We start from the raw sequence: 57671 nt of genomic DNA, 5'->3' as shown, positions 1-57671 counted from the left end.
CCGCTACCGTTGATTTGATTTTTGCGTCATTTTTTGTTAAGAGTTGATATCTAGACGGCAGATTTCCGGGCATTATCCCTAAGTTTCAGTATTACTGATAGTCGTCGTGAGATTTCTCAAGGATGCGGGAAATTTTCTGAAGAAGCGTTCAGATTCGTAGACCGGTTTCGTTATTATATTTGTAGGCCTACAAATGATTCAGATGTAAAGCATTGATTGCCTGGCTTTTGGGGGAGACAGGACGACATTGCTTTTGATGAGTCAAAATCTGTTGTCACTGGTTTTTGCTGGGAGGGATTTTGATGAGGACATTTGAGTTGAGACTGAATACTCACTTTGGTAAGTTCAGACAGAAGCTTTGGTTGAAGTATTCATACGTTAAGTTGAAAAAGGAATGAAACGGCAGCTGCGAAGGCGGCAGGCGCATGGCGTCTGTCGCCTTTTATGTATATACATAACTGTACGTTAGCTTAAAAGTAAGCGGTCGTTAAATAAGCGTTCTTCATAAACCTCTGATGTCTTGGTATGCTTTAAACATCAAGTATATCGGAGGTTTAAATATGAAATTGGATGACGTAGTGGAAGTCAACCTTGTTGACCGAAGCCCTTGTCAAGGGCGGATTTAAATTGTCGTTTTATGGCGGTTTAAAATTGTATGATTTGGGCGATTTAAGAACTGACCGATGCTAAACGGTATGACTTTCCCTTAATCTTAATCACGTGTGAGTGATAATAGACAAGGCGGTCTAAAATGGCCTCTGCGGTCGCCGTGCTATTAAGGACGGTTCCCCAACTTGATAATGGCACATTGGTCGTTATGATCGTTGATTTGCGTTCATAACGGCCATTTATTAGTTGAAACACATTCGCCGATATCGGCAGATACCCAAGTTCGTCAATGATTAATATCTCATCCTTTCGTAAACGTCTTTTCGCATACTCACCACTTCCTCAAAAGATTAATAAAGTGAGTATACAAAAAATGCAGGAAAACCGACAATTTTAAACCGCCGATTTCCTGCATTTTACAACCGCCCTTTACAACAGCTTAACTACGGAAAAATTTCGCAACTAAGCTGCCTAAGCACAAAATAATATTTTTCGATGCAAAGTGAGTTCAGCATCATATTCAAAGTTCCATTGATAATTCCTCTTGTCATCCAAGAAAAAGTTGATATACATTAAACAAAGAATAATTAATACCAAATCTATTATCAATCATTTTGTTGCTATTTACACTTGTTTTTTAATATCCCAAGTGCTATACCACATCTACCCCCTATGGGGCAATAAATATTCCTGTTTATAGGACCGGAAATGTGCATGTGTTTTCGGTTCTATTTTTTTGTGTGCAAAAAAATCCCAAAACTTCTTTCCACTTTAAAAGATGTTCAGAATATGCTTTTCTTGGCCCAAGGCGTAGTTTTTGGCTCTTCCCAATGCTGATTTGGCAGATGCGGTAACTGAAGCTACGAAGCTCCGTTGTAAATTCGGATTTCAACATCTTCTATAATAATTTTCGCAGCCATTTCCTGACCGGTCGATATGTTTCTTTAGGGTGTCAAGGGCGATTTAAGAACTGACCGATGCTAAACGGTATGACTTTCCCTTAATCTTAATCACGTGTGAGTGATAGANAGACAAGGCGGTCTAAAATGGCTTCTGCGGTTGCCGTGCTATTAAGGACGATTCCCCAACTTGATAATGGCGCATTGTTCGTTATGATCGTTGATTTGCGTTCATAACGGCCATTTATTAGTTGAAACAGCAGCTTGGATTCATTCGCCGATATCGGTAAATACCCAAGCTCATCAATGATTAATAGATCATACCTTTCGTATCGACGCATTACTCGTTCTAGATGTTGCTTTTCTTGAACTGCTTTCAATCTAAGAATTAATTCGTGACAGTTTATGAATAATGTTCGCACGCCTAAACATTTGAATAAAGTATCCTGTTTCTGATCCAGGGTTAGTTTTAAAAACTTGAATTTGGAATAAGGCAAGACATATAAGAAAATACTGAATGTATGTGAAACACCGTTCCGATCGGTCATCGTGACCTGTTCTTTCCAATCAACTTGAGCACTTAATCCAATTGTATGCTCAACTCTAATCGTTGCTTTTTTTGTTTGTGCTTTATGAAAATGACGACAATAATCTTTAACGATTGTGTACTTGCCGGTAAAGCCTTTTTCAACGATAAAGTCATAAATCGATCTGGCAGAACAACCTGCAGCGTATTTGTCTTCAATGATGTCTTGATATCCGTCCAGCTTACTGCGACGGCTACGACGCTTCCTGACAACTGATGTTTTATCGCTCTGAGCTCTTAAATATGCCGCTTTGACGGTTCTTGGATCAACATCATATTGTCGTGCAACAGCGGAGTAATTTGGTTTTATCTTCTCTAACACAAAATATCTCATCCTTTCGTAAACGTCTTTTCGCATACTCACCACTTCCTCAAAAGATTAATAAAGTGAGTATACAAAAAATGTAGGAAAACCGACAATTCTAAACCGCCGATTTCCTACATTTTACAACCGCCCTTTACATTTTCATAATATTGAACTCTCCATTTCCAGTTGTTGTGATTTAAAGTCTGAAAATTGCAAAGTTTAATTCCACCATCCATTTATACGGTGGAATTCTCTTCTGCACAAGTGGAATTTAACCTTGCACATCATAAGTGGTATGCTCAGGTTGGCTTTCTGACAGCAGTAGAAGGAGAACTAGCATGAGCAAATATATTCCCGGTAATCAAAAGCATCTTACTCTCGAAGATCGCAAATATATTGAAAAATCCCTAAATACTGGCTGTTCTTTTAAGGACATTGCAAGATATCTTTGTAAAGATCCAACAACAATCTCAAAAGAAATCAGACTGCACAGGCTCAGCGACTGGTATCACAAAGGCTGTTTTAACAATGCACATAACTTCTGCATCCATAGATATCATTGCAAAAAAGTCAATGCCTGTGGCAAGATCATTCTCTGTGGTGTCAAATGTACCACCTGTCCAACCTGCAACCAGACATGTCCGGACTTTATCAAAGAACGATGTAACCGACTTGATAAAGCACCTTATGTGTGTAACGGGTGTCCAAAAGCAATCAGTCACTGCACGATTGCCCACAAATACCGCTATGATGCTATTTTTGCTGATCGCAAATACAAAGAATGTCTCTCACAGTCCAGAGCCGGTATAAACATGACCAGACATGAACTGCATCAGAAAGATATGGTCATCACGCCTCTGATTTTTCAGGGACAGTCTCCGTATCAGATTATAACGAATCACCCAGAACTCGATCTGTCTGTGCGGACCCTGTATTCTTACCTTGATAAAGGAATTCTGTCTGCAAGGAACATCGACCTGAAACGCCAGGTAAAATTCAACCCCCGCAAAGTACACAAGACCCAGATCAAAGACAGGTCTGTTTTTATCAGACGTATGTTTTCTGATTTTCAAGCCCTTGGGCTTGACCACTTTGCTGAAATGGATACCGTTCACTCATCGCAGGACTCAAAGCGTGTCATCCTGACATTCTTCTTAACCCGTGAAAAACTGTTTCTTGCATTCATTATGAACAGATGCACCAAAGGCGCCGTAAAACTTGTTTTTAACAAGTTGGAGCACCAGCTTGGCACATATGATTTTTTAACCTTGTTCAACACGATTCTTACGGATCGCGGATCTGAATTCGGAGATCCGGAGTCTCTCGAAAATGGCATTCATGGCATTATGCGGTCAAGCATCTATTACTGTGATCCGATGAGAAGCGGTCAAAAAGGCGGCATCGAGCAGGCTCATACCATGCTTCGAATGATTCTTCCTAAAAAGACCAGCTTTGAATATCTCACCCAGTGGGATTTAAGAACTATCGTAGATCACATAAATTCAACCCCGAGAGAAAGTCTTGGTGGTCGAACACCGTATGACGTAGCACTTGAAAACTATGGCATAGACATCTTAAAAGCACTTCAGCTTAGGTCGATTCCATCCGATAAAGTCAATCTGACGCCTAAGCTGATACGCTTTAACCACTAACTTAGCATAAAAACCTGCTGTCAGACTGGAACTTAACAATTCACATTTTTTGAATGTGGCCTGTGGAATTTAGTTTTGCACATAAACTATCCAGAGGCTTGTTTGCCATGCCTGAAATTAAGATGTTTTATGGAAAGTTAATCTAATTATAACAGTTTTACAAGGATTTAGCCTCCCACAATCCCCAAAAATCAAAGAATTTTAAAGCGTAGTGGAATTTACCCCTGCACTGGAATTTACTTTTTCAAGTCAGCGTGATTTAAAGTCTTTTTTTAGCCCATTGGAAAATAGAATTCCAAGCGCTGCAGTTGCGCATGCAACGAGAATGGTAATAAAACCAATGTGATTTATGAAATACTGTAGGAGTAAGCCGTAAAAGCTATTTCCCAAAGGCTGGGCACATTGCGAAATCATCATTGCGAGAGAAATCGTTTTTGCTACTTTATCCGATGGAATGTAAATCTGTATATAGGACATACATATAATCAGGAAAATATTGGAAAACATCATCATAAAAAAGCAGCAGATTGTAATGGTGAAATAGCATACATAGGAAGGTGCGTGAAGTAAGAGTACACCTCCGATTGGCAATAAAAATACAGCAAAAGCAAACAAAAACTGATAGATGTTTGTGATTTTAAAGTTTTTACAAAATTTTCCGCCAAGAAGTCCACCAACCAGTCCTCCGAATGCCATAGCGGCTTCTGTATAACCAAGGAGTCTGGAAGCTTCATTCGTAGGAAAAGCAAGCGTCTGCGTAATCAAAGTAGGAAGCGCGACGGTTAAAAAGGAAGAGAATAAAAAGTTTGCGAGCGCACACATGATAAGTGCCCGAAAAATAATTGGTTGTTTATTTTTGATATAAATGACCGTGTCTTTCATGTCATGAAAGATGACAGAAAGTACATTTCCGTCAAACGGACGTTTTACACAATCCATTTTGATAAACAATTCCATAATGGCAGAAGTAAAAAAACACAGAATGCTTAAAATAAGGATTGGAGTCAATCCCGCAAAGCTGTAGCAAATGCCGCCAATGACCGGACCGATTAAACTGGATAACGAAGAAATAATATTAATAATAGCGTTTGCGGAAATAATACCGTCTTCTTTTACCAGAAATGGAATACTGGCTTGTACGGATGGCTGATATGCACCTGCAATACCATAAAGCAACATCAATACGACGGTTAACAAAATAACAACATTGACTTTGCCGTACAAAAGAGAAAATACAAGCATGATGCCTGCAACGGAAAAATCCAGACAAACCATAATATTTCGCTTGTTTACACGATCAGCAATAACGCCTCCGATTGGAGCGCATAAAATAATCGGAATAAAAGCAAGTGCAGTTACAATTCCATAAAGAGCCGGAGAACCGGTTACGGTTAAAAGATGAAGTGGAAGAGCAAAGCGTAAAATGCTGTTTCCGAAAAGTGAAATGATTTGTCCGATGACAACTAAAATAAAACTGTTTGAAAATACTTTTTCTTTCTGATTCATAATCATTACCTCCATAGCTGCCATTATAAACGGAAGAAAATGGAAGTAAATACATTTGAAGCAAGAGGTAAGGAAAAGAGAATAAGAGGGGAAAAATAAAAACTGACAGGTTTGGAAGATGGGTTAGATGATATGTCGGATGTGTAGGTCAATTTTTAAGAAAAAAGGGGCTGTCGCTTTAACGAATGAAAATTCGTGAAGCGGCAGCTTCATTTTTGTTGTTTTTGTGATTGATTTCAAGAAAATGTAAAGGGCGGTTGTAAAATGTAGGAAATCGGCGGTTTAAAATTGTCGGTTTTCCTGCATTTTTTGTATACTCACTTTATTAATCTTTTGAGGAAGTGGTGAGTATGCGAAAAGACGTTTACGAAAGGATGAGATATTTTGTGTTAGAGAAGATAAAACCAAATTACTCCGCTGTTGCACGACAATATGATGTTGATCCAAGAACCGTCAAAGCGGCATATTTAAGAGCTCAGAGCGATAAAACATCAGTTGTCAGGAAGCGTCGTAGCCGTCGCAGTAAGCTGGACGGATATCAAGACATCATTGAAGACAAATACGCTGCAGGTTGTTCTGCCAGATCGATTTATGACTTTATCGTTGAAAAAGGCTTTACCGGCAAGTACACAATCGTTAAAGATTATGGTCGTCGTTTTCGTAAAGCACAAACAAAAAAGGCAACGATTAGAGTTGAGCATACAATTGGATTAAGTGCTCAAGTTGATTGGAAAGAACAGGTCACAATGACCGATCGGAACGGTGTTTCACATACATTCAGTATTTTCTTATATGTCTTGCCTTATTCCAAATTCAAGTTTTTAAAACTAACCCTGGATCAGAAACAGGATACTTTATTCAAATGTTTATTTGAAGCCTTTAAGGCTACCGGTGGAATTCCCAAAGAGATTTGGTTTGATAATATGTCGACTGTCGTTGACCATAAATTAATTGACTTTCACCATCATCGATTTAACGAACGATTTTTATCATTTAGTCATGATGCGGGATTTCATCCAATCGCTTGTCGGCCATTTAGGCCGCAAACCAAAGGCTGCGTTGAAGCATTGGCAAGAACGATGGGACGACTGAAGCCTTACGATGGAGAGTTCTGTACCATTAATGACTTGAATGATATCGTTAATCGATTAGCCAAACGCCTAAATCACGAGAAGTCACAAAGCAATAACCGGAAGCCGGTTGAATTATGGGCAAAAGAAAAAGAGCATTTCCGGCCTCTCAATTACGATCTCACAAGATACTTCGACAGCGTCCAAACCAGAAAAGTATCGCAAGACTCAATGATTAGATTTCAAAACCATCAATACTCTGTCTCCCCTAATTATATCGGAAAAGAGGTTGAAATCAAACCGGATACTGATGGTAAATCTATCCGTATCTTCTATCAAGGATCTGAAATCAAGAAACACGATTTAACCAATAAACAGTTTAATTACGATTCTCGTGATAAACATGCCATTTTTAAAAGTGATTTGATGGAAGGCAAAACGGATGAAGAAATCGATCAGTATATGCTTAATAATCTCAGCATTTATGATCAGATAGGGGAATAAAATGAATCAATATCAAAGACTAATCGACAATTTAACGAAGCTGAATTTAAATAATATGGCCGCATCAATTGCGGATTATCGGCAGCAAATCGACGAGTTTGCGACCATGTCATTTCTGGATAATCAAGAGAACATTATCTTTATTGGCAGTCCTGGCGTGGGCAAAACACACCTATCCATCGGAATTGGCATCGAAGCATGCCGGCAAGGCGTGCGAACATTATTCATAAACTGTCACGAATTAATTCTCAGATTGAAGTCAGCTCAAGAAAAGCAACATTTGGAACGAGTAATGCGTCGATACGAAAGGTATGATCTGTTAATCATTGATGAGCTCGGGTATTTACCGATATCGGCGAATGAATCCAAGCTGCTGTTTCAATTAATAAATGGCCGTTATGAACGCAAATCAACGATTATAACGACCAATGTGCCATTATCAAGTTGGGGAACCGTCCTTAATAGCACGGCAACCGCAGAAGCCATTTTAGACCGCCTTGTCTATTATCACTCACACGTGATTAAGCTCAAGGGAAAGTTATATAGCATCGGTCAGTTCTTAAACCGCCCAAATCATACATTTTTAAACCGCCATAAAACGACAATTTAAATCCACCCTTGACATCAGAAAAGGACAATTTAAAATTGTATGATTTCTGCGTTTTTTGAGTGATGACGCAACCATGTACGATATTCAATTCATTTTTATGATCTTTGAGTGATGAATTAAACGATACAAAATTGTTTCTGCCGCAATTTGATTAGGCAGAATTTCTCCCAACTTGGCAACAGAACTTTGATCGTGATATCTCTCGTATCTGTTGTTAATTAGCCAACGCAACAGATTTGCGGCGTTTATTATAATCTCAATATCAGCTTGCGGCAGTTTATTAAGAATGTTCTTGATTCTCTATTGGAATGAATCAACACTGATACTTATCTCAATATGCGTTTTTACGACACCGGTACTTACCAGTAATCTCTATTATTTCTGATTTGTTGATTGTCTCTTGAAACGTAAAATGAAGGACGTGTATTTCTTTGACGATTGAGAAACGTGCTATGGTAATGATTTCTGTTCGTTACGATATTTAGTCTCTTTGTTTGTTAACGTTGTCAATTCTTTTGTGAAGCTCATATCATACGAGTTGATTTTATTGAAATATTCCGACGGTTCCTCAAATAAATCAGAAATCAACACTTTGCGGTGGTCGTCATAATTATAGACGAAAGGATTGTTGGTCAGATAGTGTTTTCTTATTTCGTGTCCTTTATTATCGTCAGATGATTTAATTTCAGCCTCTTTTCCGATATAATTAGGGGAGACAGAGTATTGACGATTCTTCAATCTGATTATGGAATCTCTGGATGCTTTTCGTATTTTGATATGTGTAAATTGTTAGGAAAGAGATGGATTCAAGGTTTGGGATGATCTTTTTTTATAACCTGATTGGTTGACTGTTACTTATCGTGATTGAGACAATCACAAATATCACCAACGATTTGAGATAGCTCAATGACGGTTGAAAATCCACCGTCATAAGGAGTTGTTCTACTCATTATCCTTGACAGATTTAGTCTGCGGTCTGAGTTTGAAATCGGCATCATGCGTAAAAGAAGATAAAAGTTCTTTGTGCTTTGGATCACATTCGACTCTTCTATGGTTGACAAAGTTCAACATGTTATCGAACCATATTTTTTGAGAAACCCACTCATATATTCGAACTTTTTGTACAAACATTCAAAAAGAGCGTCTTTTTTTCGGTCTATCGTCATCCTCAGATACTTTCTCTTTGAATAGAGAGGAACATACATAAAAATGCTGAACTGATTCGGAATGACGTTTTTATAGCACGAAGTTACTTTTTCTTCCCGGTTGACCTGAGCAATCAATTCTATCGTATGTTCGACTCTGTTTTTTTCTTTCTTGGTTTCTTCTTTTTTGAAATCGAGACAGAAGTCCTTTGCGATTATTTATTTTTCGGTGAATCCTTTTCCACAGATAAAATCATAAATATCCTTGTTAATATTTCGTTTTAATGATTTCAAGCGGTTTTTGGTAGGCAGTTTTGATGGTTGGGATTCATCCCGTAACGTCTGGCAACAGGTTGTGAACCCCTGCATTGCTTTAATAATATCTTTTATCAATGTACTCATTCCTCAAATTATCTAGAAAATGAGTATATAAAAATGCATAAAAATAGATAATTTCAAACCACCGATTTCCTACATTTTACAACCGTCTTTTACATAAACTACAAATCCATGAAATTTCACAGGTGAGTTTCGTAGAAATTCAATATTTTTTAGGAGGATATTTTTAGGAGGATAGTAACATGAGTTATTTCAACATTGTGAATTTAATTGAGGCTGGAAGAAAGGCTTTAGAGGACGAAAATTATTGGAGTGCAATATCTGTGGCATTATCTTTACCGAGTATTTGTTCTCGGATTGAATTTGCAGATGAGGGAGATAGATACAAGAATTATAAATGGATTGATAAGACAGGCCATGGTAAAGTAAAAAAATATACAAGTTGGAAAGATAAAAAATGTTATACTGATTTTTGTGGAAAGTTTATACACGATGGATGGATAAAAGCAGTTCTTGGCAATAGTTTTCCAGAAGTGTTGTATAGTTTTCGTTGTGACTTTGTCCATGACGGAATTGTAAATATGATTGATAATGATCCTGTCGGTGATGACGATAATCCGGATGATTCTGATAAAGTTAGTAAAGAAATATATCTTTTGCTTGGAGGAGAATCCTTAGAGTATACGGAATACAGGATTATAGATATTGGAGTTTTATGTCAAAAGATATTCGACAATATTTACTGTTGGTGTTTTAGAAAGAATCCGAGTGAATTTAAGTATACTCGTGTATTTGATATTAAAAACGACGATGAGGATAGAAAATTGTATAAAAAACTATTGGAAGGTAAAATAAGCGATTGCTCTTCTGATTTAAATGAATTTTATTCAGAAATTGAGAATAAAAAAAAGGAACGTGAAAATAATAATTGATCTTAAAGATATTACATGGTTGGCTTGAATGTAACATCGTGTTAAAAGTAATTTTGATATTTCTTAAAAGTTTTAACAATTTCGGGAAATTATGTCCCTTTTTTGAAAATCTAAGTGATAAATATCCACATTCCCGTTCAATTTTCCTTCCCCCATTCGTTATTATATTTGTAGGCCTACAAATGATTCAGATGTAAAGCATTGATTGCCTGGCTTTTGGGGGAGACAGGACGACATTGCTTTTGATGAGTCAAAATCTGTTGTCACTGGTTTTTGCTGGGAGGGATTTTGATGAGGACATTTGAGTTGAGACTGAATACGCGCTTTGGCAAGTTCAGACAGAAGCTTTGGTTGAAGTATTCATACGGTAAGTTGAAAAAGGAATGAAACGGCAGCTGCGAAGGCGGCAGGCGCATGGCGTCTGTCGCCTTTTATGTATATATAACTGTACGTTAGCTAAAAAAGAGTGATATTTGTAATTGAAATGACGGTGTTCATTTTATGTTCGATGTTTTTTCATGTTATTTGCATAAAATAGCATAATTATTTGTCCGATAAACCCTATGAGGATTAGTTCAACAAAATATTATCGAAAGGACGTATCAACATGAAAAAGAACACATCACAGAAAGGGCAACGCTCAATCGGCAAGTGGATTACCGGAATTTTGGTTGTAGTGGGCATTTTTCCGTTGCTCGTTATGTTAATCGGTTCGATCAGCACGACAACTGATGTCCTGATTGAACGCAACGATTTGTCCAAGGAAAGTGCCGTTGATCTTATTCAGGAAGAGCGCAATCATCTTCAGTCGACTTCTGAAAAGATGCTGAAGAAAATGGCGACCTACCCTGAATTTAAAGAGAGCAAATTCGACAAGAAGAACCTGGAGCTTGAAATGAAGAAGCTCTGCAATGCAAATGACTCACTCCTTACGGCAACGGTTGCCGATCAGGATGACAACTACGCAAGCTCCGACAAGCTTCCTGCAGGTTACAAGCCGACGACACGTGAATGGTATCAGAAAGCTGTTTCCGACATGGGCAGCGTAATCTGGACTCTTCCTTATAAAGATGTCCAAACCGGCATGTATGTCATCACGGCAGCATATGCCTACGAGACAGACAACAACAAGATTCGCGTTGTCAGCACCGACGTTTCGTTCAATGCGATTGAACGTCCAATCGGCAATGTCAGGATCGGTCGGACGGGTCGCGTGACGCTTGTTTCAAACGGCGGAATTGTGCTTGCCTCAAAGGGCGCAATTGATGACAGTCATTACAGTCGCGGCAACAGTCTGAAAAACGACAAGATGTATCAGGCAATCAAGGCTTCTTCAAAGCGCAAAGGATTTGTTCATTTGAAGGGCGAATCAAAGATTACCGATATTTACTTTAACAAGGGCGAAAACGGCAGCAAGTACTGGGCGTATTCGTACGTGATGAAAAACGACCTTCAAAACGAACGTCGGACAATGATCAAGACGGCCAGCGTGATTGCGATTATCGTTGCAATTGTCATCATCATTGCTGCAATGACGATCCAGGGCATCTTCAGAAGAATTTCCGAAACATTGCTTTATTACTTTAAGGAAGCAGAAAGCGGCAATCTGAACGAAATCAAGGTTGATCGCAGCAAGGCCAAGAACTTTGCTGAAAAGGTCACGGCAAAACTCGTAAATCCTGAACAAGATGGCAGCGAATTCAACAGAATCGCTTTCGGTTACAATAAAATGATCAATGCCGTCGGTGAATTGATTGGAAACGTCAAGAAACAGTCGGCAAACGTTGCGGAAAAATCAGCTTCATTGCTTGAACTCTCCAAGCAGACGGGCAAGGCAACGGAAGAAGTTGCCCAAACGATTACTGGCATTGCTGAAGTTACGAGTTCACAGGCTCAGGAAACTCAGGAAAGCGTAACTAAACTGGAAGAACTTTCCAAGGTTATCGATGAGTTGAACGAAAGTGTTCAGGCCATGCATGCTGAATCCGACGAATCTGCCAAAATCAATCAGGACAATATGAACACGATGGACAGTGTCAACAGTAACTGGGTGGCTGAACTCGATGATATGAAAGCTCTGTCTCAGAGTGTTCAGAACATGAATGCGGATATTCAAGACATTACTAAGATCATCAACGTCATCAACGAGATTTCGCGTCAGACGAACCTGCTGGCATTGAATGCCTCGATTGAAGCCGCCAGCGCAGGCGAAGCCGGCAAAGGCTTCTCAGTCGTTGCGGCAGAAATTCGCAAGCTTGCCGAACAAAGCGCGGCCTCGACGAAGGAAATCGAAGACATCATCGACAACATCAAGAATCAGTCAACTGAAATGGTCGACAAGACGAACAGTTCCGTTGAAGGCGGTCAAAAGCAGTCCAAGCTGATTCAAGAAGCCATCAAATCGACGATGGAAGTCTTCAAGCGCAATCAGGAAATGGCACAAAAAGTTGCAGGCGTTGCCGAATCTTCAGACAAGATCGAAGAAGTTCAAGGCAAAGTGCTCGAAGGACTTGAAAGCATCTCTGCTTCAACGCAGGAAAACGCAGCTGGAACGGAAGAGGTTTCCGCAAATTCCGAAGAAGTTTTGGCAACGATGGACGAATTCACGCAGCACGTTGCCGACTTGCGCGATATTGCAGACAACTTGAAGAACGAAACGGACAAATTGAGCGTTAATAAATAATTTGTCAAGAAGTTTTGACAAACCAGTCACAAATTAAAGAACCGGATGATTTGCGATTTATTGCGAATCATCCGGTTTTTTTATGCAGCGCTTGGTGATGTGCAGAAAAGAGAAGCGAAAGGGGCGGGCTTGTCGTTGGTCTGGTTTTTGGGGGGTACGGGCAGATCACAGGAATCGACGTTTTGCCCGTAATCGACAGGCATTTACGGGCAGATTTGCAAAAACGAAGATTTGCCCGTAAGGCCCGCCTTGACACAATGCTTTGCAAGGATGGCTTGGAAGCTGCTAAAAAATAAAAAGCACGCTCACTATCGGACATGCTTTTGACGTCAAAAAGAAATAGTCGCCTTAACCTGCCAAAGTTCAGGGGCGACTAAATGCAATAATTCAAGGTCGTCACTGTGAAACGACTTGCATAGGTCTTGGCGAATAACCGGTAAGGCTTTTCTGAACTTTCGTTGTAACATCAAAACTCTTTTTTGACAACAAGCGGCTGATGAATGATTTTGAAGTTTTTGCTGCTTATGTTTGAGATATTGTTGCGAATGTCACAAAAATAGAGCCGATTTGAAATTGATGTCAAGGGTGGATTTTTAATTTGAAGCATAGTTTTTCCGGGCTTCAGTTGATAAAGTTTCATGGACATAAAAAGCCTGCCAAATGCCAGTTTAAAAAGATTCTAAGCCAGGTTAATAATTGATACAACATCTTGTGCGTGAAACAAAATGCATTCGATATGTTGTGCTAATGGATTCAAGCGGTTATAATCATTATAAATTGAAACGAAGGGATTGATATTATGAACATAACCGTATTCAGTCGCAAAGGCTGCATGAAGTGCATGATGACCAAAAGATTTTTAAATGAACATAACCTTGATTTTAAAGAAGTCGACGTTGATGAAGATGAAGCCGCAATGGCAAGGCTGCGCAAGCTTGGAGTCAAAATTCTGCCGGTGGTTGAGGACTCGAACAAAGTCGTCTGCACTGGATTTGACCAGGAAAAAATGAAAAAGGCCTTTAACCTATGAAGGTCGTGTACTTTAGCGTGACTGGTCAGACTAAACGGTTTGCGGCCAAACTCAACGCTTACGAGACGATTGAAATCGATCCGACCGCTGAGCTGGAGATGAAAGATCCGTACGTACTGGTGGTTCCGACCTATGAAGCAGAGTTTATCGCGCCCGTTTTTGATTTTCTTGAAACCGGTGAGAATCAGAAATTTTTGGCCGGCGTTTCAGGATCGGGCAATCGAAACTTTGCCGAGCTGTTTGTTTTTTCCGCAAAGGAGATTGCCAAAAAGTACGGCGTTCCGCTGATATATGCGTTCGAGTTTTCCGGAACGAAGGAAGACGTTGACAATTTTGAAGAAGAGGTGAGAGAACTTGAACGAAAAACAACCATGGTTCGAGCTCAACAATGAACTGAATCTGCCGGAAGACGGGCGGATCAGACTGGACAAGGATCAGGCGGCGTTGAAGCTGTTTTTGAAAGACGAAGTCAAGCCAAAGATCAAGCGGTTTGAAAAAAAGCACGAGCACGTGAAATGGATGGTCGAAAATGGCTATTACGATGAGGAAGTCTTCGGAAGATACACTTCTGAGTTCATCGACGGACTGGATGAAAGGCTGCGAAAAGCAGGATTCAGATTCAAGACGTTCATGTCTGCCTACAAGTTTTATGCGCAGTATGCCATGAAAACGAATGATCAAAAAATCTGGCTCGAAGATTTTTGCGACAGGGTTTTGGCATGTGCGCTGACGTTTGCCGACGGTGATGAAGAACTTGCGGAGATGATCGGAGAAGAAATCATTCATCAGCGGTTTCAGCCGGCAACGCCGAGTTTTCTGAACGCCGGACGAAAACGACGCGGTGAGTTCGTGTCATGCTTTTTGCTTCAGACGACCGACGACATGAACTCGATCGGACGGCTGATCAATTCGGCTCTGCAGCTGTCAAGAATCGGTGGCGGCGTCGGCGTCAACCTTTCCAATCTGCGCGGGCGGGGAGCCAGCATCAAGCAGATCAAAGGGGCGGCTTCGGGCGTCGTTCCCGTGATGAAGCTTCTTGAAGACAGTTTCTCCTATTCAAATCAGTTGGGGCAAAGACAAGGTGCGGGCGCCGTTTATCTGAACGTTTTTCATCCGGACGTTTTGGAATTTCTCGGGACCAAAAAAGAAAATGCCGATGAAAAAATCAGGGTCAAGACGCTTTCTTTGGGACTCGTCGTTCCGGACAAGTTTTATGAGCTTGCGCGCAAAAACGAGGAGATGTGCCTTTTTGAACCTTACACGGTCGAAAAAGAATACCATTGTCCGTTTTCCTACGTCGATCTGACCAAAGAATACGAGAAGATGGTCGAAAATCCTCGGATCGAGAAGAAAAAAATCTCTGCGAGAATGCTTGAAGAAGAGATTTCAAAGCTTCAGCAAGAATCGGGCTATCCTTATATCGTCAATATCGATACGGTCAACGACAGCAGTCCGGTCAAGGGCAAAATCGTCATGAGCAACCTTTGTTCAGAGATTTTGCAGGTGCAGGAGCCGTCCGTCATCAATGACGAGCAGGAATACGTCAAGCTTGGACGTGATATCAGCTGCAACCTTGGGTCAACGAATATTGCAAATTTGATGAAAGCACCTGACTTTGGACGTTCCGTCAAAACGATGGTGAAAGCCTTAACGGAAGTTTCCGACGAATCAAACATCAAAAGCGTTCCTTCCGTAGCTCACGGAAACGAAACGGCGCATGCCATCGGACTGGGGGCAATGGGTCTTCATTCCTTCCTTGCGCAAAACAAAATTCGCTACGGGTCAAAAGAAGCCCTGGAATTCGTTTCGACGTATTTCATGCTGCTGAACTATTGGACGCTGGTTGCTTCAAACGAAATTGCGATTGAGAAGAAGCAGATGTTTGATGGTTTTTTAGAAAGCAGGTATGCGGACGGAAGCTATTTCGAAGAATATGAAAATGCTGATTCGACACTGCATTTTTCAAAAACAAAAGAACTCTTCAAAGGAATTTTCATTCCGAGCGCAAAAGACTGGGGCAGACTGCGCCAAAACGTAATGAGACACGGGTTGTACAATCAAAACAGACTCGCCGTTGCGCCAACCGGATCGATTTCTTACATCAACGACACGACCGCATCCCTGCAGCCGATCGTCAGGGTCGTGGAAGAGCGGCAGGAAAAGAAGATCGGCAAGATCTACTACCCGGCGCCCGGTCTTTCCGAAGAAACGCTGCCTTACTACACGAGCGCCTATGACCTTGACATGAGGTGCGTCATCGACACTTATGCGGCGGCGCAAAAGCACGTCGATCAAGGGCTGAGCCTGACTTTGTTCATGCGATCGAAGCCGTCTGCTGATCTTTACGAGTGGAAAAAAGGTCACAAAGAGGAATTGACGACGCGCGATTTGACGATTCTCAGGCACTATGCCTTCCGAAAGAAAATCAAATCGATTTATTACGTCAGAACGTTTACCGATCAGGATGAAGAAGACAAATTTGCCGAATGCGAAAGTTGTGTGATTTAAATGGAAAAAACATATCGTGCCATAAACTGGAACGTGTTGGATGATGCCTTGGACAAGGCGGTTTGGGAAAAGCTGACGGAGCAATTCTGGCTTGATACCAGAATTCCCTTGTCAAACGATCTCAACGATTGGAAGAAAATGAAAGAAGAAGAGCATGCGCTAGTCGAAAAAGTTTTCGGAGGGCTGACCTTGCTTGACACGTTGCAGTCGGTTGACGGGATGAGCGCGCTTAAAAAGGATGCCTTGACCTCGCATGAAACGGCCGTGCTGAACAATATCGAATTTATGGAATCCGTGCATGCCAAAAGCTATTCGTCGATTTTTTCGACGCTCAATACGCCGACAGAAATTGAAGAGATTTTTGAATGGACGGAAAAAAACGAGTATCTTCAGTACAAGGCAGAAAAGATCTGTGCGATTTATCGCGGAGACGATGCTTTGATGAAGAAGGCGGCCTCCGTTTTCCTGGAGTCGTTTCTGTTTTATTCAGGCTTTTATGCGCCGCTTTATTTTCTCGGACACAATCGACTTAACAACGTGGCCGAAATAATCAAGCTGATTTTGAGGGACGAGTCGGTTCACGGAACTTACATCGGATATAAGTTTCAGATAAGATACAGGGCTTTGGCAGAAGAAGAACAGGAGAAATTGAAATTTGAAATCGTCAATCTGCTCTACGATCTGTATCAAAACGAAGAGAAGTATACGCATGAACTTTACGATGAACTCGGATGGACCGAAGACGTCGGCATCTTTTTACGATACAATGCCAACAAAGCCTTGATGAATCTTGGTTTTGAGCCATTGTTTGAAGAAACGGCCACAGACGTCAACCCCGTCGTCATGAACGGCATTTCGACGTCAACGTCAAATCACGATTTCTTCTCTCAGGTCGGAAACGGTTATTTGCTTGGCAGCGTTGAGGCGATGGGTGACGATGATTACTGGATTTGAAAGCAGTGAGCATAATTTTTTACTTTGCTTCGATTGTACGCTATACTTACGTAAAGTAAGCAATAAGAAAGGCTGATCAGACATGAATAACGCAATTGAATTTTTAAAGAAACGGCGCTCGATTTACGCAATCGGAAAGAACATCGAACTGAATAATGAGCAGATTACCGAACTGATCGAAGGAGCAGTCAAAAATTCTCCGACCGCATTCAACAGTCAGACGGTCCGTGCAGTGATTACGTTCGGCGAATCTTCGGATCGTGTTTGGGACATTGTTTTGGATGAACTCAGAAAAGTCGTCAAAGATGACGATGCTTTTTTGAAGACGAAAGAAAAAATCGCAACTTTCAAGGCAGGTTTCGGAACGGTACTGTATTTTACGGAAACAGCAACCGTCAAGAAATTGGAAGAAGATTTTCCGCTTTACGCCGACAATTTTGCCGATTGGGCGGAACAAGGCATCGGCGGTGCACAGCAGGCCGTTTGGGAAGTTTTGGCAGCAAATAGCCTCGGTGCTTCGCTTCAGCACTATAACCCGTTGATCGATGATGCGATCAAGCAGCAATTCGATCTTCCGGAAAGCTGGAGACTGCGTGCCGAAATGCCGTTTGGCTCGATTGAAGCTCCTGCGGACGACAAGGAATTTTTGGAAGACGACGTGAGATTTAAGGTTTTTGACTAAGATTTGGTTTTGTGATCGAGAGACGAAATAGTGAGGATTTTCTGGGTGGAAATTCTCGCTATTTTTTTGTGCGTGGTGAGGGATGTTATAGGTGCGTGTAGAGGAAGCGAAAGCGTTATCTTAGACTGAGGCGGAGGCGTGAATTGAGGCAGAGGGGTGAATTGAGGCAGAGGGGTGGTGAAAGCATTGTCTTCAGGCGGTGAATGAGGATTTTGAGTCGGCGGTAGAACATTTTTTCAATTTTGGGAGATTTTGTTCTACTTTGGAAGCCGCGCGGACTGGATTTGGGAGCAGCGGTAGAACATTTTTTCAATTTTGGGAATTTTTGTTCTACTTTGGGAGCCGCGCGAGGCGGATTTCGAGTCGGCGGTAGAATATTTTTTAAATTTTGGGAATTTTTGTTCTACTTTCGGGTCCGCGCGAGCAGGATTTTGAGTCGGCGGTAGAATATTTTTTAAATTTTGGGAATTTTTGTTCTACTTTGGGAGCCGCGCGAGGCGGATTTCGAGTCGGCGGTAGAATATTTTTTAAATTTTGGGAATTTTTGTTCTACTTTGGAAGCCGCGCGAGGCGGATTTCGAGTCGGCGGTAGAATATTTTTTCAATTTTGGGGATTTTTGTTCTACTTTGGGAGCCGCGCGAGCAGGATTTTGAGTCAGCAGTAGAATATTTTTTCAATTTTGGGAGATTTTGTTCTACTTTCGGGTCCGCGTGAGCCGGATTTTGAGTCAGCGGTAGACAAAAATGAGTAGAAATTCCTGTTTTTTGTCTACTTTGGCGGCTTCGGTCACTGGATTTGACCGAAGAGGGCGCTTTTCGGTTTCAAATCAGCGTCTGCAGCGAGAGAGGGACTGCGATTAACAAAAAAGCCAGACAAACGTCTGACTCATTGAAGATTATATTTTGAATCGAGGTTCGTAATCGTGATGCGGCCGATCGTGATCGAAACCCAGACCGTCATCTGCAGGAGAAACATCATGAAAACGAAGGCCAGCATGCGCGGACTCCACATGGTGATAAGTTCTTTGATGACGAAACCGGGATCAAAGAAGAGGTAGGCCGTGTGCAGGCGCAGGAATCTGCCAACGTAGACACCGACTGATGAGAAAATCGTCAGGACAGTCACGATGATCGTGCGCCAACCGAGACCTGGCTTGCGGAACCTGATCTGAATCGTCTGCGTGACGTATTCGAGGCTCCAGACGCCCATCAGGCAACAGGACAAAGCGCTTATGACAAGGTTTGTGAAATAAAGCCAGAGATGAAGGTCAAACTTCATCAGGCCGGTTGCGGCATCGTAGGGATTCACGCGCGCAAGGTGAAAAAGGTCCGTCAAAACGTACGGGGCGTTCGGATAGAAGAGGAGCCAGCATACGAAGAGGAGCCAGTAGATGATTTTTGACTGACTTTCGTTCATGTGAAACGAAATCTCGACTGGGAGGTATGCCAGGAACGTGTTGAGCGCAAGGAAACTGAAAAAGTTCCCTTGGCGGTAGAGTGTCAGATACGCATAGATGATGTAGATGAAAAATGCAGTTCTGACCACCCATTTGAATCTTTTAGACACTTTTTCCACCACCTTTTTATTGATAATTCTATTGTATCAAAAACCGGTGTGTTTTTTTGGGTTTTGCATCAATCGTTGTAAAATTTTTAGATTTTAACGTCGTCTTTTGTCAAGTAACATTTTTACGGTGGACGTGATATAATGTATAGTTGTAAAAATAAACATTGAGGGGGGTATTTTGTTGCAGGTTTTAGGAAGTATCTTCACTTTGCAGCATGTAGTCAACGTGTTGGACGTTTTGGTCGTTTGGTACGTGATCTACGTGTTGATGATGCTGCTTCGCGGGACCAAGGCCGTTCAGTTGTTCAAGGGTGTCGTCGTCATCATCGTCGTCAAATTGATCAGTTGGTACGTTGGTCTTGAGACGCTCTCTTGGATAATGGACCAGGTGATCAACTGGGGGATTATTGCAATTATCGTGATTTTCCAACCTGAAATCAGACGCGGTCTTGAACACTTGGGGCGCGGTTCCTTATTTACGTCATATAATAAGAAAGAAAATAACGAAGAGAAGATGGTCGAGGCCTTGGATCAGGCGATTCAGTACATGTCAAAGCGTAGAATCGGTGCTTTGATCACTATTCAGATGAATACCGGCCTTGAAGACTATATCGAAACCGGTATCAAGCTGGATGCCAATATTACGGGCGCTTTGCTGATCAATATTTTCATTCCGAATACGCCGCTTCACGATGGCGCGGTTATCATCAAGGATAACAAGATTGCAGTTGCCGCCGCATATCTGCCGCTTTCCGAAAGCAACCTGATTCCAAAAGAGCTCGGAACAAGACACCGTGCGGCCGTTGGCATCAGTGAAGTTACGGATGCGTTGACGATTGTCGTTTCAGAAGAAACCGGCGGCGTGACGATTACGAAGAACAACGAACTGATTCGCGATCTTGCTCGTCAGGATTATCTCAAGCTGTTGAGAAACGAGCTTGTTCCAAAGGAAGAGGACAAGAAGCAGTCCTTTTTTGAAAGAGTTGCCCAAGCCTTCTGGAAAGGAGGGCACAAGCATTGAAATTCCCTAAGATTGATAATACGAAGTTTTTGTATCAGCTTGTTTCGCTGTTGTTTGCCTTGCTCTTGTTTTTCTACGTAAATTATCAGCGCCTGGGTTCAACGAGAACGACTGACAACAAGCCTCAGGCGCCGGCAGTTTTGATGACGAACAAAACGTTCAAGATGACGATGCCGCTTGCAGTCAACGTTGACAACGACAAGTATTTCGTGACCGGATATCCGGAAAAGGTTCGGGTCAAACTTTCAGGTCCGAGCGCGATGGTCAAGGCGATGGACAATACGCGCAATTTTGAAGTCTATGCGGATTTGTCGAAGCTGAAATCAGGCACTCATACCGTCAAATTCAAGACTTCCGGACTCAGCAAAGAAGTAACGGCTTCGATTGATCCCGATTCGGCCGTCATCAAGATCGAACGTCGCAAGACGATCACGATGTCGATTCAGACACGCTACGACACTGGACAGATTTCAAGCGGATACGCTGCCGGAACACCGATATTGAGCAGCCGGACGGTAAGCATTACGGGCGGACAGAAGTCTATCAAAAAAATCGTCAGCGTGGTTGCGAATGTGAATTTGCCAGACGGAACAAACTCCGCATATTCAAAAAACGTCATTTTGCAAGCAATCGACAAAAACGGCAAACCGGTTCCAGACGTCGTCATCAGTCCGGAAAAGGTTCATGTGACCGTTCCGATTAATTCGGCAACGTCAACGAAGACCGTGCCATTGCTGCTTGAAGCTGGCGCTGGCGGAGTTTCCGGTAAAAGCTATAATTTCACTTCGTCAACGAAGTCGATCACTCTCCACGGAACGAAGACGGCTCTCAAGTCGATTTCTTCATACATCTTAAAGGTTCCGATTGTCGGGATTAACAGCACGACGACGAAGACGATTAAAATTTCTCCGACCGAAGCGGGCGTTACGTCCGTTTCGCCGAATTCGGTTCAAGTAACGATTGAAGTTCAGTCGTCAGGAAGCCAGATTCAGTCGAGCGGATCGACCGGTTCAAACGATTCTTCCGGTTCGGATAAGCAGACGACGACTGACAATGACGAGGATAACAAAAAAGATGATGACAGCAGCAAAATTAATAGTTCGAGCTCGTCGTCAGTTTCATCTTCTTCTGAAGATTAGATAAACACAGAAATGAGGATTTTTTAAAATGAAATATTTTGGTACAGATGGTGTCAGAGGCATTGCAAACGAGACACTGACTCCTGAACTTGCATTTAAACTAGGTCGCTGCGGTGGTTACGTGCTGACACAGCATGCTGAAGGCAAGCAGCCACGCGTCCTGGTTGCTCGCGATACACGCATTTCAGGGCAAATGCTTGAACAGGCTTTGATTGCCGGCTTGCTTTCAGTCGGAATCGAAGTGTTCACTTTGGGTGTCATGACGACTCCTGGCGTTGCCTATCTCGTTCGTTTGCAGGATGCTGATGCAGGAATCATGATCTCTGCTTCACACAATCCGGTTCAAGACAACGGCATCAAGTTCTTCGGTGGTGACGGGTACAAGCTTTCGGACGATCAAGAAGAAGAAATCGAAGCTTTGCTTGAAAAAAATACTGATGATCTTCCGCGTCCTTCTGCAGAAGGCCTGGGAACGGTCAGCAGCTACCGCGAAGGCGCGCTCAAGTATTTGCAATTCCTTGAACAAACGATTCCGGATGATCTTGAAGGAATGCACATCGCAGTTGATGGTGCCAACGGTTCGACGAGCAATTTGGTTTCACGACTCTTTGCGGATCTCAGCGCTGAATTTGACACGATGGCAACGAATCCGGACGGACTCAACATCAACAAGGGCGTTGGTTCGACTCATCCCGAAGCTTTGGCCAAGTTCGTCGTTGAACAGGGTGCTCAAGTCGGTGTTGCTTTCGACGGTGACGGCGATCGCTGCATCGCGGTTGACGAGCTTGGCAATATCGTCGACGGCGACAAGATTATGTTCATCTGTGGCAAGTATATGTGCGAACGCGGCCGATTGAAGAAGGATACGATCGTGACGACCGTTATGAGCAACATCGGTTTGTACAAAGCGATGGCCAAAAATGGCCTTAATTCCGTCAAGACTCAAGTCGGCGACCGCTACGTCGTCGAAGAGATGCGCAAAGACGGCTACAATGTCGGCGGCGAACAATCCGGCCACGTTGTTTTTCTTGATTTCAACACGACCGGTGACGGGATGTTGACGGCGCTGCAGCTTTTGAACGTCATCAAGCAGACCGGGAAGAAATTGTCCGAACTTGCTGCGGAAGTGACGACTTATCCTCAAGAACTCGTCAACGTTCGCGTGACCGACAAGAAGGCGGCGTTGGACAACGAGGTCATCAAAGCCGCAATTGCCAAAGTTGAAGACAAGATGGGAGACGAAGGTCGCGTGCTCGTGCGACCTAGCGGCACCGAAGATTTGCTGCGCGTCATGGCGGAAGCTCCGACGCAAGAGCTCGTTCATGACTACGTAATGGAAATCGTGGATGTCGTTAAGAAGGAAATGGGCGTTTAATTGAATATGAAATGAGGCCGGGCATTGTGTCCGTAAGCGGTCGTTAAAATAGCGTTCTTCATAAACCTCCGATATCTTGGTATGCTTTAGACATCAAGTATATCGGAGGTTTAATTATGAAATTGGATGACGTCGTGGAAGTCAACCTTGTTGACCTAAGCCCTAAAGAAACATATCGACCGGTCAGGGAAATGGCTGCGAAAATTATTACGGAAGATGTTGAAATCCGAATCTACAACGGAGCTTCGAGAGAGATTCTCAAAAATTTGAACAACTATCTTTGGTATCGTGATCAAAATGTTTCCAAATATAAATAATATGAAAATCTATCTCATTTGCGGTAAGACCGATCTTCGCAAAGGGATAGACGGATTGGCTGCTCTTGTTACCGAGGCGTTCAGTTTGGACGCCTATGATAATGCGATTTTTCTGTTTTGCGGTACACGTTCCGATCGTTTCAAGGCTCTTTACTGGGACAAAACAGGATTCGTGCTGTATTACAAGCGCATCGAAAACGGACGCTTTCAGTGGCCGAGAAATCAGAGCGAGGTCAAAAAGATAAACGCGCATCAATTGCGCAGACTCTTGGCCGGATTTTCCGTAGAGGAAAAGAAAACCATTCTTCCTTGTGAAAAAGGGCTGCTTTGTTAAATATTGATACTCCTGCCTTACATTTTTATATGGATTTGGCAGGAGTTTTCATGTATAATTCAATTCATGCATACGGAACGGAGGTGAACGAGATGGACGAAAAAGATAAGCGTATCAAAGAGCTGGAACAACAAGTCGCTGAACTGAATGAACGAATTGCTTTTCTGACAAGCAAACTTTTTGGAAAAAAAACTGAAAAAACGCGCCGTCTTCAAGAAGATGACAGACAATTAGACCTGTTTGATCTGGAAGAAGAACAAAGCGAAAAGACTGAAGATTCCAAAGAGGCTTCGGTAAAATCGTATACCAAAAAGATTCGCAAAAAAAACCGGAAGATTGATACTTCAAAAATTCCGGTCGAAATTGTGAATCATGTGATGCCTGATGAAAAATGTTCCTGCCCTAAGTGTTGTGCCCGTCTCGTTCAGGTCGCGAATCCTAAGATTCGTGAAGAGGTGAAGTTCGTACCGGCAAAACTCAGGCTTATCGAACATCATCAGGCAGTATACAAGTGCCCTGAATGTTCTTCGGATGATCATTCGAAGATTTCAAAAGCTCCGATGCCCCGTTCGCTCATCAGTCACAGTAAGACAGGATCTCCTTCGATCATTGCGCATATTGCCGCGATGAAGTACGTATACAAAGTTCCTTGCTATCGCCAGGAGGCAATGTGGAAGCTTAGGGGATTGCCGTTGACTCGTCAACAAATGTCAAAATGGATGATCGACGTCTTCAACAATCAGCTTTCGCCGCTGTATGATCTTTTATTGAAAGAGCTGAAAAGGCAGCGATTTCTTCATGTGGATGAAACACCTTATAATACTTTGGCTTCAGAAAAAGCAAACACTTATTATTGGGTTGTCACAAGTGGAAAATTTGAAGAAAAAAATATTGCCGCATTTACTCACAGTGACGGAAGATCATCCGATACTGCCAAGAAATTGTTGAGCGATTTTAATGGTTATGTCCAAACTGACGGCTATGCCGGATATAATTTTCTCGACAGGACCAGACACCTGGGGTGCCTGGCTCATGTTCGTCGCTATTTTGTCGATTCTTTGAAAAACAGCAGCTACAAAGCCTCAAAATCTTTTAGCGGAGAAATAGTCAAAGACATCGATGAAGTCTTTGAATTGGAAAGAAAACTCTCAACCAAATTCAATGATGACGAACGCTTGAACTATCGAAGAAGAAAACTCCTTCCTGTAGTCAAGCGGGTATTTTCCAAGATAGCTTCAGTTACCGCATCTGCCAAGTCAGCATTGGGAAGAGCCAAAAACTACGCCCTGGGTCAAGAAAAGCATATTCTGAACATCTTTGAAAAAGGATATTTTGAATTGTCCAACAACAGCGCAGAGCGCGCTGTCAAAGAGAGCGTGATGGGGAGAAAAAACTGGCTGTTTTCGTCAACTTTTGAAGGCGCAAGGGCTAATGCCGTTGCGCTGTCGCTGATATATACGGCCAAACTTAATCAGTTGGATCCTGAAAAATACTTGAGAAAAGTATTAACGGAGATTACCAACATTGAGGTATTTGATCCTGAAAGGTTCCGCCAACTTCTCCCATGGAACATCGATCTTACCTCATAAATAAGAAAATAAAAACGATGCATACGCAATAACCTGAGATAATAATACTATCTCGGGCTATTTGTGTACACACCGCTGTTTTAACGACCGCTTACTGTTGTCCGGTCTTTTTTGTGCGGATTTTTGGGATGGGGGGTGAGGGGGGTGTCTGATGTGGTCGGCTGATTTGGATGCGGCGTGAGACGGAATTGGTCGCAGCGGCAGACAAAATTCGGTAGGAAATCTCATTTTTTGTCTGCTTCGGAGCCGCGTGAGCCTGATTTGGAGTTGGCGGTAGAACATTTTTTCAATTTTTGGAGATTTTGTTCTACTTTCGGAGGCACGCAGGCCGAATTTGGAGTCGGCGGTAGAACATTTTTTCAATTTTTGGAGATTTTGTTCTACTTTGGAGCCCGCGCGGGGCGGATTTGGAGTCGGCGGTAGAACATTTTTTCAAATTTTGGAGATTTTGTTCTACTTTCGGAGCCCGCGTGAGCCTGATTTGGAGTCGGCGGTAGAACATTTTTTCAAATTTTGGAGATTTTGTTCTACTTTCGGAGCCGCGCAGGGCGAATTTGGAGTCGGCAGTAGAACATTTTTTCAAATTTTGGAGATTTTGTTCTACTTTGGAGCCCGCGTGAGCCTGATTTGGAGTCGGCGGTAGAACATTTTTTCAATTTTTGGAGAATTTGTTCTACTTTCGGAGCCGCGCAGGGCGGATTTGGAGTTGGCGGTAGAACATTTTTTCAAATTTTGGAAAATTTGTTCTACTTTCGGAGGCGCGCGGGGCGGATTTGGAGTCGGCGGTAGAACATTTTTTCAAATTTTGGAGATTTTGTTCTACTTTCGGAGCCGCGCAGGGCGGATTTGGAGTCGGCGGTAGAACATTTTTTCAAATTTTGGAAAATTTGTTCTACTTTCGGAGCCGCGCGGGGCGGATTTGGAGTCGGCGGTAGAACATTTTTTCAATTTTTTGAAAATTTGTTCTACTTTCGGAGCCCGCGGTCGGAAGAATTGGACGCAAGAGTAGACAAAATTTGGCAGAAAGGCGTTGTTTTTGTCTGCCCTAGTGTCCGTGCGGCCATCGCCATTGTTTTGCCTGTAACCGAAGACCGGCATCTACGGGCAAATCTCCAAAATCACCGTTTTTCCCTTAAGCCAGTCTTGGACATTGAGTGAGCAGGCGATTCTCAACGCTGCATTTGACAAAAAAGTTATCAAAATTAAAAAAGCCGGACGAAGTCAGTCACAAATCGACCGTCTTTGTTCAGCATTTAATTTATTTCAAGAGGAAAACGGGACTTTTGTCTCAGCCTCTGATCACTTATGAAAAACGTTATTCAACGTGTACGTGATTACGCGCAAAACCAAATAGCAGATTGAGGAATAAACGAAATAGTAGAGAAGAACAAACAATAAGGGCACGTACCACATCCCCATGGAAAACAGCGAGAAAACGGTCTGGAGCTGCGTATCGTTCGGTGAAGCAAGTGCCAATGTGACGAGTTTGATTAAAATGAGTCCCGCCCCAATGAAAAGACTCAGTGCAAGTTGTTTTTTGTTAATCATGAAAATGCCTCGCAATTCGTTGAGTTCACTTGCCTATTATAGTATGGATCGCAAAAATATGCCAATTTTTAGCTAAAATCAGGAGTGATTACTGAAACATGCAGTTTCTGATTGCTTCACGGAAATTTTTATGGCAAAATCCAGTTTCGGGTCAACGGAAAAATTGTGCAATCACTTAGGAAAAGCGACAGGAAAATAAGGACGGGATTACCGTTATCTCGCGGCTTAATTTTTTCTTATTTATTATTGACAACGCTTTCTGTAAGCGTTATTATGTACGGGTAAGGTATTAATTAGTTTACCTTCTAATCAATTCTCTTTCTCTCTTATGCCAACCACTGTAACCTATGTGATTACGGTGGTTTTTGTTTTGTCTGAACGGATTTTAAGATATAATTGAACCGGGAGTGATTATTATGAAGAGCAACGAGACTTTGAATCTGATTGAAGAAATTACGCGAAATGACGGCAGCAAGTATTACGAAGTGTCGGACATTGCGCAAAACGGTCGTGCAGAACTTGCGGCAATTCGCGGTTTTATCAAAAGCGTGCGGATTTTGCAGCTGAACATTCCGCGTTCAAAAAACGTGATCGCATACGAAAATTACATCAACGAAAATTTTGAGATGCCAAAAGAAGATTTTGACCATTTTGAGGAATGGAAACGAACACCCGAAATGGAGGAAATCGTTGAGAAAATTTTGCGTGAAAATCATATTGCGTAAAAATTCGAATTTTATTTTGGACCGCTGGCGATAAAAATGTTCGGATGCCGACAGGGGTTAAGAAGGCAGCAAGCTGTCTGAAAAAGCAATATTTGGCAACGTTCAAAAATTAAACTGTAAAAAATAAATTTGCATAAAATTCCAACGCTTAGTTTATAGATTAAAATAAAATGAAGAAGAGCCTTGTGAGAAAACAGGGCTCTTTTTTGTTAAATGTTTGAAGAATAATGTTGTCTTTAAAAGAAGTATAGTTTGCCAAAATATAATAATAGCAAGGAATTAATGAGCTTTTCATCTAGTTTGTCAAAGATGAGAGAAAATATTTTGGCAAAATTTCAATCTGGTCGCAACAACTATACAGAAGCTCATTTATCATTAATAAAATTCTTAAATTATTCATTGGAAAATCGTTGACTTATCGTTGCGAAAATGGCTTAAAGCGGTAATTGTAAACGCAATCAAAGTTTTTGGATAAAAATGAGAAAATATCAACTAATTTTTATGCAACTGTGATATGATGTCATTAGAGAGATAATTAATAGATACTGCTGTTCGAATTTTGCAAAGGGGGACTTTTTATGGAAAAAGCGGATTTTAATCTCGAAAATGCGCTCAAAACCTTTGCTGCCGGTGAAAACTATCATGCCGAGCAGCTGTTTGGACCGCATAGAGTTGAGGAAGGTTATCTTTTTCGAGTTTGGGCACCGAATGCGCAAATGATTTGGCTTGTCGGGGATTTTAACGATTGGGAAGACACGCTTCCGATGGAAAAGGACGGGTACGGCGTGTGGAGCGTATTGACTAATGATGCAAAAGAAGGGCAGCTGTATAAGTTTAAGGTCAAGCAAAGTACTGGGAGAATAGTCTACAAGATCGATCCGTATGCGATGAGGTTTGAGGAGCGTCCAAACGATGCTTCAATCATCCATACGATCCCTGAATTTAAATGGAGCGACGGTCTTTGGCGCGGTCGCCAAAAACGCTCCAACTACTTTGAGCGACCGCTGAACATCTATGAAGTACATGCCGGATCTTGGAAAAATCATGATGACGGCAGACCGTATGATTTTGACGATCTGACGGAAGAACTCGTGCCGTATCTCAAGAAAATGAACTATACGCACGTTGAGTTCATGCCGCTGATGGAGCATCCGCTTGATGCTTCATGGGGATACCAATTGATTGGGTATTTCGCGTTTTGTCAGGCTTACGGGAAGCCGGAGCAGTTTCAGCGCTTCGTCGATGAATGCCACAATCAAAACATCGGCGTGATTGTTGACTGGGTTCCCGGACATTACTGCATCAATGATGATGCTTTGGCTTATTTTGACGGAACCGCAACATACGAGTACGAGGACCATGATCGCGCATCGAATCCGGAATGGGGCGCCCTGAATTTTGATTTGGGAAAGCCGCAGGTGCAAGCGTTTTTGATTTCAAGCGCATTCTTTTGGATCGAAAAATTCCACTTGGACGGGCTTCGGATCGATGCGGTGTCGAACATGATTTATCTGGACTATGGCGACAAGCCTTGGAAACCGAATAAATATGGCGGAAATCGCAACCTCGAAGGATGGCATTTTTTGCGCAAGTTCAACAAGGTCGTCAAATTTGCCCATCCGAAGACGATTTTGATTGCTGAAGAAAGCTCAGCGGGTACCAAGGTCACGGGAATGCTTGAAGAAGATTCGCTCGGATTCGATTACAAGTGGAACATGGGCTGGATGAACGACGTTTTGAACTTCTTCCAAATGGATCCTCTTTTTAGAGGCGATCATTTGGATATGCTGACTTTTTCCTGGATGTATCGGATGTCCGAAAATTTCGTTTTGCCGCTGTCGCATGACGAGGTCGTGCACGGCAAGAAGAGCCTGATGAACAAGATGTGGGGCGATCGCTATCGCCAGCTGGCCCAGCTGCGCACGCTTTATGCCTATCAGATGACTCATCCGGGCAAAAAGCTCCTGTTTATGGGAAGCGAATGGGGACAGTATCTTGAATGGAGATATTATGAAGGACTTCCGTTCGGAGATCTGGAAGACGAATTGAATGCTAAAATGCAGCATTTTACTGCAACGCTGAATAAACTGTACAGGGAAGAAAGGTCTCTTTGGGAAACCGAAAACAAACCTGAAAGTCTCGAGGTCATCGATGCCGACAATCGCGAACAGACGATTTTGAGTTTTGTTCGCCACGGAAAGAAGAAAAACGACTTCTTGATTATCATCATGAACCTGACGGCAGTCGAGCAAAATGATTTTTCAATCGGGGTTCCTTATCCCGGAACGTACAAGGAAATTTTGAACACGGAAACAAAGGAATTCGGCGGCACGCTTTTGCGACGCAATCCGCAAAAGAAGACCAACGACGCAACATTTAAAAATTACGATCAGAGCATTAAGACGAACGTGCCGGCATTCGGCACGCTGATTCTGAAGCCGGTCGACGTCAATACGCGCTACGTCAACCATCTCTATCGGATGACGGATGATGAAAGGAAGGCAGGCAGGAGGAAGAAGCGAAGCCCGCGGAAGAAGAAGACGAAGATTACCGTAAAAACGGAATCCGGAAAGACTAAAAAGGTCACAAGCGAAAAATAACAGCAGGAAGGAAGGTGAAGGATGGAGTTTTTCCATCTGGTGAAATGAAAAATGAAATGCTTGCCATGATTCTGGCGGGGGGCAAAGGGACTCGCCTGGGAAAATTAACGCAGAACATCGCAAAGCCGGCTGTGCCCTTTGGCGGAAGGTATCGCATCATTGACTTTACGCTCAGCAACTGCGTGAATTCCGGGGTCAAGAACATCGGCGTCATTACACAGTATCAGCCGCTTGTTTTGAACAATCACATCGGCAATGGCGCAAGCTGGGGACTTGATCGGCTTTGATTCCGGCGTCACGATTCTTCAGCCTTATTCGAACAATGAAGGCAGCAAGTGGTTTGAGGGAACGGCACATGCCATTTACCAAAACATCGATTATATCGATATGATGGATCCGGAATACCTGCTTGTTTTATCAGGCGATCACATCTATAAGATGGACTATGAGGACATGCTCAATCAGCATAAGGAAAACAATGCGGCTTTGACCGTTGCCGTAATCGACGTGCCATGGGATGAAGCGAGCCGCTTTGGCATCATGAACACCGATGAGAACGATCGGATCACTGAATTTGAAGAAAAGCCGGCCGAACCGAAGAGCAACCACGCTTCGATGGGAATCTACATCTTCACTTGGGCGCGACTCAGAAACGTTTTGATGAACAGCTTCCAAAAGGACGTCGACATGTACGACTTCGGCAAAAACGTCATTCCGTTTTACATCAAGAGCGGTGACAACGTTTACGCCTACCATTTTTCAGGCTATTGGAAAGACGTTGGCACGATCGATTCCTTGTGGCGCGCAAACATGGAGTTCATCGATGACGAAGGCGGACTTGACATTCGCGATAAGAACTGGCGCATCTATTCTAAAAATCCGATTGCGCCGCCGCAGTTCGTTACCGAAAAAGCTGACGTTGAAAATTCGATGATCGTTGACGGATGCTTCATTTCAGGGGAAGTCAAGCACAGCATCCTGGCGGCCAGCGTTCAGGTCAAAGAGGGTGCTTCAATCAAGGATTCGGTCGTCATGACCGGTGCTTCAATCGGCAAAAACGTCAAGATCAACCGGGCGATTATCGGTGAAAATGCAGTCATCGGAGATGGTGCGGTCATTGACGGAACAGATGAGGTTGCAGTCGTAGGGAATTCAGAAGTGATAGGGGTGACCGTAGATGAAGGCTAACAAGATGTGTGCCATTTTGGGCAACGAACACGAATACAGCGGATTGATGCCGTTGACGGAAAATCGTCCGCTTTCAACGCTTTATTTTGATTGCAAATACAGAATTATGGATTTTGCGATTTCAAGTGCCGCCAATGCCAATATTCGAACGGTTTACATTATTTTGAACGAAGGTCGCGTGAAATCCGTGTTTGATCACCTGGGCGGTGGTCGCGAATGGGGACTTGACAGCATCGGGAGCTATCAGTACCTGAGCTTTTATCAGGATATTTTGCGCAAAAAGGCCGAAGGCAAAGATTATTACTGCAACATCATTGATTTCTTGCGCAAGTCGAAGTCCGCATACACTGTATTTATCGGCAATAAAATGCTGTGCAACATCGATCTTCGAACCGTGCTCAACGTTCATCAGTCACAGAATGCCACGATGACGGCAGTTTTCAAGCGCGTTTCTTGCGAAAAAATCGCAAACGACGACCAGATTCTCGATCTGAGTTCCGACAATCGCGTGACGGGCCACACCAGGTTCGGCAACGTTGAAAAAAATCAAGATTTGTACAATCTGTCGATGAGCATCTTCATGGTCAAGACGGATTGGCTGATAGAAGCCTTGAAGGAAGGCGAAAGCATCGGGATGCCGGCAAGCATCGAGGAATTTTTGATTGAACAGCTCGGCAGGGTCGATACTTATGCTTATGAGTACAGCGGGTATCTCAGCAACATCTACAACATGAAGAGCTATTACGATGCGAACATGGACATGCTTGATCCTGAAAACTTCAATTCGCTGCTGTTTTCAAGTCAAAAGGTGATCACGAGAACGAAAAATGAAGTTGCGACGTATTTTTCAAAGGGTTCAAAGGTCAGCGCAAGTCAGCTGGCAACGGGATGCATCATTGACGGAAAAATTGATCACAGTCTGATTTCGCGGTGTACGACGGTTGAAAAAGATGCGGAAGTCATCGGATCGATCGTGATGGCAAACGCCAATATCAAGCAAGGCGCAAGCGTCAAATATGCGATTTTGGACAAGTGCGTGACGGTCGAACCAAGCGTCAGAATCGAAGGCACGCCTGAAAATCCGGTTGTCATCAAGAAGCATGAGCATGTTTGCGCTGACGTTATCGGGGGGTGAAACAAATGAAAATTCTGTTTACGGCTGCCGAATGCGCTCCGTTCTTTAAGACGGGCGGATTGGGCGATGTTGCGGGAGCCTTGCCGAAAGCTCTCGCCAAGAAAGGCAACGAAGTCCGCGTCGTTTTGCCGTTTTATACGACGATGCCTGAAAAATATCAGGCCAAACTGACCGATTTGTTCAATTTTTACGTCAGCGTCGGTTGGCGCATGCAGTATTGCGGCGTCAAAACGCTGAAGATGGATGGCGTTCAATATTATTTTTTGGACAACAAGTACTATTTTGATCGGCCGGGAATCTACGGGTATTATGATGACGGCGAACGCTTTGCTTTCTTCCAGCAGGCGGTGATCGAGTTGATGCAGCGCATCAGCTACATTCCGGATATTTTGCACTGCAACGATTATCACACGGCATTCATCCCGTTTTTGCTGCGCGAAAAGTACGGCTGGATCGAAGCCTTCAATCACGTTGCGACCGTTTTGACGATTCACAATCTGGAATTTCAAGGGCAATACGGCAGAGAAGTCATGTCGGAATTGTTCGGGATGAGCGCCGATCGCTATGATGACGGCACGATTCAGATGGGAGACGCCGTCAACTTTATGAAAGCGGGCATCTTTTATGCCGATCGCATCAATACCGTCAGCCCGTCTTATGCGGCAGAGATTCAAACGAAAGAATTCGGCTGCGGTCTTGACGACATTTTGAGAATGTGCAGTTTCAAGCTGTCGGGAATTTTGAACGGGATTGATTATGAAACGAACGATCCGGAAAAAGATCCGGCAATTCCTTATAATTTTTCCGTCAAAAATCTTGCCGGCAAGAAAAAGGACAAAGAGGCTCTGCAAAAGAAATTCGGTCTTCCGGTCAAGCCTGACGTGCCTTTGATTGGAATCGTCAGCCGCCTGACCTATCAAAAGGGATTCCAGCTCGTTTCTCAGGAAATGTCGAATCTGATGCAGTTCAACGTTCAGCTCGTCGTGCTTGGAACCGGTTATGCCAACTTTGAGCATGATTTTCGCTATTTTTCAGGGCGCTATCCTGAAAAATGCAGCGCCTGCATCGACTTTGACGTTGAGCTTGCACAGCAGATCTATGCCGGATGCGACATGTTCTTGATGCCGTCCGCATTTGAACCGTGCGGGCTTTCGCAAATGATTTCAATGCGTTACGGCACGCTGCCGATCGTTCATCAGATCGGCGGACTCAGAGATTCGGTATGGGCATATAATCCGATTGAAGGAGTCGGCACTGGATTTGGCTTCGAAGAATTCGGGTCGTTTTGGATGATGGAGGAAATCAAGCAGGCACTAAACGTCTACAACAAGCAGCCAAAAGTCTGGGCAAGCATGATGAAGACGGCGATGACTTCTGATTTCAGTTGGGACAGTGCAAGTCAGAATTATCTTGACTTGTATGAGCAAATTTTACGTTAGTTTACGTTTTTCAAGGAGGGTAAGCGTATGGAAATCACTAAGGAACAGTTTATCAAGGAATTCAAGCGGCGTTTGACCGATGAATATGCTTTGGACGTCAAGGATGCGACGCCGGAAGAGCTGTATCAGACGCTGGCGGCAGTCGTCAAGTCCGGTTATTCCGACATTTGGCGCAAGACGTGGAAGAATTACATCAAAGAAGACCAAAAGCAGGTCTATTATTTTTCAATCGAGTTTTTGCCAGGGAGGCTGCTCAAGAGCAATCTTTTGAACATGGGCTGGTACGAACTGGTTGATTCGGCCTTTAAAGAGATGGGACTCAGTCTGGATGAGATTGCCGAAGCAGAACGCGACATGGCTTTGGGAAACGGTGGACTCGGTCGTTTGGCGAGCGCCTTCATGGATTCGAGCGCATCCGACGGACTCCCGGTCAACGGCAACGGGATTCGCTACAAGTACGGCCTGTTCAAGCAAAAGTTCGTTGATGGCTATCAGGTCGAACTTCCGAACGAATGGCTCAATCAAGGAAACGTCTGGGAAGTTGCGCGCGAAAGCAAGGCCGTTGACGTCAAATTCGGCGGACAGGTCTATTTGGAAGAAGTTGACGGCGTGCTTCAGCCGGTTTACAAAAATTTCTTATATCATTCGGGCTGTTCCTTACGATACGGGGATTGTCGGCTACAAAAACAATCACGTCAACACGATGAGATTGTGGGATGCGCAAATTCCTGCTTCAGAAGAAGTCAAGTTTCCGACCATTGAATCGAGAAGAAAAGTCGAAGATCTGACCTCAGTTCTTTACCCGGACGATTCAAACGAAGAAGGACGTTTGTTGAGACTCCGTCAGGAATACTTCTTCGTTTCGGCAGGTCTTCAAAGTATCGTACGCCATTACAAGAAGTACGGCAAGCCGATGAGTGAAATTTCAGATCATATTTCCGTGCACATCAATGATACTCATCCTGCAATGTGCGTCGCTGAATTTATGCGCATTCTGCTTGACGATGAAAAGATGGGCTGGGACGAGGCCTTTGATCAGACCGTCAAGACGATGAGCTACACGAACCACACAATCATGTCGGAAGCGCTTGAAAAATGGCCGGTTTCCTTTATTGAACGCGTGCAGCCGCGCATCATGCAAATCATTGCGGAAATTGACCGGCGCTATGCGCTTGAACTTGCCAAAAGAGCAGAGACCGACCTTATTTCTGGCACGCGCATCGTGAACAACGGCATCGTGCATATGGCACACCTTGCAATCATCGGGTCGCACAGCACGAACGGTGTGGCTAAATTGCATACGGATCTTTTGGAACAAGACGTTTTGAAGGATTTCTACCATCTTTATCCGGAACGTTTCAATAATAAGACGAACGGGATCACGATCAGACGCTGGCTTCAAATCGCTGATCCGCGCCTTGCCAAGATTATCGACAAGACAATCGGAACGAAGTGGCGCAGCAATCCGAAAGAGCTGCACAATCTCGCAACGCATCTCAACGATTGGCGCCTGCTTGCCGATATCGGCAAGGCAAAGCATCAAAACAAGGTCGATCTTGCAAAATATATCAAACAGACGACGGGAATCGTCGTTTCGCCGGATGCGATCTTTGACGTTCAGGTCAAGCGTCTTCACGCATACAAGCGTCAATTGCTCAACTTGCTGAAAATCGTGAAATATTACCTTGATCTGAAGGATGATCCGAAAAAAGACGTCGTGCCGCGCGTCTTCATTTTTGGTGCCAAGGCTGCTCCGAGCTATCATTATGCAAAATCAATCATCAAATGCATCAATGAGGTCGGCAACCTGATCAACAACGACAAAACGATCAAAGACAAGCTCAAGGTCGTCTTCCTGGAAGACTACGGGGTATCGCTTGCGGAAAAGATCATTCCGGCTGCGGACGTCAGCGAGCAGATTTCAACGGCCACAAAGGAAGCATCCGGCACGTCCAACATGAAATTCATGCTCGACGGAGCCTTGACCGTTGCAACGCTTGACGGTGCCAACATTGAAATCAAGGATTACGTGGGCGAGGACAACATTTTTATCTTCGGTCTGAAGAAAGAAGAAGTTTTGCAATACGAAGCCGATCACAGCTATCAGTCAAGCGACTATTACGCAAACGACCCGATTTTGCATCGTGTGCTTGATGCGTTTGTCGACGGAACGATTCCTTCAATCAGCGCAGAAGGTGCGGAAATTTTCAATTCGCTCGTGCGTGACAAAGATGAATACTTTGTTTTGCGCGACTTCGAAGATTATCTGAGAGCACAAAGCGAGGTCGAAAAGACGTACCGCAATCCGTCGCTTTGGAACAAGAAGTGCCTCGTCAACATTGCAAATGCCGGCTACTTCTCATCTGATTATACGATTCAAAAGTACGCTGACGAAATTTGGCACGTTGCCCCTTCTGCCCCGTTAGACGGAAAGGATTGTGGAGCAAATGGCCAATATCCGCTTTAATCCTTGGAGAAAAGAGTACAAGCGACCCTTTGGCGCAATCAAAGCAGGTCAGGCAGCAGAATTCATGATTGAAGTCTATGACGCTTACGTTAAAAGCGTTGAGCTGGAAATTTATCGCGACGGCGAATCAACGCCCTGCATTTTACAGATGGAAGATCAGCATGACGGACGCTATTGCTGCACGTATACGGCAGGCTCTGCCGGACTTTTGTTTTATTACTTCAAGCTCGTTTTGTACGAAAATAATTCTGAGCAGACCTATTATTACTGTTTGGGACTTGGCGTCACGCAGAATGAGGGCGAACTTTCCGAGCATTCCTACCAGTTGACGGTGTATGAGCACGGGGTCGAAGCCCCCGATTGGTATCAGGATGCGGTTTGCTACCAGATTTTTCCGGATCGGTTCGCAAACGGGAATCCCGATGGCAGAATCGATGGTCGCAAGCAGAACAGTTTCATTTACGGGACGGATTCGGATCTGCCGATGTACATCAGAAACAAGGACGGCGGCATTGATCGCTGGGATTTTTACGGCGGCAACATTCGTGGCATCATCGAAAAGATTCCTTATTTAAAGGAGCTTGGCATCACGATGATCTACCTGAATCCCGTTTTTGAGGCGACCAGCAACCATCGATACGATACCAACGATTACATGAAAATCGATCCGATGCTCGGAACAGAAGATGATTTTGCAGAGCTTTTGCAAAAGCTGCATGCAAACGGGATTCACGTGATTTTGGACGGCGTGTTCAATCACGTCGGCAAAAACAGCCGCTATTTCAATGCAGGCGGACTTTACGGCGATGACGAAGGCGCTTTTCGCAACAAGGAAAGCAAGTATTATTCGTGGTTTCGCTTCATTCACTATCCCGATTCCTATGATTCGTGGTGGGGCGTGTCCGACTTGCCGACCGTTGATAAGGAAAATCCGGACTATCAGCAGTTTATCTACGGCAAAAAAGACAGCGTCATCAGCAAGTGGACGAGCTTTGGCGTTGACGGCTGGCGGCTTGACGTTGCGGACGAATTGACGGATGACTTTATTGAAAACATCCGCAAAACTTTGGATGATTATAAGAAGCGCGTCTTGATCGGCGAAGTCTGGGAGGATGCTTCAAACAAGGTTGCCTACTCCAAGCGGCGCCGCTACGTTTATGGCAACGGTCTTTACGGCGTCATGAACTATCCGCTGAGAAAGTGCATCATTGATCTGGTGTTAAGCTCTAGATCTCCGCTTGAAATTGCGCACGAACTGATGCAGCTTCGCGAAAACTATCCGCGAGATTTCTTCTTCAATTCGCTGAACAATTTGGATACGCATGACACCAAGCGCATCATTACGGCGTGTTCGGGAAAGATGCAGCTTGTCAGAACTGCATGGGAGCTATTGTTCATGTTCCCTGGGATTCCTTGCGTTTACTACGGGGATGAAGCTGGTCTTGTCGGTGATTCCGATCCGGACAACCGCCGTTTCTTCCCATGGGGGCACGAGAATCAAGAGATGCTGCAATTCATGAAATGCTTAATTTCAAAGCGCCGGGCGTCGCAGGTGCTGAGTCGCGGTGAGCTATCCTTGTTCGTTAGCGGAACGTTTTTTGGCATCGGTCGCTTTTTGGGCGATGAAGCAGTCGCATATCTGGTCAATGCGTCCGATTGCGAAGCAGAATTTAACCCGGATCAATTGCAAAGTTTCCATGACGAGGCGGGGCTTGGTGCCAAGCTGTGTCAGGCTTTTGCCAATAAGAAGTTTGGTGCTTGGGAAAGCGTCGAAATCTGAAAATTTATTGAAAAACCGCAGTGCCGTTGGGTGCTGCGGTTTTTTTCGCGGAATGGGGGTGGCGCGGATGTTGAGGGTGGTTGTGGTTAGGGGATATTGCGGACGGGAAGCGGCAGAACATTTTTGCAATTTTTAGGGATTTTGTTCTACTTTCGGGACCGCGCGAGCCGGATTGGGGAGCGGGAGTAGACAAAATGCGGTCGTTTTGCTCCGTTTTTGTCTACTTTGAGGTCCGCGCGGGGGCTTTTTGAAAGCGGAGGTAGACAAAATGCGGTCGTTTTGCTCCGTTTTTGTCTACTTTGAGGTCCGCGCGGGGGCTTTTTGAAAGCGGAGGTAGACAAAATGCGGTCGTTTTGCTCCGTTTTTGTCTACTTTGAGGTCCGCGCGGGGGCTTTTGGGGAGCGGGAGTAGACAAAATGCGGTCGTTTTGCTCCGTTTTTGTCTACTTTGAGGTCCGCGCGGGGGCTTTTTGAAAGCGGAGGTAGACAAAATGCGGTCGTTTTGCTCCGTTTTTGTCTACTTTGAGGTCCGCGCGGGGGCTTTTTGAAGGCAGCGGTAGACAAAAAACGGTCGTTTTGCTTTGTTTTTGTCTACTTTGAGGTCCGCGCGGGGGCTTTTTGAAGGCAGCGGTAGACAAAAAACGGTCGTTTTGCTTGTTTTTGTCTACTTCTGAGTCCGCGCGGGGGCTTTTTGAAGGCAGCGGTAGACAAAAAACGGTCGTTTTGCTTTGTTTTTGTCTACTTTGAGGTCCGCACGGGGGACTTTTGAAGGCAGCGGTAGACAAAATACGATCATTTTGCTTCGTTTTTGTCTACTTCTAGTTCCGCGGCGCTGGATTTAGCCGTGTGAGCAGGCAAAAACGAGTATAAAAGCAGACTTTGGCTGCCGCGAGCACTGCATTTTGCCGTGAAAATTTGGCGAAATACAGTGCTGTTGCAGCAAGCGTCAATCCGATCAATACATAACTTACATTCTTTACATATCCTTTACAAAACGACCCAACGACCTTTACATTGGAACTTTACAATTGTAATGAAAATAAAGAAAGGGCGATTGTCATGAGAAAGAATTTTCGGATTCTGTGCCTTGTATCGCTGATGGCACTTGTGCTTGTCGGATGCGGTTCGAAAGCGCAGCAAAAAAGAGAAATTACGGTTGTCGGATCAACGGCGCTGCAGCCGATGGTCGAGATGGCAGCTGAAGAATATCAAAAAGATAATCACGACGTGTCGATTACGGTTCAAGGGGGAGGGTCCGGAACTGGGCTTTCACAAGTTCAGGCAGGAGCGGTTTCGATTGGGAATTCGGATATTTTTGCCAATCAGCAGCCCGGAATCAAGGGCAAGGACTTGGTTGATCACAAGGTCTGCGTGATGGGGCTGGCACCTGTTACGAATAAGGAAGCAGGCATCACGAAACTTACGATGGAGCAGCTTCGCGGGATTTTTTCAGGAAAATACACGAACTGGAAACAGGTCGGAGGTAAAAATCTGGCAATCGTTTTGATCAATCGCGCGCAAGGTTCAGGAACAAGAGCAGCGTTTGAAAGCGCAGTGATGGGAAATGAAAAGATGGCCAAGGCACAGGAACAGGAATCAAACGGGACCGTTTCAAAGATGGTCGCGCACACGCCTGGAGCAATCAGCTATTTGTCATTTTCATATATTTCAAAAGACGTGCTCGGAATCGCAATTGACGGAGTGAAACCGACTGCCGGAAACGTTCAGACGGGTGAATGGAAAATCTGGTCGTATGAACATATGTATACTTACGGCAAACCAAATGAACAAACAAAGAAACTGCTTGGTTATATGAAATCAGATTACGTGCAGAAGAATCTGGTCAAGGCACTGGGCTACGTGTCGATTTCTGAGATGAAGGTCAAAAAAGATTCAAACGGCAAAGTCGTGCCGGTCAAAGAAGGTGAACGGAATGGATCCGATTAGAGATAAAATATTGAAGCGTTCGAAGGAATCGAACCAGGATGTAATAGGAAAGATTTTGAGTTATGCGGCAATCATTTTGATTTTAGTGGTGGTTGTTTCAATTTTTGCATTCGTGTTTGCAAAAGGAATTGCGACATTTACGGAAAATCATGCGAGTTTAAAGGACTTCTTGACGGGAACCGACTGGAATCCGAACATCAAAGGCGAAGACGGCAAGCCGCTTGTCGGGGCTTTGCCGATGATCGTCGGATCGTTTGCCGTTACGCTTTTGGCGGCGCTCTTTGCAACACCGTTTGCAATCGGGACGGCCCTTTACATGACGGAACTTTCGTCAAGCAAAGGTCGCGCGTTTATGCAAAGCGTCGTTGAGCTTTTGGTCGGCATTCCTTCCGTCGTTTACGGGTTTATCGGCTTAACCGTCGTCGTGCCGTTCGTGCGCAGTCACTTTGGCGGGTCGGGCTACGGCATTTTGTCGGGGGCGTTCGTTTTGTTCGTAATGGTTCTTCCGACGATCACGTCGATGACGGTTGACAGTTTGAAAGCCGTGCCGAAGCATTACAAATCCGCTTCGCTTGCTCTTGGTGCAACCGAGTGGCAGACGATCTGGCGCGTTATTTTGAGGGCGGCTCTTCCCGGCATCATGACGGCCGTCGTGTTTGGGATGGCGCGCGCATTCGGTGAAGCTTTGGCGGTTCAAATGGTCATCGGCAATGCCTCGCTTTTGCCGACGAGTCTGACGAATCCGGCCTCGACTTTGACCAGCGTGCTGACGATGGGAATCGGCAATACCGTCATGGGAACGGTCGCAAACAACGCATTGTGGTCGCTTGCTTTGGTCTTGCTTTTGATGTCGTTGTTCTTCAATATTTTGGTAAGAATGATTTCAAGAAAGGGGAGAATGTAATTGAATCCAAAAAAGACAAATACGCTTGCGTTGCTGATGATTCGCATCATCGCAGTAATCGTCGTCGTGATTTTGGCATTCTTGATAGGAAGAATTTTGATTCAAGGACTGCCGCACATCTCCTGGAAGTTTCTGACGACGTCATCCAAGGCCTTTACGTCCGGGGGAGGCATCGGCATTCAGTTGTTCAATTCGTTTTATCTGCTGATTTTGACTTTGATAATTTCGTTTCCGATTTCGCTTGGCGCTGGCATTTTTTTGGCTGAATATGCACCGAAAAATGCACTTACGAACGTCATTCGCATGGCAATCGAAATTTTAAGCTCGCTCCCTTCGGTCGTGGTCGGCCTCTTCGGCTTCCTGCTGTTTGTCGTTCAGTTCAAGCTCGGCTTTTCGATTTTGTCCGGTGCAATCGCATTGACGTTTTTCAATCTGCCTTTGCTGACGCGAAATATTGAAGATTCTCTGAATTCCGTGCCGAAGCTTCAGCGTGAAGCAGGGCTTGCACTTGGCCTGTCAAAATGGCATACCGTGATCAAGGTCATCTTGCCGGAAGCAATTCCCGGCATCGTCACCGGCATCGTTTTGTGTGCCGGCAGAATCTTTGGCGAAGCTGCGGCTTTGATTTACACGGCAGGACAAAGTGCAACGAGCGTCGACTTTACGAAATGGAATCCGTTCGATGCGTCAAGTCCTCTGAATCTGTTCAGACCGGCGGAAACTTTGGCCGTGCATATCTGGAAAATCAATTCTGAAGGCATCATGCCGGATGCGGAACAGATTTCGGCCGGATCCTCGGCCGTTTTGATCATTGCCGTCTTGATATTCAACTTATCGGCACGTTTCTTGGGACAAAAGCTTTATCAGCATTTGACGGCGGCAAAACAGGGGTGAGAAGATGGATGCTTTGAAATATGACTTAAAAGATACCTATATTGTGCGGTTCAATCAAAAAGAAACCGAAATTGCGATGACGACGAATAATCTGCAGGTTTTCTACGGCAATAAGCAGGCCTTCTTTGACGGCAATATGCAATTTCCGAAAAACAGGATCACTGCTTTGATCGGAGCTTCCGGTTCAGGCAAATCCACGTTCCTGCGCAGCCTCAATCGAATGAACGACGACGTGGCGCGCGTCGAAGGTCAGATCATGTATCGCGGAATCGACATCAATTCAAGAAACATCAACGTTTACGAAATGCGAAAACACGTGGGCATGGTGTTTCAGCGTCCGAATCCTTTTTCAAAATCCATTCGCGACAACATCACGTTTGCGCTGAAGGAAAAAGGCTTGAAAGACAAGGTCGAACAAGACCGAATCGTTGAAGAAAGCCTGAAAGGTGCGGCTTTATGGGATGAGGTCAAAGACGATCTTGACAAAAGCGCCTTGGCCCTTTCAGGCGGGCAGCAGCAGCGCTTGTGCATCGCACGCGCAATTGCGATGAAACCGGATATTTTGCTGATGGATGAGCCATGCAGCGCGCTCGATCCGATTTCGACTTTAAAAGTTGAGGAAACGATGCTGAAATTAAAGGAAAGATACACGATCATCATCGTGACTCATAACATGCAACAGGCCTCAAGGGTCAGCGACTACACTGCATTTTTCCATATGGGACACGTGATCGAATACGACAAGACGAAGCATATCTTTACGAATCCGGCAATCAAGGCGACTGAAGATTATGTTTCCGGAAACTTCGGGTAGGTGGAATTATGAACGAAATTATTACGACAAAAGACGTTCATCTGTACTATGGCAAAAAAGAAGCGCTGAAAGGCATCACGCTTGATTTTCCGCAAGGCGGCATTCACGCTTTGATCGGTCCTTCCGGTTGCGGCAAATCCACGTATCTGCGCTGCTTGAATCGAATGAACGACATGATTGAAAACGTCAAGATCACTGGCGACATCAGGCTTGACGGAAATGACATCTATTCGCCGCAAACCGACACGGTTACGCTCAGAAAGCGCGTGGGCATGGTGTTTCAGCAGCCAAATCCATTTCCGTTTTCAATTTATGAAAACATTGTCTACGGGTTGAGGATTGCAGGCATCAAGGACAAAGAGGTTTTGGACGAACGCGTTGAAACAAGTCTCAAACAGGCGGCAATCTGGGATGAGGTCAAAGACGATCTGAAAAAAAGCGCCATGGCTCTTTCAGGCGGGCAGCAGCAGCGCATTTGCATCGCACGCGTGCTTGCCGTCAGACCTGAAGTGATTTTGCTTGACGAACCAACGAGCGCGCTTGATCCTGTTTCAAGCAGTTTGATCGAAGAGATGCTCTTGAAGCTCAAAGAAGAGTATACTTGTATCATAGTGACTCATAACATGCAGCAGGCCTCAAGAATTTCTGACACGACGTCATTTTTCTTGAACGGCGAGCTGATCGAAACGGGGCTGACCAAGAAAATTTTTGTGACGCCGGACAACAAAAAGACCGATGATTATTTAAGCGGACGTTTCGGATAATAATTGAGGAAGGGAGAAAAATATGCGACATATAGACACTCAAATCATGGCTTTGAGACAAGAATTCATCACGATGGGTCTTGAAGTTTTGGAAGCAGTCAAAAAAACGGTTACGGCTTTTGAAGAAGGCAACGAAAAACTTGCGCAGGAAGTGATCGACCACGATGAGGTCATCAACGGCAAAGAAACTCACCTTGAAAAGAAATCTGCTCAGGTAATTGCCTTGCAGCAGCCGGTGACGATGGATCTGCGCGAAATCATTTCGATTTTGAAAGCAAGCGCCGACTTGGAACGTCTGGCCGACCATGCCGTCAACATTTCTGAAACGGTGCTTGATCTGAAGCTTCACGAAAGAAACGAACAAATTGACGAGCTGTTGACGAGGATGGGCGAAAACGTCGCCAAGATGCTGCAGGATATTTTGGATGCGTATACTGAAGTCGATGACGGACATGCCGTCGAAATTGCCGAGAGGGATGCGACAAACGACGAAATCTATTCAAAGGTCAACACCTTATCCGTCAAGCTGCTCCAAACAAGCCCGGAAAATACGGGCGAAGGCATCGATTATCTGAAAATTGCGAACAGGCTTGAACGCATCGGTGACTACATTACGAATATTGCCGAGTGGATCGTTTACACGAAACGCGGAAAGATCGTTGAATTAGGCAAAAAAGATATTTAAGGAAAAGGCTTGCAAATCGGGCAGGCCTTTTTGATAAATACAGTGATGCATAACTACAATCTGAGGAAAGACCTCATTCAGATTTACGGACAAAGCCCTCATTTTTGATGATTTGTCCGTAATCAAAACTCATTTTACGGACAAACAGGGGATTTTCAATGATTTGTCCGTAAATTTTTGGCCATTATGATGGGGATTTACGGACAAAATCGGATTTTTAGACCATTTGTCCGTAAAACCTGGTTCGAAACGGCTGAAATCTTACGGACAAACGGCCATTTTTGAACATTTTGTCCGTAAACGGCGGAGCTTTTGCCAAATTCAGTGTCTGCTCAATCAGCGCGTCAAGACGTGATTACGGACAGCGCCTCATTTTTGGACGCTGGCATGTATGGAAACCGTTTCTTAAGAATTCGGTTCTTGCATATCCAAACTCCCGGATGATTTGCGATTAACCGCAAAGCCATCCAGGGGGTCAATTTGCGGCATAATTTTTTCCAGCCTTTTGTTTTGGTCAGAAGCTCTGAATTTGACAAGTGCGACCAAAATCGGGAGGTTGTGAGATGATTCTGACAGTTTGAAAATTGTAAGTGCTTTTCAATGATAATCAGTGAAAATTCATAAAAACAGGTGCTTTGATAAGGGGAAATGTGTTAAAATGAGATTGTACTCAGAAGAGTAATTTTACTGAAATCTTTTAGGAGGCTGTTTTATGTCATTCGTAAACGGTAACGCAATCTTTGGTGCAGCTCGTAAAGGCCACTACTGTGTTGGTGCTTTCAACACAAACAACTTGGAATGGACACGTGCTATTCTCAAGGGTGCTCAAGAAAAGAACGTTCCTGTTCTTATTCAAGTTTCTATGGGCGCTGCTAAGTACATGGGCGGCTACAAGCTTGTTCGCGACTTGGTTGCAAACGAAATGGAAGCTATGAACATCACGGTTCCTGTTGTTATGCACTTGGACCATGGTAACTACGAAGCTGCCAAGGAATGTATCGAAGCTGGTTACTCATCAGTTATGTTCGACGGCCATGATCTTCCGCTTGAAGAAAACTTGGCTAAGACAAAGGAAATCGTTGAATTGGCACACGCTCACGGCATGTCCGTTGAAGCTGAAGTTGGTTCAATCGGTGGTACAGAAGACGGCATCACTGGTGCAGGCGAACTTGCTTCCGTTGAAGACGCTAAAAAGATGGCTGCTACAGGCGTTGATTACCTTGCATGTGGTATTGGCAACATCCACGGCAAGTATCCAGCAGACTGGGCTGGCTTGAACTTCGATCGTTTGAAGGAAATTGCTGATGCACTTCCAGATATGCCACTTGTTTTGCACGGTGGTTCTGGTATCCCACAAGAACAAGTTGAAAAGGCTATTTCTTTGGGTATCTCCAAGCTTAACATCAACACGGAATGCCAATTGGCATTTGCTGATGCTACACGCAAGTACATCGAAGCTGGCAAGGATCAAGAAGGCAAGGGTTACGACCCACGTAAGCTTCTTGCACCTGGCACACAAGCTATCACAGATACAGTTGAAGAAATCATCGGCTGGATGGGTACACCATCAATCGACTAATTCTTTAGTTGATATGAGGAAAAGGGTCGCCTTTGGGGCGGCTCTTTTTTTGTGGGGAAAATTAGTAAAATTTGATATTGACAGCATAAATTAATCGAAATATAATTCAAGTGTTAGGTGTATTTCTTTTTTTGGAGGATGTATTGAAATGAAAAAAATAGGTTTAAAATTAATGATTTTGCTAACAATGTTGGTTGCGGCATTCGAATTAGCGCAGGCGATTTGATTTCTGCTAATAATCACTCTGATACTCGATTCTCCAGATATAATCCTGGTGATGGCGGCAATTTAGCTACTGGAGCGCGTAAAAAAACGGATGCAAGTTCAATGTATACTTACAATGACAGGTCTGACGGACCATATGTTGCAATGGCATATGCAGCTCGTGGACCTCGGGATATTAATAAGGCTAAAGGATTTTATAAGGCATACAAAGTTAGAAAAGGACAACGTGTGTATGTTAAAAATTTAGTCTACGAAAATGGGTATAGATATGGTGGCTTGTTAATTTCGCCATATTGTGGACATGTAAATATGCTTTGGAGTCCGGATAGCATTTAGTTCACTTGTAATCAGCAAGAGATACACCTAACATTTATTTGAAATTTAATCGCACTGGGGGAATACCTGTGAGAAAAAAATACACGACTTTTGCCATCATAGCTTTGTCGGTTTTCGTTTTGGCATTTGCTTTTGTCAGAAACGGGAACTTTTTGAATGATTTGTTGCCTGAAAGCAAGGCAAGCTATGGTAAAAAAGTTAAGCTTTCTAAGAATGTCAGGTCAAAGAGAAGAGGGGATTTTCTTGAAGTTGAGACCGATGATATGAAAACCGTCAAGATGAATGAATCTTATCAAAATGACGGTGTAGAATACCGAGTTCTTTCGGCTGTATCCAGCAAAAAATTAGTTAACATCGAACGAACGGACAGGAAATATTATTATGATGAGAAAATTTCGATGGATGCAAATAACAATTTGGTTGGTGATGATTCATACGTAACGTTGGAAATTTTAGCTAAAAATAAAAAGAATCGTGATTATACTTTTCATCTTCCTAGTGCGCAGTTAAGGGTCAAAGGCGGTAAGGACACAATAGAAGATTACGAGGCAATGTTGATGAATCCTTTTGATGAGATGGGACATCTTAAGCTTGAGCACGGCAAGGAAAGAAAATTTTATATCGCATTTGTCGTTAAGGATACCGAGTTGAAAGATTATCATGACAGGTTGTGTCTGTTGATTGACGGAAAAGGCCAGCTGATAGGGGACTCAAAGCATTTAACGGAAGTTGATTTGAGAATTGACAAGGTGAAGGGGTAGTATTTTGGGAGCAATTTTTAAAGTTGATTTAAAGCGAGCATTTTTATCCAGGGGGTTTTTGATTGCAATTTGGGGTGGATGCATTTTATGCGTCTGGCAGTTTGCTGAAAGAATTCCCAGCATGTTGTTTATTATGAAACAGGTTGTTTCTGGAAATTCAGGGTATGATTCGCCCGATGTGCTTTATGGCAGTTGGCTTGGCGCGGCGTGCGGAGATGTTCAGAACAATTACTTTTTTTTGATTTTACCGCTTCTTGCAGTGCTTCCGATCGGGAGCAATCTTTATCAAGATATTCAAACAGATTATTTAAAACAATTGGAACTTCGAGTCAAAAGGAAACAGGTGCTATTTGCTAAGTGGCTGGCTGCTTTTGTTTCGGGAGCTGTTACCGTAACGTTGCCGCTTTTATTGAGCTTGTTGCTGTATATGAGTTTTTTTCCGGTCACAAAAATGTATTCTGGCGGAACGGCGGCATTAATGTTGGGGATATCGGATACCGATGCGATTGCGAACGTTCTTCTCCCTGAGCACCCGATGATTTATACGTTGTTTAGTTTATGTTTGATATTCATGATATCAGGTTTGTTTGCAGCTTCGTCGTTAATAACGGCATATGTTTCCGAGTATCGGGCGGTTGCACTGACGTTGCCGTTTGTTTTGAATTTGGCAATACTGACCGTATTCAAATCAGTCGGATGGTACGAAAAAAGCTTTACGGCATATATTCAGCCAGGTGGGACGGGGGCCATAGGTTTAGTCACGAACGTGATGACGATATTATTCTTATTGATCACCCTTCTTCCCGTTTTTTTCAGGTTGGGGGATGATTGATTTTGAAAAAATGCAGAGCAGAGACGTTGCTTATTTTTTTGAACGTCCTTTTGACGATTTTTTTTGAATTAAACAGTATCAAGAATTTTCAAAGTTATGAATTGAGCTACAGTGTTGCGGATGGGCTCGTTTCATGTTTGAACGTCCGCATTATCGGCATGTGCGGGATTTTATCAGCGATTGTTGCTGAGATAGTCATTTTTAAAAATGATTTCAAAATAAACTATGCAATCAGAAACAAGAGCCGGCAAAAAATATTTTTGAAACAGGTTTTAAGATTATTTTGGTTCAGTTTCTTTTCAACGCTTGCGGTCTATGCGGCAACAATTTTGCTTTATTTGTTTTACAGCAACGTTCTGATCGATTGGAGCTATGGGTCAAGCGTTTTTTACGCAACGATCAAACACGTTTCTCATGCAGATTTCTTGCTTGTTTTGGTGATGACCTTTTTTTGTTATTTTGTGGTGCTTTTTTCATTATTGTCAGTATTTTTGATGTTGCGTTGGATTTTCAAAAATTATCTTTGGGGATTTTTGATTTTTTTGATGATGATTGCATATGATTCTATCGTAATCGAAAAAGATCGTTTGGTTTTTTCGGCAACGAAGCTGGTTTCTTATTACTCAAGCTGGAATAAGCCGTTCATGATGATGGCGGAATGGTTGTTTTTAATGTCAGTATTGATGATGGGCGTGTTTTTCTTCAGCAAATCGAGGTTCGTTAACAGGGGGGAACTTTGTTGATCAAGAAGTTTACATATGATTTGAGAGGTATTTTTTTGCAAAATCAAAAGTGGCTCATGATTACGTTGATGATAACTTTTTTGGTCTCGCTCGATGATTACGGCAACAAAGGAACGGCGGCAATTCTTGAGTTTTTCAGAGGAATACCAATCTACTGGAGAAATGACCTGCCGTTCTGTTTGATTTTAACTTTTTATCTCATTTTATATTCGGCAGTGCTTTATTTGGCAAAGGAAAGCAACGACAGCAAAACAAACGTCTTGCTGCATTTTTCAAGCAAGAAAATTTGGATTGAAAGCAAGCTTTTTTGTTTGACAATTTATGCGCTTGGCGATTTGGCGATGATTTATTTGGGATTGTTTTCTTTTTCCTTTCTTTTCCCCAAAAGGATTTCTCAAGGTAATTTGGCTCAAGCGATACCGCAACCAGAAATTATCAAATATCTTTTTATAACGGTTCCTGTCTGCTTGTGCTTTTTGCTTGCAATCGGAATTTTGGCATATTATCTCATTAATTTTGCTTCATCGCTGATGATAATGTTTTTGATTATAATAATGTCATTTTTCAAATTTTCTGAATGGAACCCGTTTACCTTTTTCATGTTGCAAAGAAGCACGTTCGTATCAGTTTCAGGAGTGAATTTTACAAAATCGTGGGTATTTATCGTGCCGCTTTGTGTAATTTATGTCGGGTTGATAATATTTGCCGATAAATTGGAGATTTTAAAAGAAAAAAAGAGGGATTAAGATGGAAATAGAGTTGTCAAACGTTACCAAAACAATAAAAAAACAACAAATTTTACGCGGCATAAATTTGAAACTGCAATCCGGAAATATTTATGGATTACGTGGCAAAAACGGTGCCGGAAAGAGCGTGCTGTTGAAATTGATTTGTGGAATCGATACGCCGACCGAGGGCGAAATCAGAATTGACGGCCAGGTTCTCGGGAAAGACATATCTTTTCCAAAAAGCGTCGGGGCACTGATTGAAAGCCCGAGCCTGATTGAAAATCAAACGGCGATGGGAAATTTGAAATCACTTGGCGCCATCAAGAAGATTGCGACTCAAGAACAGATGGAATCTTTGCTGCAATATTTTGGACTTGATCCAAAAGACAAGAAGAAAGTCAAGAAGTATTCGCTTGGGATGCGGCAGAAGCTTGGCATCATCATGGCGTTGTTTGAAAATCCGGAGCTGATTATCTTGGACGAGCCGCTTAATGCGCTTGATGAGCAAAGCAGCCAGCTGTTGTTGGAACTTGTAAAAAAATACAGAGCGGACGGCAGCTTGATTATTGTAGCATCTCATGATCGAGAAGAACTTGATTATTTATCGGACGTTGTTTTGGAGTTAAAAGACGGCAAGATAAAGGCAGGTCAGACAAATGAAAGCTAAAAAAATAATGGCAGGGTGCCTGCTTGTGTTATTCTGTATGATTTTTGCAAATATCCTGCGCGTCAATCTTTCGTATAAAGAACCGCAAAGACTTGACTATAAACTGAACGAAAAAGTTTCATTGGAAAACGGCGCAAGCATGAAGGTTGAATCTTTTAAATTTTTGAATACTGCAGAATATGAACGCTACATTAAGAAGAATTTTCCGAATGAAACAGTTGAAGGCAAGGAGGGCGTTAAGGCCATTTTAGTCAAAGTCAAAGAGCACGGAAAAATTTCTGGAGCAGGTGATTTGAAACAGATGCAGCTTAATGCCGGAAATTTTCAAAATGCATCGGCAATCGAATTTAACCAAACCAAAAAAGATATTTCAACGTATGTTTACGAAATTCCCTCGTCCTTGATGACAAATGATCATTTCAAAAATGCTTCCAAATTGAAGTACCGACTTGTAGTAAGATGTTATCCAAAACAAATTTTTGTCAATTTGAATTAAGTTGATTGTAATCCTCGTTGTTGAATGGGGATTTTTTTGTTGATAAACATGCATTTACTGTCAAAACTGAAAATGGTTCAGACTCTGCATTTTACAGACGGAAAGTCAAAATATTTGCTAGACCAGCGGTTGACAATTATAATGAAGGTGTAGTTGTAACCGATGTCACAAAAAATGAGGTGTTTAAGATGAAGTATCAAAAAACAAAAGAAGTTTTGAATCAATTAGTGGCCGATCTGAGTCAGATGGCAATGGTCATTCATCAGACTCACTGGTACATGCGCGGGACGAACTTTTTGAAGCTGCATCCTTTGATGGATGAGTTCATGGATGAAATCAACGCTCAGCTCGACGTGATTTCGGAGAGACTGATTACGCTTGACGGAGAACCGTTTTCGACTTTGAGAGAAATGGCCGATCATACGGGAATCAAAGATGAGAAGGGAACTTTTGGAAAAGGAACGCCGGAGCGATTGGCAACGCTTGTCAAAGATTATCGCTATCTGGAAGAGCTTTATCAAAAGGGAATTGAAGTTTCTGATGAGGAAAAAGATTACAGCACTCAAGACATTTTCATCGGATTCAAGACTGAGATTGAAAAGAAGATTTGGATGATTCAGGCCGAATTGAATGAAGCTCCTGAAATTGACGCATAGAGGTGCAATATTATGGAAGAAAAAATTTTCACCGAAAAAGAGCTTGAAAAATATGACGGGCAAAACGGAAATCCCGCATACGTAGCAATTGACGGAGTCGTGTACGACGTGACTAACGTTTCGGCTTGGAAGGACGGCGTGCATCACGGAAACAAGGCTGGCCAAAACTTAAGCGAGATCATCAAGAAATCGCCGCATGGCAAAAAGGTTTTGGATAAATTAGAAAAGGTCGGAAAACTGGCGGATTAAAAATTTTTCGAGCCAAAGAATTTGTGCAAAAAAATAGCTCTGTGCCTCGAGCACGGAGCTATTCGTTTTTTGATGACATGATTTTTTGACTGACCAACCGGTAAATAACGGCTCTGACAGCCAGTTCTTCTGAAATTGAAACACATTCAAGCTTAGTTGCCGGCATTTTGATCGAAATCGAATCGTTTCCTGAATAAAGCGCATGCAGCGTTTGATTGAATCGATCGGAAAAATTGTCATAGGCAATTTGAACGCTTTCTTCATCACGAATGACTCTTTCGATACAGTTTCGAATCGTTTCGAGCGGATAGGTCGTTTTCAAAAGGCTGATGACGATCAGTTCAGCAATGTGTTCAGCCCTGTAACGCTTTTTTTCCGGACGAGACATCAGTCCTTTTTTGACGTAGCTGTTGATCATTGAAGAGGTCAAAGGCGTTTCTGAAAAACACGCAAGATAGCTATTGCCGAGGCTGACGAGCTGTTCCATATAAAGCTCGAAGTCCGGGAATTCCTCCCATTTGGGCAGATGATGGTCGTCAAGATCGGACAACCAAAGTTTGATGTCAAAGTTTTCCATCGTTTTAAAACCTCTCGTTTGGCATATGAGCCTAATGGAAATTATATCATATTCGGGAATTTGGTGTCAGCCGAATTTAAGGTTCTGTTCTTGATAAATGCAGTGAAGAGAGGCTGCTGATCTTTTTTGGGGGACGTGTTTTGGATGATTTTTGAGATCTTTTAATGGAAGCAGAAGTTGACCTAGAATGCTAATCTAGTTATAATCGATTTATAGTTTATGATTGTGCTGAAAATTTGTGAAAAAGAAAGGGTGATGACAGTGGAAAGAAAGCAACGGGTCATTAATGAAGTATGGAGTGCCATTACTCATGGCGTGGGGGCTGCGCTTGGAATCTGGATGCTTGTTTTATTGATCTTGAAAGGGGCTGCGACGCATGATTTGAAGACGATCATGGCGTTTATCGTATACGGAACAAGCATGCTGCTTTTGTATTTATTTTCGACTTTGTTCCATTGTCTGTATTTTACGAAAGCAAAACGGGTCTTTCAAATATTCGATCACAGCGGAATTTACCTGATGATTGCTGGAACCTATACGCCTTATTGTCTGCTTGCAATCAAGGGCAGCTTGGGGTATGCTTTGTTGTTTGCGGTCTGGGTGCTTGCGCTCGCAGGAATCGGTTATCATATTTTGGCAAGAAACCGTAAGCAGGTCGTTGAAACGATCATTTACGTCGTCATGGGATGGATGTGCGTTTGCGGTTTCAGACCGATGTACCTGTCGCTTGGCAAAAACGGATTGCTGCTCCTGTTTTTGGGCGGGATAGTTTACACGCTGGGGGCTTTGGTATATAGTATAAAGGGCGTTAAATATGCACATGTCTGGTGGCATATGCTGGTAATGATCGGCTCCGGATTGATGTTTTTGTCAATTTATTTTTACTTATGATCAACAGGAATAAATAAATTTCAAAAGGTTGATGTAAAAGGGTTGTAAACGTTTGCTATTCTTTTATTTTAATGTTATTCTATATATGGATGAAGAGATAGGGAAGTGCCCTTTGAAAGGAGTGGTTTCTATGCCAACAGTGCAATTAACGCCCAACCAAAGTGTTGCTTTAGATAACTTTACCAATGAGTTTGAAGTAATCAACGCATTGGCGGATCGCAATCGTCAACGGATTATCGTTCTTTTGTGTGAAAATTTGAAGGATGGTTTGACTGTGACTGAGATTACGGACAGAATGTCGATCACTCAGCCGGCTGTGTCCCATCACTTGAAAATTTTGCGCGAGGCAGGCTTAGTTAATTTTAAGAAGAACGGCTTGCAAAGCGTGTACTTCGTTTCACTGGATGAGCCGCTTTCCCGGCTTGAAACCGTGATTCATGATTTGAGGACGAAAATTACGGAAGAATAGATCATCAGGGCAAGATTTGGTCTTGCCCTGCTTTTTTTGGAGGAATTTTTTTGGCAGGAAAGTTTTATGCAGTTGCATCAGGCAGAAAGACCGGCATTTTTAAGACTTGGGCCGAGTGTCAGGCTCAGGTAAAAGGTTTTTCCGGTGCAAGATACAAGAGCTTCCAAACTTTGGAAGAGGCACAGCGGTTTGTTGACGGCAAATCCGAGCAGAAGCTAAAAACATCAGGTGCTGAAGCCAGCACTGGATTTAAACCGGAAATCGTAATTTATACTGATGGCGGTTCCCGGAATCACGGCAACAGGCTCGGTCAGCACGTCAAGTCGAATGACAAGGCCGCGTGGGCTTTTTTGGCTGTAAAAGGCGAGCGGGAAGTGGCAAAATCTGGCAGCGAATACGGTGCGACGAATAATCGCATGGAAATCATGGCCTTCAGAAACGCGCTGATGTGGCTTGATTATTATCGATTAAACGACAAACGTTTGCTTTTCGTGCTTGATTCGAAGTATGTGCTCGATGCGGTGACGAAACGCTGGCTTTTTTCATGGGCCAAAAAGGGATGGAAAACAGCCTCAGGAGAACCTGTCAAAAATCGTGAACTTTGGGAAGAAGTCCTGGAATTGCTCAAAAAGTTCAAGAATGCAAAGTATGTCTGGACCAAAGGCCATGCAGACAATTACGGAAACAATAAAGTTGATCGGCTGCTGAACGAAGAAATGGATAGAATGTAATTGATTTTGTGCTATAATAAAATCGTATTCAAACATTTAAGGAGTGATTATTATGGGCGAAAAGCTGAATGGTGATTTTGAAATCGAACCGAAAATCTTTACCAAGATTTTGGTGGCCGTTGACGAAGATGATTCGCAATCATCCATCAACGCATTCAACTATGCCGTGACAACGGCTAAACGCTTGAATGTTCCCTTGGGAATCGTTTCGATTCTTGAAGTCGGTGATTTCAACATTTTTGATACGTTGAGTCCTGAAGTTTTGGACGAAAGACGCGCACAGGTTGCTGATGACCTTGCTGGCTACGTCAATAAGGCACGCTCTTTTGGCGTCAAAGACGTAACGGCATATTCGGGCGAAGGCAAACCGGGCGTCGTCATCATCAATGATATTTTGCCGGACGTTAATGCTGATTTGCTTGTTTGTGGTTCCAAGACAAAGCCTCTTACAGGTCGCAAGAGGGTCTTCTTGGGATCACAAGCCAGCTATATGTCTCAAAATGCTCCTTGTTCCGTAATCGTTGTAAGATAAGGAACATTTGGATGATCAATGCGGAATTTTCGCGGATGAAGCGGAGATTCCGCTTTTTTGCATTAAAAATGCAGAGCAGGTTGATGCGATGTCGTTGCATTGCATCGGGAGAAGGAACGTGGAAAGCATTATTTGTTCTGATTTCGGTTCCGTGCGGGTTTGATTTAGGCGTGGGAGTAGACAAAAATTGAGAGAAGGGCTGAGTTTTTGTCTACTTGTGGCGTCGCGGGGGCCGGATTTTGAGTCGGTGGTAGACAAAAATTGAGAGAAGGACTGAGTTTTTGTCTACTTGTGGCGTCGCGGGGGCCGGATTTTGAGTCGGCGGTAGACAAAAATTGAGAGAAAGGCTGAGTTTTTGTCTACTTGTGGCGTTGCGGGAGCCGGATTTTGAGTCGGTGGTAGACAAAAATTGAGAGAAAGGCTGAGTTTTTGTCTACTTGTGGCGTCGCGGGGACCGGATTTTGAGTCGGTGGTAGACGAAATTCGGTAGAAAAGCCCGTTTTTGTCTACTTTGGGAGGCGCGGGGGCCGGATTTTGAGTCGGTGGTAGACAAAAATTGAGAGAATGGCTGAGTTTTTGTTTACTTGTGGCGTCGCGGGGGCCGGATTTTGAGTCGGCGGTAGACAAAAATTGAGAGAAAGGCGTTGTTTTTGTCTACTTGTGGCGTTGCGGGAGCCGGATTTTGAGTCGGTGGTAGACAAAATTCGGTAGAAAAGCCCGTTTTTTGTCTACTTTGGGAGGCGCGGGGACAAGCATCTGCGGGCAGCCAGTAAGCCAGTCTTAGGCATTGATTGAGCAAGCGATACGCAGTGCCGTATTTGACAAAAAGTTTATTTTCATGCATCAAAATTGAAAATGCCGGACAAAATCTGTCGTCTTGCGACGGTTATAATGTCCTTTAAGTATACAGGTAAAAAAGAAAATTTGCTGTATGCTTGGAGGGCATTTTCATATGGGAAGAAAATCGAAATATTCTGCTGATTTTAAGCTGATGATCATTCATGAAGCAGAAACATTGGGAATCACCAGAACATCAAGGCTGTATTCCATATCAGACCATACCATCAGAACCTGGAAGCTCATCTATAAGTATCAGGGTATTCAGGGCCTGGAACCCACACGTTCAAATAACACATATTCCAGTGAATACAAGGCATCACTGGTTGAAGAATATCAGAAGTCAGATGAGAAGCTTGAAGAGTTCGCCATCAGCCACGGGCTGAGAGGCCGTACCCAGCTAAGTCAATGGATTATGAGGTATAATGAATCTATCTTAGAGGATCACAGATCCGGAAAGCGAGATTCAGGAATGAAGGGCAGAAAGACAACTTTTGACGAACGGCTGAAAATCATTGAACAGCTGATAAGACACGATGTTGACTACAACTGGGCGGCTGAACATTACAATGTCAGCTATAATCAGGTCTACGGATGGTATCGGAAGTACACCGGAAGCGGCAACAATCCGGAATCGCTGCGTGACCGCAGGGGGAAGGCCAAACCGGAATCAGAACTCACTGAAATGGACCGGTTGAAGAGGGAAAACAAACTTCTCGAGGCCAGACTTCATCAGCAGGAAATGGAGATAGCCTTCGCAAAAAAATTAGTCGAAATAAGCAACAGGGAGGCGAAAAAGGAATTAGGCAGAAGACCATCAGGGAACTGAACGAGGAATACGGCTGGTCAGTCAGTGAACTGTGCAGAACAGTCGGTATAACCAGAGATGCACACTATAAGTGGCTCAAACGTGGAACAAGTAAGCATCAACAGGAACAGTCAGACCTTCTTTCAGCAATTATGGATCTGGAGAAGGAACACAAGGGTACTCTGGGCTATCTGGGAATGACCACGCAGCTTGCCTCGGAAAACAGGCTGTACTTCAAGGCCGGTCTCAAGCGCGTCACCAACTGCATGAGAAGCAACGGAATCACATCCAACGTGAGAAGAAAGAAACGCAACCGTATCAAGAGACGCGAAGAATACATCAATGACAACCTGTTGAAGGGACAGTTCGACAGGAAAGGCAAAAATGAAGTCTGGGTTACTGACACTACTGAAATCAAGTACGGCAACTCCGGTCACAAGGCAAGAGTGCATGTTGTTCTGGACTTATACGGCCGTTATGCATTAAGTTACAACATTTCGGAAACAGAGACATCGTCGGCTGTAATCGACACCTTCAAGCGGGCGTTTGAAGACGAGCCGGACGCTCATCCGATGGTTCACACGGACCGCGGAGCAGCATACTGTTCAATGGATTTCAATAATTATCTGACAGAGAATAAATGTGTTCACAGTATGTCTCATCCCGGGCATCCATGGGAGAATTCGCCTATGGAACGCTGGTGGAACGATTTCAAGCACATCTGGATGGATCATCATCCACGGCCTGCCAACCTTGAAGAGCTTGAAACATTAGTTCAAGGCGCAATAGATTATTTCAACAGGAAACGTGCCTATGCGTCAAAAAACGGCCTGACCGCAGAACAGTTCCGCAATCAAGCCGTATCTTGTTAGTTAAAATTTTATATTTGAACTGTATACTTGACAGAACATAGTACAGACTTCCTTTGTTCGGCATTTAATTTATTTCAAGAGGAAAACGTGGCTTTTTTCAGCCCGTTGCCAGTCGATTCAATTAGTAAAAAATTTCAAAATCTCATCTTCCGTCAAATTGTCTTTTTCTTTGCCGCTTTTATCAAGCACGATTTTGCCGTCGTTTTAAGATGATCATGCGATTGCCGTATTTCAAAGCGTCTTTTAAGTGGTGCGTGATCATGATGCATGTCAGCTGTTTTTCTTCGATCGTGTTTTGAGTAAGCTCCATCAGCTGCTGGCTCGTTTTGGGATCAAGCGCTGCCGTATGCTCGTCAAGCAGCAAAATTTCAGGATTGCCCATCGTGGCCATCAAAAAACTCAAAGTTTGTCTTTGTCCGCCCGAAAGGTCGCCGG

The 57671-nt window shown here is 43.6% G+C and carries 47 protein-coding genes and 5 pseudogenes (1 of these 52 running past the window's edge); 45 read left to right on the top strand and 7 right to left on the bottom strand.

Features of this window, described 5'->3' with window-relative positions; genetic code table 11:
- Positions 1-669: 669 nt before the first annotated feature.
- Positions 670-918: pseudogene (locus LRC_RS10755) on the bottom strand (ATP-binding protein); the annotation flags it as partial.
- A gap of 654 nt (positions 919-1572) precedes the next feature.
- Positions 1573-1930, bottom strand: a pseudogene (locus tag LRC_RS10750) (ATP-binding protein); the annotation flags it as partial.
- A gap of 809 nt (positions 1931-2739) precedes the next feature.
- On the opposite strand from LRC_RS10750, the gene LRC_RS08110 reads away from it, so the two are divergent.
- Positions 2740-4053 carry an IS30 family transposase gene (locus LRC_RS08110; protein ID WP_014073947.1) on the top strand — a complete coding sequence of 438 codons (1314 nt, stop codon included), beginning with the start codon at positions 2740-2742 and terminating at the stop codon, positions 4051-4053.
- A 249-nt stretch (positions 4054-4302) separates the two neighbouring features.
- Here LRC_RS08110 and LRC_RS08105 read toward each other — a convergent pair whose 3' ends face one another.
- Positions 4303-5559, bottom strand: a complete 1257-nt coding sequence (locus LRC_RS08105; RefSeq protein ID WP_014073946.1) for an MFS transporter — start codon at positions 5557-5559, stop codon at positions 4303-4305.
- A gap of 350 nt (positions 5560-5909) precedes the next feature.
- On the opposite strand from LRC_RS08105, the gene istA reads away from it, so the two are divergent.
- From istA to LRC_RS08055, 9 genes are all read left to right on the top strand, one after another.
- Complete coding sequence (gene istA, locus LRC_RS08100) at positions 5910-7133, top strand: IS21 family transposase (RefSeq protein ID WP_014073945.1); 1224 nt, start codon at positions 5910-5912, stop codon at positions 7131-7133.
- A gap of 1 nt (position 7134) precedes the next feature.
- The gene (gene istB, locus LRC_RS08095; RefSeq protein ID WP_014073944.1) at positions 7135-7743 is read left to right on the top strand and encodes an IS21-like element helper ATPase IstB; all 609 of its coding nucleotides are present in this window, start codon (positions 7135-7137) and stop codon (positions 7741-7743) included.
- Between the two features lie 1726 nt (positions 7744-9469).
- Positions 9470-10159, top strand: a complete 690-nt coding sequence (locus LRC_RS08085) for a hypothetical protein (protein ID WP_014073942.1) — start codon at positions 9470-9472, stop codon at positions 10157-10159.
- 607 nt (positions 10160-10766) lie between these two features.
- Positions 10767-12842: a methyl-accepting chemotaxis protein gene (locus LRC_RS08080; RefSeq protein WP_014073941.1), complete on the top strand. Its 2076-nt coding sequence runs from the start codon at positions 10767-10769 to the stop codon at positions 12840-12842.
- A 799-nt stretch (positions 12843-13641) separates the two neighbouring features.
- Entirely contained in the window at positions 13642-13872 is a 231-nt protein-coding gene (locus LRC_RS08075) for a glutaredoxin family protein (protein WP_014073940.1), read from the top strand.
- Positions 13869-14264 (top strand): class Ib ribonucleoside-diphosphate reductase assembly flavoprotein NrdI, encoded by a 396-nt coding sequence (gene nrdI / locus LRC_RS08070; protein ID WP_014073939.1) that lies wholly within the window; start codon positions 13869-13871, stop codon positions 14262-14264. Before LRC_RS08075 ends, nrdI begins: the two co-directional genes overlap by 4 nt.
- Positions 14227-16380, top strand: coding sequence for a class 1b ribonucleoside-diphosphate reductase subunit alpha (gene nrdE, locus LRC_RS08065; RefSeq protein WP_014073938.1), 2154 nt, complete (start codon positions 14227-14229; stop codon positions 16378-16380). The genes nrdI and nrdE overlap by 38 nt, the downstream gene beginning before the upstream one ends.
- Complete coding sequence (gene nrdF / locus LRC_RS08060) at positions 16381-17334, top strand: class 1b ribonucleoside-diphosphate reductase subunit beta (RefSeq protein WP_014073937.1); 954 nt, start codon at positions 16381-16383, stop codon at positions 17332-17334.
- Between the two features lie 82 nt (positions 17335-17416).
- Entirely contained in the window at positions 17417-18016 is a 600-nt protein-coding gene (locus LRC_RS08055) for a nitroreductase family protein (RefSeq protein WP_014073936.1), read from the top strand.
- Positions 18017-18902: 886 nt separating this feature from the next.
- On the opposite strand, the gene LRC_RS08050 is transcribed toward LRC_RS08055, so the two are convergent.
- On the bottom strand, positions 18903-19583 hold the full coding sequence (locus LRC_RS08050) for a DUF1361 domain-containing protein (protein ID WP_014073935.1): 681 nt from the start codon (positions 19581-19583) through the stop codon (positions 18903-18905).
- A gap of 178 nt (positions 19584-19761) precedes the next feature.
- On the opposite strand from LRC_RS08050, the gene cdaA reads away from it, so the two are divergent.
- The 6 genes from cdaA (at position 19762) to tnpC (ending at position 25358) form a co-directional block, all read left to right on the top strand.
- Positions 19762-20604, top strand: a complete 843-nt coding sequence (gene cdaA / locus LRC_RS08045; RefSeq protein WP_003691761.1) for a diadenylate cyclase CdaA — start codon at positions 19762-19764, stop codon at positions 20602-20604.
- Positions 20601-21743: a CdaR family protein gene (locus LRC_RS08040; RefSeq protein WP_014073934.1), complete on the top strand. Its 1143-nt coding sequence runs from the start codon at positions 20601-20603 to the stop codon at positions 21741-21743. The genes cdaA and LRC_RS08040 overlap by 4 nt, the downstream gene beginning before the upstream one ends.
- A gap of 28 nt (positions 21744-21771) precedes the next feature.
- Positions 21772-23118, top strand: a complete 1347-nt coding sequence (gene glmM, locus LRC_RS08035) for a phosphoglucosamine mutase (protein WP_014073933.1) — start codon at positions 21772-21774, stop codon at positions 23116-23118.
- A gap of 116 nt (positions 23119-23234) precedes the next feature.
- Positions 23235-23435: a hypothetical protein gene (locus LRC_RS08030; RefSeq protein ID WP_014073217.1), complete on the top strand. Its 201-nt coding sequence runs from the start codon at positions 23235-23237 to the stop codon at positions 23433-23435.
- Between the two features lies 1 nt (position 23436).
- Positions 23437-23769: an IS66 family insertion sequence element accessory protein TnpB gene (tnpB, locus tag LRC_RS08025; RefSeq protein WP_014073767.1), complete on the top strand. Its 333-nt coding sequence runs from the start codon at positions 23437-23439 to the stop codon at positions 23767-23769.
- A gap of 29 nt (positions 23770-23798) precedes the next feature.
- Entirely contained in the window at positions 23799-25358 is a 1560-nt protein-coding gene (gene tnpC, locus LRC_RS10735) for an IS66 family transposase (protein ID WP_082271488.1), read from the top strand.
- 1299 nt (positions 25359-26657) lie between these two features.
- Here tnpC and LRC_RS08000 read toward each other — a convergent pair.
- Complete coding sequence (locus LRC_RS08000) at positions 26658-26906, bottom strand: hypothetical protein (RefSeq protein WP_014073930.1); 249 nt, start codon at positions 26904-26906, stop codon at positions 26658-26660.
- 416 nt (positions 26907-27322) lie between these two features.
- On the opposite strand from LRC_RS08000, the gene LRC_RS07995 reads away from it, so the two are divergent.
- The 23 genes and pseudogenes from LRC_RS07995 to LRC_RS07885 all read left to right on the top strand — a co-directional run bounded on the left by LRC_RS07995 (position 27323) and on the right by LRC_RS07885 (position 51519).
- Positions 27323-27631, top strand: a complete 309-nt coding sequence (locus tag LRC_RS07995; protein ID WP_014073929.1) for a hypothetical protein — start codon at positions 27323-27325, stop codon at positions 27629-27631.
- Positions 27632-28209: 578 nt separating this feature from the next.
- Positions 28210-30231 (top strand): 1,4-alpha-glucan branching protein GlgB, encoded by a 2022-nt coding sequence (glgB, locus tag LRC_RS07990; protein ID WP_014073928.1) that lies wholly within the window; start codon positions 28210-28212, stop codon positions 30229-30231.
- 44 nt (positions 30232-30275) lie between these two features.
- Positions 30276-31419: pseudogene (locus tag LRC_RS07985) on the top strand (glucose-1-phosphate adenylyltransferase).
- On the top strand, positions 31409-32554 hold the full coding sequence (gene glgD, locus LRC_RS07980) for a glucose-1-phosphate adenylyltransferase subunit GlgD (protein WP_014073927.1): 1146 nt from the start codon (positions 31409-31411) through the stop codon (positions 32552-32554). Before LRC_RS07985 ends, glgD begins: the two are co-directional and overlap by 11 nt.
- A 5-nt stretch (positions 32555-32559) precedes the next feature.
- Entirely contained in the window at positions 32560-33993 is a 1434-nt protein-coding gene (gene glgA, locus LRC_RS07975; protein ID WP_014073926.1) for a glycogen synthase GlgA, read from the top strand.
- A 27-nt stretch (positions 33994-34020) separates the two neighbouring features.
- Positions 34021-36460 (top strand): annotated as a pseudogene (locus LRC_RS07970) (glycogen/starch/alpha-glucan phosphorylase).
- Complete coding sequence (locus LRC_RS07965) at positions 36441-38240, top strand: alpha-amylase family glycosyl hydrolase (protein ID WP_014073925.1); 1800 nt, start codon at positions 36441-36443, stop codon at positions 38238-38240. The pseudogene LRC_RS07970 and the gene LRC_RS07965 overlap by 20 nt, the downstream one beginning before the upstream one ends.
- Before the next feature lie 1058 nt (positions 38241-39298).
- Positions 39299-40186 carry a phosphate ABC transporter substrate-binding protein PstS family protein gene (locus tag LRC_RS07960; protein ID WP_014073924.1) on the top strand — a complete coding sequence of 296 codons (888 nt, stop codon included), beginning with the start codon at positions 39299-39301 and terminating at the stop codon, positions 40184-40186.
- Complete coding sequence (gene pstC, locus LRC_RS07955) at positions 40173-41090, top strand: phosphate ABC transporter permease subunit PstC (protein WP_014073923.1); 918 nt, start codon at positions 40173-40175, stop codon at positions 41088-41090. Before LRC_RS07960 ends, pstC begins: the two co-directional genes overlap by 14 nt.
- Positions 41091-41984 carry a phosphate ABC transporter permease PstA gene (pstA, locus tag LRC_RS07950; RefSeq protein ID WP_014073922.1) on the top strand — a complete coding sequence of 298 codons (894 nt, stop codon included), beginning with the start codon at positions 41091-41093 and terminating at the stop codon, positions 41982-41984.
- A 13-nt stretch (positions 41985-41997) separates the two neighbouring features.
- Entirely contained in the window at positions 41998-42798 is an 801-nt protein-coding gene (gene pstB, locus LRC_RS07945) for a phosphate ABC transporter ATP-binding protein PstB (protein ID WP_014073921.1), read from the top strand.
- Positions 42799-42806: 8 nt separating this feature from the next.
- The gene (gene pstB / locus LRC_RS07940) at positions 42807-43562 is read left to right on the top strand and encodes a phosphate ABC transporter ATP-binding protein PstB (protein WP_014073920.1); all 756 of its coding nucleotides are present in this window, start codon (positions 42807-42809) and stop codon (positions 43560-43562) included.
- Between the two features lie 22 nt (positions 43563-43584).
- Complete coding sequence (gene phoU / locus LRC_RS07935) at positions 43585-44247, top strand: phosphate signaling complex protein PhoU (RefSeq protein WP_014073919.1); 663 nt, start codon at positions 43585-43587, stop codon at positions 44245-44247.
- Positions 44248-44959: 712 nt separating this feature from the next.
- A complete protein-coding gene (gene fba, locus LRC_RS07930) occupies positions 44960-45826 on the top strand; it encodes a class II fructose-1,6-bisphosphate aldolase (RefSeq protein ID WP_014073916.1) in 867 nt (288 codons plus the stop codon).
- Between the two features lie 222 nt (positions 45827-46048).
- The gene (locus LRC_RS12295) at positions 46049-46387 is read left to right on the top strand and encodes a DUF2712 domain-containing protein (RefSeq protein WP_420805668.1); all 339 of its coding nucleotides are present in this window, start codon (positions 46049-46051) and stop codon (positions 46385-46387) included.
- A 68-nt stretch (positions 46388-46455) separates the two neighbouring features.
- Complete coding sequence (locus tag LRC_RS07920; protein WP_014073915.1) at positions 46456-47148, top strand: hypothetical protein; 693 nt, start codon at positions 46456-46458, stop codon at positions 47146-47148.
- A gap of 133 nt (positions 47149-47281) precedes the next feature.
- Positions 47282-47980, top strand: a complete 699-nt coding sequence (locus tag LRC_RS07915; RefSeq protein ID WP_143455477.1) for a hypothetical protein — start codon at positions 47282-47284, stop codon at positions 47978-47980.
- Between the two features lie 2 nt (positions 47981-47982).
- Positions 47983-48723: a hypothetical protein gene (locus tag LRC_RS07910; RefSeq protein ID WP_039122018.1), complete on the top strand. Its 741-nt coding sequence runs from the start codon at positions 47983-47985 to the stop codon at positions 48721-48723.
- Positions 48720-49469: a hypothetical protein gene (locus LRC_RS07905; RefSeq protein ID WP_041820070.1), complete on the top strand. Its 750-nt coding sequence runs from the start codon at positions 48720-48722 to the stop codon at positions 49467-49469. The genes LRC_RS07910 and LRC_RS07905 overlap by 4 nt, the downstream gene beginning before the upstream one ends.
- A gap of 1 nt (position 49470) precedes the next feature.
- A complete protein-coding gene (locus tag LRC_RS07900; RefSeq protein WP_014073911.1) occupies positions 49471-50118 on the top strand; it encodes an ABC transporter ATP-binding protein in 648 nt (215 codons plus the stop codon).
- Positions 50108-50614, top strand: a complete 507-nt coding sequence (locus LRC_RS07895) for a hypothetical protein (protein WP_041820067.1) — start codon at positions 50108-50110, stop codon at positions 50612-50614. The genes LRC_RS07900 and LRC_RS07895 overlap by 11 nt, the downstream gene beginning before the upstream one ends.
- A gap of 188 nt (positions 50615-50802) precedes the next feature.
- Positions 50803-51270: a Dps family protein gene (locus LRC_RS07890; protein WP_014073909.1), complete on the top strand. Its 468-nt coding sequence runs from the start codon at positions 50803-50805 to the stop codon at positions 51268-51270.
- A 12-nt stretch (positions 51271-51282) separates the two neighbouring features.
- Positions 51283-51519, top strand: coding sequence for a cytochrome b5 domain-containing protein (locus LRC_RS07885; RefSeq protein ID WP_014073908.1), 237 nt, complete (start codon positions 51283-51285; stop codon positions 51517-51519).
- A 58-nt stretch (positions 51520-51577) separates the two neighbouring features.
- On the opposite strand, the gene LRC_RS07880 is transcribed toward LRC_RS07885, so the two are convergent.
- Positions 51578-52096 carry a DUF1836 domain-containing protein gene (locus tag LRC_RS07880; RefSeq protein ID WP_014073907.1) on the bottom strand — a complete coding sequence of 173 codons (519 nt, stop codon included), beginning with the start codon at positions 52094-52096 and terminating at the stop codon, positions 51578-51580.
- A gap of 261 nt (positions 52097-52357) precedes the next feature.
- On the opposite strand from LRC_RS07880, the gene trhA reads away from it, so the two are divergent.
- The 6 genes from trhA (at position 52358) to LRC_RS07850 (ending at position 57236) form a co-directional block, all read left to right on the top strand.
- On the top strand, positions 52358-52987 hold the full coding sequence (gene trhA, locus LRC_RS07875; RefSeq protein WP_041820065.1) for a PAQR family membrane homeostasis protein TrhA: 630 nt from the start codon (positions 52358-52360) through the stop codon (positions 52985-52987).
- A 130-nt stretch (positions 52988-53117) separates the two neighbouring features.
- Positions 53118-53456: an ArsR/SmtB family transcription factor gene (locus tag LRC_RS07870; protein ID WP_014073905.1), complete on the top strand. Its 339-nt coding sequence runs from the start codon at positions 53118-53120 to the stop codon at positions 53454-53456.
- A 50-nt stretch (positions 53457-53506) separates the two neighbouring features.
- Positions 53507-54187 carry a ribonuclease H family protein gene (locus LRC_RS07865; protein ID WP_014073904.1) on the top strand — a complete coding sequence of 227 codons (681 nt, stop codon included), beginning with the start codon at positions 53507-53509 and terminating at the stop codon, positions 54185-54187.
- 52 nt (positions 54188-54239) lie between these two features.
- Complete coding sequence (locus tag LRC_RS07860) at positions 54240-54719, top strand: universal stress protein (protein WP_003691723.1); 480 nt, start codon at positions 54240-54242, stop codon at positions 54717-54719.
- A 952-nt stretch (positions 54720-55671) separates the two neighbouring features.
- Positions 55672-56385, top strand: a complete 714-nt coding sequence (locus LRC_RS07855) for a helix-turn-helix domain-containing protein (RefSeq protein ID WP_014073901.1) — start codon at positions 55672-55674, stop codon at positions 56383-56385.
- Positions 56322-57236: an IS3 family transposase gene (locus LRC_RS07850; protein WP_338034094.1), complete on the top strand. Its 915-nt coding sequence runs from the start codon at positions 56322-56324 to the stop codon at positions 57234-57236. Before LRC_RS07855 ends, LRC_RS07850 begins: the two co-directional genes overlap by 64 nt.
- Positions 57237-57353: 117 nt before the next feature.
- Here the strand turns inward: LRC_RS07850 and LRC_RS07845 are convergent.
- Positions 57354-57671, bottom strand: a pseudogene (locus LRC_RS07845) (ABC transporter ATP-binding protein); it runs 448 nt beyond the window's last position.

The organism is Ligilactobacillus ruminis ATCC 27782, from assembly GCF_000224985.1.
GTDB lineage: Bacteria > Bacillota > Bacilli > Lactobacillales > Lactobacillaceae > Ligilactobacillus > Ligilactobacillus ruminis.
The sequence above is the reverse complement of the archived record's forward strand: the minus strand, read 5'-3'. Positions and strand labels throughout refer to the sequence as shown.

Bases quoted from the DNA above. Each gene is read 5' to 3' on its own strand.
- LRC_RS08110 (WP_014073947.1), top strand. From the start codon at position 2,740: ATGAGCAAATATATTCCCGGTAATCAAAAGCATCTTACTCTCGAAGAT.
- LRC_RS08105 (WP_014073946.1), bottom strand. From the start codon at position 5,559: ATGAATCAGAAAGAAAAAGTATTTTCAAACAGTTTTATTTTAGTTGTC.
- istA (WP_014073945.1), top strand. From the start codon at position 5,910: ATGCGAAAAGACGTTTACGAAAGGATGAGATATTTTGTGTTAGAGAAG.
- istB (WP_014073944.1), top strand. From the start codon at position 7,135: ATGAATCAATATCAAAGACTAATCGACAATTTAACGAAGCTGAATTTA.
- LRC_RS08085 (WP_014073942.1), top strand. From the start codon at position 9,470: ATGAGTTATTTCAACATTGTGAATTTAATTGAGGCTGGAAGAAAGGCT.
- LRC_RS08080 (WP_014073941.1), top strand. From the start codon at position 10,767: ATGAAAAAGAACACATCACAGAAAGGGCAACGCTCAATCGGCAAGTGG.
- LRC_RS08075 (WP_014073940.1), top strand. From the start codon at position 13,642: ATGAACATAACCGTATTCAGTCGCAAAGGCTGCATGAAGTGCATGATG.
- nrdI (WP_014073939.1), top strand. From the start codon at position 13,869: ATGAAGGTCGTGTACTTTAGCGTGACTGGTCAGACTAAACGGTTTGCG.
- nrdF (WP_014073937.1), top strand. From the start codon at position 16,381: ATGGAAAAAACATATCGTGCCATAAACTGGAACGTGTTGGATGATGCC.
- LRC_RS08055 (WP_014073936.1), top strand. From the start codon at position 17,417: ATGAATAACGCAATTGAATTTTTAAAGAAACGGCGCTCGATTTACGCA.
- glmM (WP_014073933.1), top strand. From the start codon at position 21,772: ATGAAATATTTTGGTACAGATGGTGTCAGAGGCATTGCAAACGAGACA.
- LRC_RS08030 (WP_014073217.1), top strand. From the start codon at position 23,235: ATGAAATTGGATGACGTCGTGGAAGTCAACCTTGTTGACCTAAGCCCT.
- tnpB (WP_014073767.1), top strand. From the start codon at position 23,437: ATGAAAATCTATCTCATTTGCGGTAAGACCGATCTTCGCAAAGGGATA.
- tnpC (WP_082271488.1), top strand. From the start codon at position 23,799: ATGGATTTGGCAGGAGTTTTCATGTATAATTCAATTCATGCATACGGA.
- LRC_RS08000 (WP_014073930.1), bottom strand. From the start codon at position 26,906: ATGATTAACAAAAAACAACTTGCACTGAGTCTTTTCATTGGGGCGGGA.
- LRC_RS07995 (WP_014073929.1), top strand. From the start codon at position 27,323: ATGAAGAGCAACGAGACTTTGAATCTGATTGAAGAAATTACGCGAAAT.
- glgB (WP_014073928.1), top strand. From the start codon at position 28,210: ATGGAAAAAGCGGATTTTAATCTCGAAAATGCGCTCAAAACCTTTGCT.
- glgD (WP_014073927.1), top strand. From the start codon at position 31,409: ATGAAGGCTAACAAGATGTGTGCCATTTTGGGCAACGAACACGAATAC.
- glgA (WP_014073926.1), top strand. From the start codon at position 32,560: ATGAAAATTCTGTTTACGGCTGCCGAATGCGCTCCGTTCTTTAAGACG.
- LRC_RS07965 (WP_014073925.1), top strand. From the start codon at position 36,441: ATGGCCAATATCCGCTTTAATCCTTGGAGAAAAGAGTACAAGCGACCC.
- LRC_RS07960 (WP_014073924.1), top strand. From the start codon at position 39,299: ATGAGAAAGAATTTTCGGATTCTGTGCCTTGTATCGCTGATGGCACTT.
- pstC (WP_014073923.1), top strand. From the start codon at position 40,173: ATGGATCCGATTAGAGATAAAATATTGAAGCGTTCGAAGGAATCGAAC.
- pstB (WP_014073920.1), top strand. From the start codon at position 42,807: ATGAACGAAATTATTACGACAAAAGACGTTCATCTGTACTATGGCAAA.
- phoU (WP_014073919.1), top strand. From the start codon at position 43,585: ATGCGACATATAGACACTCAAATCATGGCTTTGAGACAAGAATTCATC.
- fba (WP_014073916.1), top strand. From the start codon at position 44,960: ATGTCATTCGTAAACGGTAACGCAATCTTTGGTGCAGCTCGTAAAGGC.
- LRC_RS07915 (WP_143455477.1), top strand. From the start codon at position 47,282: ATGAAACAGGTTGTTTCTGGAAATTCAGGGTATGATTCGCCCGATGTG.
- LRC_RS07900 (WP_014073911.1), top strand. From the start codon at position 49,471: ATGGAAATAGAGTTGTCAAACGTTACCAAAACAATAAAAAAACAACAA.
- LRC_RS07895 (WP_041820067.1), top strand. From the start codon at position 50,108: ATGAAAGCTAAAAAAATAATGGCAGGGTGCCTGCTTGTGTTATTCTGT.
- LRC_RS07890 (WP_014073909.1), top strand. From the start codon at position 50,803: ATGAAGTATCAAAAAACAAAAGAAGTTTTGAATCAATTAGTGGCCGAT.
- LRC_RS07885 (WP_014073908.1), top strand. From the start codon at position 51,283: ATGGAAGAAAAAATTTTCACCGAAAAAGAGCTTGAAAAATATGACGGG.
- LRC_RS07880 (WP_014073907.1), bottom strand. From the start codon at position 52,096: ATGGAAAACTTTGACATCAAACTTTGGTTGTCCGATCTTGACGACCAT.
- LRC_RS07870 (WP_014073905.1), top strand. From the start codon at position 53,118: ATGCCAACAGTGCAATTAACGCCCAACCAAAGTGTTGCTTTAGATAAC.
- LRC_RS07860 (WP_003691723.1), top strand. From the start codon at position 54,240: ATGGGCGAAAAGCTGAATGGTGATTTTGAAATCGAACCGAAAATCTTT.
- LRC_RS07855 (WP_014073901.1), top strand. From the start codon at position 55,672: ATGGGAAGAAAATCGAAATATTCTGCTGATTTTAAGCTGATGATCATT.